Genomic DNA, 57,671 nt, shown 5'->3' on the forward strand with positions numbered 1-57,671 from the left:
GTCAGCTTCAAGCCTGGAAGGTCGAGGTCAAGTCGATCTGCTTCCTCACATGCGATGCGCATGTCCTTAACGAAGTGCTTAATATAAAAACCGGGAGCGTAATCTCCCTTAATGATGCGCGGCGCAAGATTCGACAGTGCCCATGAACCAGCTGCACCAGTCGTCACCGAACGAAGCATCTCTTCTTGGTCGAGCCCTGCTCCTTTCGCGTAAATAAGTGCTTCACAAATCGCGATCATGTTGCTTGCGACGACAATCTGGTTGCACATTTTCGCGTGCTGCCCCGCTCCTGCTTCGCCATGGTAAACGATCGTGTTGCCGAATAGGTCAAAAATCGGTGCCAACTCATCGAAGACTTTCCGTTCGCCGCCGACCATGATGGACAACGTCCCGTTTTGTGCACCGATATCACCGCCTGAAACTGGCGCATCCAATGATTGCACGCCGTTTTTCACCGCTTCTTTATAAATACGTTCAGCAAGGATCGGCTGTGAAGTCGTCATATCGACAACGACCGCGCCTTCTTTTGCATGATGCAAAATCCCGTTATCGCCGAAGTACACTTCCTCGACATCTTTCGGATAGCCGACCATCGTGAAAATGACTTCCGCTTTCTCCGCCACCAGTTTCGGTGACTCGAGCCAAACAGCTCCAAGCTCTATAAGCGGTGCTGCTTTCTCCGCTGTACGTGTATAGATGAATAGTTCGTGTCCTGCCTTGATTAAATGTTTGACGACGCTCGCGCCCATGACGCCTGTTCCGATAAATCCGATATTCAATGGACATACACACTCCTTTATAGATTTCATTTTAGCAAAAATCTTCAGTTAATTGAAGGTCGGAATGCACATCTTCAACTTCTTTCCGAAAAAGGCGCAGAACGCGAAAAAAGAGGCCGGCCCGTCTGACGGGCCGACCACAAAAGGGGGAAATGAGAATGTTGCTGTGTTCAAGTATACTATTGCCAATAATGCACACAGTTAAACCTTTTCCGCTAAATTTTCTTTTAGCACCGCGATTTCCTGATGGAAACGGTCGACTGTAGCTGCAGGGATGTCCTGTGAGCCGTAGCGAACCTTATCGTATGCTTCGATGAATTCAGCAGAAACACGGATATCCATCCGTTCGAACCATTCGCTGACGGTTTCTTGTTGCAAACGCCCTTTCCCTTTCTTTTCTGCCGAGCGCTGGAGTTCCTGCAGCGCTTTCCGGACAGCGTGCAGCTGTCGTCGTACGGCTCTTTCTTCTTGCTGCTCTATTTTCTTCTCTTTACGGCGCGGTGCAAGTGGCGTCGTTTCGTACACGATTGCAGACGCTTCCAGTGTTTCTCTCTTGACCTTCTTCAAACGGCGCAGCCAAATGATCAAAGCGAGCGTCGCAAGCGCGAGCGCGATAAAGACAATGGCAGCGACCGGCGCCTCCGGAGATTCCCCGTTCATGAACATGATCTCTGACTGCGTTTGTTCTTCCAATTGCTGCTCTTGCCGCACTGTCCCCTGTGCCCGCTCCCCGCTCTCCATCAATCCACCAAGCGAGTTCATGAATGCATCATAAAGCGGGCTGAACGGCCACCAAAGAATCGCGAACAATCCTTTGAATATCATGGCGAACGCATAGCTTCCCGTTTCACTGAACAAGAAGACAATGACACTGACCAACATGGCCGGCAGCACAATGCCAGCCGGATATAGCGCAAGCGTCCGCAGCTGGATGTCTTGCCCTTCCGCCTGCAAGGAGCGGCTGACGAAGCGGAAGAAGATGTAAAAAGTCAGCCCTGCACAGACGAGTATGAACAACCAGAACAACGTTTCTTCAGAAGGAACGAACGTCTGGATCGTCCAAGCGATGAAAAAGACGAGCGGCAACAGCTTCAAAAAACTGCTCTTTGTCTGTATTGTCGCTTCGCTATCATTGAAGCGCGCGTGCAATCGGTTCACCGAGAACAGAGTGAAGACAAAGCTGATCCATATCGGCACGCCGAGAAAGAACGTGCCACCCATGACGAGTACCGACGACACAATCATTTCAGGAAGACGATAGCCGCGCACTGCCGAAAGCCAACCGACGACAAGCGCGAGAAGGATGCTTGCTGCCAGCCAGATGACGTGTAACGGAATCACGCTTTCATCCATTAAAAGAACAAAGACGAACGACAGTAGAAAAGCGTCAAGGATAAAGTTTCCACAAGCAATCATGGAGCGGCTCATGCAGACTCACGCCCTTTCGGCTTGTCGAGTGCGAAGAGCGGTACACGGCGGCCCCACTTCTTCACAAAGACACTGTCATCCTGCGACTGGTCTGACAGAAAGTAAACAGATGCAGGCAATTCCATATGCGAGTCGAGGAACGCAAGCATCGCTTCAATCGGCATCGTCGCTGCACTTCGTGGCAAGACTGCCAATAGCTCCATCGTCCGCTGGTGGTGCTGCGTACCTTCCCCTGACGGAATATAGAGAAACGGCACTTTCCCTGCTGAACGGATATTGATGGCAACAGCGAACGGAATTTGCTTCTTGTAGCATTCCGTCACGAGTCCGGCGAGCTGCTCGACCCGTTCCTCCAAACCGATCGTGATTCCACGTCCGACCGTCACATCCAGACAAAACAAGCGCGATTCATCCGCAACAGTCGCGAACACTTTTGTCTGATAGATGCCTGCGCGTGCACTTGCCTTCCAATGGATGTGGGCGAACTGATCGCCTGAAACGTAATCGCGTGTCCCGACTGGCTGGAATGCATCCGTGAAAAGTGAGTGCCGGATATCAGATACACCCGGCTTTTGCGGAGCAGCAATCATGCGGAACGGTTCCTTTCCCTGCTTCGGGTAGACGAGTTGCTCCTGTCTAATCATCGGATTATATTCCAGGACGATTTGCTCCTCACCGAACAAGTGTGGAACTATGATTTCCAGCTTCGTAATGCGCGCCAAGCCCCGGTGTGATGCATGGACCGGGACCTTGATTGTCAATTTCTGCTTCGCACTGATCGAAAACGGCATTTCGACTTCCTGAAAGCCGCCGTGAAGCGTCTCCCCTTCCGTGACAGGAATAACGGCATCGTGGAATATAATTTTCAACCTGCCACCCCAAATCGGCAAGCCTCCATTCGAAAACGTGAGCACCCAAGCACCTTCTGCACCGGCAACGAGTCGTGAACGCTTGGTGTTGTTATGGAAGACGAGCGCATTGCCGACCTTCCGTGCATACAAGCGCTGCAATACGATCACCGCTCCGATGAAGGTGAGCACTGCCGCCAATTCATAGGAACGAAAAGCAAAAAATGCAATCAAAAAGAACAGGCAGATAAACGTGAAGATGCGCAACGTTTTTTCTGCATCGTAATCATGCCGAGTCCATTCCATTTATCCGATCTCCACAGGCACTGGCACGGATTCCATCACTTCGTGTAAAATCGCAGCGGCGTCTTGGACGAGCATGCCTTCTGCAGTCAAATGCAGGCGGTGCAATGCAATCGGTTCCATGACCACTTTGACATCGTCAGGCGTGACGAATGTACGTCCTTCCAAAAACGCTCTCCCTTGTGCGGCACGAGCAATCGCAAGCGCAGCACGTGAACTGAGTCCGAGTTCAATTGCACGGTGCTCCCGCGTTCGTCTAACTAGATCCACGATGAATCGCTCGATGTCTTGATGAAGCACCACTTCCCCTGCTTCTTTTGCCCAAGCAAGTACGTCTTCGGGTGTTGCCACCGGTTCGATGTGCATCGAGTTCGATTGGCCGCTTCGGAAGTTCCGGATGATCGCAAGCTCCTCATCGAAGCTCGGATAGTCGATCACAAGACGGAACAAGAACCTGTCCATCTGCGCGGCTGGCAGCGGGAACGTCCCTTGTTGGAATTCCTGCGGGTTTTGCGTCGCTAGCACCATGAACGGTTCCGGCAACTTGATCGTTTCTCCGTCGATCGTCGCTTGCTTTTCCTCCATCGCTTCAAGTAAGCTCGATTGCGTCCGCGGCGTTGCACGGTTAATTTCATCCGCGAGCAGCAAATTCGCAACAACCGGTCCGGTGCGCAGTTCGAATTCCTGCGTTTTCGGATTCAAGAAACGGATGCCTGTCACATCAGACGGCAAGACGTCCGGCGTGAACTGCAGACGTCGGAACGTTCCTGAAAACGCCTCTGCGAACGCTTTTGCCATCCACGTCTTCCCTGAACCTGGCGCACTTTCAAGCAGTACGTGTCCCCCTTGGATCAATGCGATCAACATCAAGTCCAATTCCTTTTCCCGCCCCACGACGAGCGTGTTTATGTATGAGCGTAACTCCTGTAATTTCCCCATCTGACTTCCCCCTTAAATTTCCGGTTCATCCATGTAGATATAGATCGTCCGGCCGCCATGATGCGCAGTGCCAGAGAAATGTTTGAAGTCTGGGCGCTGGATGAGCACATGCCGGAACTCCATGAACTGTTCTTTTTCCACTGTTAATGAATCGATTTCTCTTGCCTTCAATTGATCGAGCAATTCTTCATAATTGTTCACGAAATTCCCTCCTTCCCCTTTAAGAATGTGCAGCATCTGTTATAATACGGACAGCAAATGCACTTCGGCTCCGTCAAAACGGCTGCCGATTTCTCCATCCATTATACTATAAGAAAATTCCCATTACAGAAAACTCCTCGGATTCATTTCACATCCTAGGGTATTGGAGGACGATATGATCCATTTTTTCAAACGGTGCAATCTGCTTTTCCTCGTTCCGCTCGCTGTCATCCTAAACTATTTCGCATTCGAAAACGAAACGATTTTTTGGTATATGTACACGTTCGGCATCCTCGTCCTCACTTCCATTGCACTCGCATTCGGGCAAGTGAAGGAAGAACTGCGGACATGGCAATCACTTCTTTACGGAATCGGATTCGGCGTACTTCTTTATTCGGTCATCGCGGCCGGCTTTCACTTGCTGTCGCTGTTCCCGACAGGCGTGGCGGCGAACGTGTCCGGTATTTTAAATGCGCTCGCGCCGGATTCCATCTGGCATTACTTGCTCCTGGTGTTCATCATCGTGCCGGGAGAGGAAATTTTTTGGCGGGGCTTCGTCCAGCAAAAAATGAAGAAACACGTTTCCCCATTTGTCGCGATCGTGCTGACCTCCCTTCTATTCGGCGCCGGACTTGCGTTCTCAGGCTTCTGGTCGGGTGCGCTCGCAGGGATCGCAGCAGGGCTTTTGTTCGGCGCGCTGTACGAATGGAAACGAAGCATGCCCGCGCTGATCATCGCACATATCGTTATGCTCATTTTCCTATTTCTCGTAATTCCTCTACCTGTGTAAGATGAAACATGTCATACTAGTATTGCGTCTAATGCATATAAAGGAGGCAATAAAAATGAAAAAGAACTTATTATTTGCTGCATCGATCTTGGCAATAAGCGGCTTCCTCGCTGCTTGTGGCACTGATGGCGCAGAGGAACAAGAACCTGCCGAAGACACTGCATCCACTCCGGAGGAAAGTGTCGAGGATGTCATCGAGGAAGAAACTGACGAAGACACGCCTGCGGATGACGTGATTGAAGAAGAACCGGCTGAAGAAGATGTGCCGGCAGAGTCGGATGAATCGACGGATGATGCTGGTGATGTGATAGAAGAAGAGCCGGCTGAAGATACAGAAGATACAGATGATGCAGTAGAAGAAACTGTGAACCGCGCTGAAGCAGAAGGTACGTTGACGGAAAGTGACGAGCAATCTTATCAAGTGTACGTCCTTCCTGGCTACGAGCTGACTTCTGAAGAGCCTGGCAAAGATTCGTTGTACTTGGCTGAAGACGGCGGCGTGTTTATGCGTGTCGAAACATTCGATCCTGCGACACTCGATTTCAATGGTGCCAAAGATGCCTTGACGCAGACGCTAGAAGCAAGCACTGGTGAAACCAATTTGACAGAAGGCTCGCTTGATGGCGATTTTGTCAATTCAGCTGTTTATGAGACGTCTTCGGATGGCAGTAAAGTGACGGGCGTTGTGTTCGAGAAAGAGAATCTCGTTGTACGCTTGACGATTTTCGATTCTGCTGAAGGAACTGCAACTGCTGATTTCGTAGAGATGGGCAAAACAGTGCAACCAATCCAATAATGAAGTGGCACACGCATGCTTAGGCATGTGTGTGTTTTTTTGTGGTGGAGTGTCGAAAAGTGAGGGCGAGTGCCGGGTGTGAATCCGCTGCGTCGCTTCGGACAGGACTCCCGGAAGAAGCCAAGCCGAAGAACGCTCGTCATACCCTCCGCCCAGTCCAAACCACCTCCTTCGCTGAGGGTGTGGGAGAAATGGGGATGAGAGGCAATTTTCATTTCATTCTAATTTTGGTGTTGAGTTGAATATCTGGGCGGCTGACTGCGTAGGCCGCTGTGGTTCTGATTTGGAGTGTGAAAAAGAAAGTTCCGGTGTCGCATGGAAATTCGCTGGCGGCTTCGGGACATGACTCCCGGGATAAGCTGAGCTAGGAACCGCTCATCTTATCCCTCCGCCATGTCCAGCCCAGCCACTTCGCTCGGGGTTGTTGGAGAAATGGTGGTGAAGTGAGTGCGAGCGTTTCATTCTAATTTAGTATTTCATATTTGTTTGGCGGCTGACTGTGTAGGCCGCCACTTTCAGATGATTTTGTATGTAAAAGTTATCGGGAGCGTACCATTATTGATCCCTTTTTATCCAGCATCGCGTTGCAACTAAAATTGATAAAATATGACGAGATGATCACGAGTCACGACTGAATTTAAGATGACAACTCCCCTGCAATTCCCACATAATAACCTGGCACCTTCTAGTTGAAAGCGACGAAGGCATATTACGATGCTCAGCACTGCGCCTCTAACGTACGAAACTATGGAATGCAGGTCAGCTGAACTCCAGCTAAGTCCGTTTGCACACTTAAGAACACAACAAACCCGGCAAGCAGCCGTCGAGGCTGCTTGCCGGGTTTATTGTGCTCAGTATGAGAGGTCTTTGATAGATAGGCCAAGCTTTTTCAGGAGTTCGATCGCCTCGTCTTTTTCTTCATTTGATAATGACGACGTCAGCTCATGCAAGTTGTTCTCATGCTCCGGAAAGATTCCCGCCATAAATTTCTCGCCTTCTTCGGAAATGACCGCATACGTTACGCGGCGATCAGTTGGGCAGTTTTCCCTAGTGATGTAGCCACGCTTTTCCAGCTTGTCGATGACGTACGTAATCGAACCGCTCGCCAATAAGATTTTTCCACCTATTTTTTGCAGTGGCTGCCGGCCTTTGTGGTATAGAAGTTCCAAGACAGCGAATTCAGTCGGATTCACCCCTTGCTGCTGGAAAAATGTGTTGGTCTGTTCAGTGATGGCTTTATGGGCACGTGACAAAACAATGAATAGTTTCAACGATTGTTTGATATCTTCATTCATGAAAATCCACTTCTTTCAGGTTAATAAACGATTATTCATCCAGTATAGCAAAAACTTGGACACTCTTCCTTCTTTTCACCCGATAATGACGCGTTCTTTCGGATAATGGAACTTTGCCTTGTGACTTTTGCCTCCGATTGTGAATAAAAACGAAATAAGGCCGACACGTCCGATAAACATCAAGAACATGATGAGGAACTTGCCGATGCCGGACAAATCTTCCGTCAAGCCGAGCGACATCCCGCATGTTCCGAACGCTGAGGTGATTTCGAACAGGATCTGGATCGCGCTAGCTCCGGATTCCGTCACCATCATGACCATCATCGATATGACGACCATGATACCCGCAAGCAAGATGACTGCGAATGCGCGGAACACGTCGGTGGTCTCGATTTCACGACCGAACAGTTGGATAACATTTTTGCCACGGGCGAATTGGATCAAGAATAAGATCACAATCGCGAACGTCGTTGTCCGGATTCCACCGCCTGCTGAACTCGGTGAAGCTCCGATGAACATCAGGACACTCATGAACAAGTTGGTCGGTTCGCCAAATGTCGTGATGTCGATCGTCGTCAAACCGCCTGAGCGGGAAGACACCGAATGGAACATCGCGCCGAATAGCGTTTCATGCCATGAGACACCTTTAAAGGCGCCGAACGATTCCAGCAGGAGAATGACTGCCGTGCCGCCGACAAGCAAGAAGCCGAACGTCGAGACCGTGATTTTTGTGAATAGTGAGAAGCGGAAGAATTCCTGGTTGCGCGCGAAGTATTCCTTCACTTCCATCAGTACCGGGAAGCCAATCGCGCCGAGTGTTATGAGGATCATTGTGACGATCTGGATGCCGTAATGATCCGCGAACGGCAGGTACGATGAACCGGTGATCGCGAATCCGCTGTTCGTCGTCGCTGCGATCGATGCAAAAACCCCTTGGAACATCGCTTCGCTTAGCCCGTCGTAATAGGGCAGAAAGAAAATGGTCAGAATCGTGGCGCCGATCAATTCGATCAATAATAAAATGGTGACAATGTTCCGGATCAACTTCACTACGCCGGCCAGCTGCGATTGGTTATTATCTGTCATGATCAATTGGCGTTCCCGCAGGCCGATCCGTTTGCCGAGCAAGATCCACAAGAACGTCCCGATCGACATGATGCCGATGCCGCCGATCTGCATGATGAATAATAGGAGAACCAAGCCGAACGTCGTATAGGTCGTCGAAATATCCGTCACTGACAAACCTGTCACGCTCACAGCGCTGACCGCTGTGAATAGGCTGTCGATGTATGAAAGCGTCTCGCCTTGTTTGTGGACACCGGGCAATCTAAGAAGCAAGAAAGAAATGGTGATCGTCAAAAAATAGTAGGAGGCAATCACTTGGGCCGGTGTCAAATGAAATAGATTCCTGATCGTTCTTTTCATTTCAGTTCGAATCCTTTCTGCCTGCATTATCTTTACATTCTATGCGATGTGCTGCAGAAAGAAAAGGAAAAATATGCGATTCCAAATGATCTTCTGACGAATGCCGGATATTTGCCGATGAATCCCAGTTAAATGCAAGTTACCAGCACCCGCATGCTAATTCCACACAAAAAATCCCCCGGCAGACCATGCATCACATGATTCACCAGAGGGATTCCAACACAAAGCGAGATACCCTGCTCGCCTTTACGCGTTATTTTCTTTTTTGTTCGAACGCAAGCCCGTAAGAACACCGACCACGATGATCAAGATCAGAACTGACCAGAATGTCAGTGTCCATGGTGTTGAATGTGGGAAGTCATGTGGCAAGATGCCGACGTTCTCGTGGGACAACGTCATGACCGTAAGCTTGACCCCTACCCAACCGACGATGACGAATGCGGCCGTTTCCAGTTGCGGGTATTTCTCCAGCAATTGAACGAATTTGTGGGCTGCGAAACGCATAATGATGACCCCGATCAAACCACCCAACAGCATGACAGCGAATTGTCCACCGTTGATGCCGCCGATATCAGCTGTACCCCAGTGTGGCAATGTAACAGCAAGCGCTACTGCCGCAAGCATCGAGTCAATCGCGAAGGCAATATCCGCAAGTTCGACTTTCAAGACGGTCATCCAGAAACCAGAACCTTTTTTCTCTGATTTCGTGCCGTCTTCCAAAATTTCATCGGTCTCACCTTTTCGTTGATCATAGATGCTCTTAATCGAGATGAATAGAAGATAAGCTGCTCCTAATGCTTGAATCTGCCAGATGTTGACGAGCAAGGTGATCATGAACAAAGCGGCAAAACGGAAAATGAAGGCTCCTACCAGTCCATAAAATAAGGCCTTTTTCTGCTGTTCTTTCGGTAAGTGTTTTACCATGACTGCCATTACGACAGCGTTGTCTGCTGCAAGAAGACCTTCGAGCCCGATCAGGACTAATAGGACCCATGCATACTCCAAGATGATTGTTTCCACTTCTTCTCCTCCTAAATTTTGCCAGCAAAAAAGACCTTTGCCTCCTTAAAGAAGGCAAAGGTCTCGCTAAGCAAAAATAATATTTACCAATCATAACCGATGGCAAGGTGCCATGTATTGACGACTATGAAATAGGTTTCCCTACAGCTACTCCCCTTTGACGCTGAGTCAAAGAATATGAAGTTGTAAGTTGATTATAACATGCTCATCCGAAGTTGCAAACAATTAGTGGATGTGAATCTGAAAATTTTCCTCATGTTTATGGGCTTTGTAAAACTCGACCATTGCCGGCATGGTCTCTAGGAAGTCTGCACAGCGGATCCCACTGTCTTGCAGCAGTGCAGTCGCTACCGCCGTATCGAACGACGATTCCCACGTCATATAATCGAGCGTCTCCGCTTCGACGCGGAGATATTTCCGGATCGGTGCTACCTTCATTCCAGCTGCTGCGAATGCCCGCGGGAAACGGCCAGCCGGATATTTTCCGGTCATCTCGTAAACCATGGCGCGGTAAACTTCTTCGACAGGATACGGATTCGGATCCGTCAGATGAACGGTCTTGCTGGATGCTTCCGGAAGAGTGCTCAAATAAAGCGAGGCTTCCAAAATATAATCAATCGGAACGACGTTGATGTCTGCATGCGAACGGCCGATGAACGGAATGAACGGCAAGAAACTCAAACGGTCGATCATGTTCAAGAAGAAATACGGTCCGTCGAATTTAACAGTTTCGCCGCTTTCCGCGCTGCCCCGGACGATGCCTGGACGAATAATCGTAACCGGGAGCTGCGCCTTCAGCGCATCGACCAATACTTCAGCCTCGAATTTCGTCTCTTCGTAGAAATTCTTGAACGCCATCGGACGCACGAGTTCATGTTCGTACAGTCTGCCCTCCCTGACACCGGCTACGTATGCCGTGCTGAAGTACATGTAACGTTCCAGCTCCGGCAAGGATCGGACAAACTGATTCATATTTTCCGTTCCAACGACGTTGACGCTCCATGCAAGATCTTTTGGTACGGCGAGGTCATAGACGGCAGCGAGATGCCAGACCGTCCATTTCTTCGTATGCATGAAGCGGAGATCCACTTCGCTCAGACCGAGGTCTTGCTTCGTAATATCCCCTTCGATCAAACGGATTTTCGGACATCCCGTCATTTCTTCGATGGCAGCTGCCTGCTGTTCCGCTTTTTGCCGGTCAGCCGGAATGATCAAAGCTGCAAGCTCGGTATGATCCGCTGCGAGACGTGCCATCAGCTGCGTTGCGATAAATCCTGGAAATCCTGTAAAGAATACGCTCATCCTTCTTCCTCCATCCACCTTATGCTTTTTTGTTCATACGGCGTGTTTCCCGGTCAAACATGCTGTAAACGACAGGAACAACGTAAAGCGTCAGGAGTGTCGACGTGACTATCCCGCCGATGACCGCGATCCCCATCGGCTGGTTGATTTCTGTTCCTTCTCCGATGCCGAGCGCTAATGGCAATAGGCCAAGGACGGTCGTTAAAGCGGTCATTAAGATCGGGCGCAAACGGTCGCGTACTCCCATTTTGATCGCTTCATACGATTCGATGCCCATCGCTTTACGCTGGTTGATGTAATCGACCAGTACGATGCCATTGTTGACGACAATCCCGACCAAGACAAGAATTCCGATGATCGCCGAAATACTGATCGGTGTTTGTGTAATAAGCAACGCGAGTGCGACACCGATCAACATGAGTGGCACAGTGAACATGATGACGAATGGATATTTGAACGATTCGAACTGGGCTGCCATGACAAGGTAGACAAGGACGACTGCAAGGATCAACGCCAGCGTCATATCGCCGATCGCATCATCGAACAGCTCGCGATCCCCACCGAAGGAAATGGTCGTGCCGCTTTCCAGATCCAGCCCATCGATCGCTTCGTCTACTCGTGTGGACATTTCCCCGAGTGTCAGATCAGACATGTGTTGCAGTGTGAATGACACACTTTCCGCCTGATCGACACGTTGAATGCTGACGGGACCTTCCGCAATCTCGACAGCTGCAAGATCTTGAAGCTCGACGAATTGGCCGGAAGGTGTACGTAACGACAGTGTACGCAGTTTCTCTACGCTGTCTCGTTCCGCTTCTTCATACTCCACGAAGACGCTTAAAACATCGTCATTTTCAGCAATTACTTGGGCAGCTTGGACACCGCGGGTGATGTTATTGACACTTTGAGCGATCTGTACAGGTGCCAAGCCTTGTTCGACAGCGGCTTCCTGGTCGACAGTGATCTGGATTTCCTGCAAGGTCTCTTCCCGGTCGCTGGTCAATTCTGTGACGCCGGACAAGTCACGGAGCTCTTTATCGATCCGTTCGACCGCATCATCTAGTCGTTTCGGATCGATGTCTGTGACGGTGAAATTCAATGTATTCGGAGCTGACCCAGCAGCTGTTTGCAGGACGAAGTTGACTTCCGCCCGGTCGCCTACAAGTTCTTTCATTTTCGGCTGCACATCATCGACAAATTCGAAGACCGAACGTTCACGCTCATCCAGCGGATTCAATTTAATGTACAGTTCTGCCGTATTTGAAGAAGATGACCCTTGGGCCTGCCCTTGCTGTGTCGTTCCGATCAGCGCTACATACACATCGACATCGTCTTCTTTTTCAAGCTCCTGCTCGATGATTTGGACCACTTCATCCGTCGCTGTGCGGGAAGAGCCATTGTCAAGCTCCACTTGGACGCTGACGAAACCTTCATCCGTCGCCGGAAGGAATTCCGTCCCGACACGTGTCAGGCCGAACACCGCGACAATCGTCAAGACTGCTGTGATGGCAAAGATGATCAGGCGATGCTTCAACGCCCATTCGACAGAACGCTCGAAATTCTTCAAACTCTTCGAACGTCTGCGTCTTGCTTCGTAATCACCTTTCGGCTTCGGCAGCAGACGTGCTGCGAGCATCGGGATGACTGTCAATGCAACTGCGAGCGATGCGACCAAACTGAACGCAATCGTCAAGGCGAACTCAAAGAAAATCTCGCCGATCAAGCCTGAAATGAAGATCACCGGCACGAAGACGACGACCGTCGTGAGCGTGGATGCCGTGATGGCACCTGCCACTTCTTTCGTCCCTTCCGATGCGGCTTTCTTCGGTGATTTGTCCATCGTCAAATGGCGCTGGATGTTTTCGATGACGACGATCGAGTTATCCACAAGCATCCCGATGCCGAGTGCCAGAGCGCCGAGCGTCAAAATATTCAAGGCGAAGTCCGCAAAGAACATGAGGACGAATGTCACGATCACCGAATAAGGGATCGCGACGCCGATGATAATCGGGCTCTTGATGCCTTTCAGGAAGAAGAACAGGACAAGCATGGCGAACAATCCACCGAATAGCAGCGTCTGCCCGATATTGCCGACTGCAAGCTGGATATAATCCCCTTGGTCAAACAGCACGTCCGCCTTGATGCCCGCGAACTCCTCTTCCTCCAATAATTCAGCCAGCTTTTCCTGGAATGCTGTGGAGACGTCTGCCGTATTCGCTCCGGATTCCTGCAGCGCCGATAGTAAGACAGCCGGCTGCTGACTCGCGCGTGTCTCGGAACTTGCATCCCGCTCCTTCACAGAGACGTCCGCAACATCCGCAATCGTCACATTGTTCCCGTCGAGCGGGTTGACCGTGACGATCAATTCGCCGATCTGCTCAGCACTTGAAATCGTGGACAGGATGCGCGTCGTCAATTGCTTGCCGTCTTCCGTCTCGATCGGTTCACCCGGAAGCGATACGTTATTCGCTTGGATCACCTGGACGATGTCCGACTGTTGGAGACCGCGCGCTTCCAATTCTTCCGCATTCAACGAGATGACGATGTCTTCGATCAACGTCCCTGAGATGTTGACGTTCGCTACGCCTTCCGTCTGCAAGAGTTCCGTCTCTAACCGCTCAGCGAGAACGCGGATGTCGGCATCATTGTCGCCGGATTGCAGTGACATTTGGATGACCGGAAATTGGGACGGGTCGAACTTCAAGAACCGCGGACTGCCGGCGTCATCCGGAATCGGTGTCTGATCGATCCGTTGCAGCACATCCGCGTGGACATCGTTGATATCGGTCAACCAGCTGAATTGGAGCAGGATCAAGTTCGAACCTTCCTGCGAAATCGATTGCACCGATTCGATGCCTGGCAATGTTGACAGCGTCTGTTCCAACGGTTTTGTCACTTTTTCGCTGACTTCCGTCGGGCTCGCGCCTTGATAATTCGTCACGACCACACCAATCGGCGGATTTAATTCCGGAATAAGCGTTACTGGAATCCTAAAAAATGAAACGGCTCCGATAATAATGACTAAGAACATAACGACCAATGTTAAAACCGGTCGTTTGATGGAAAAATCACTTATATGCATAGTATCCATTTCCTCTCTATCTCTCATCCTTTAATGATATGAAAAATAAGACCTCTCCGCAAACTTATGCGAAGTTTTTTTGTAATTGTCCGCTTTTTCCTGATTCAGACATAAGAAAAGCCTGCAATAAGCAGGCATTTTCTCACAATAAGCTATACAGTTTTACTTCTGGATGTTTGTCTTGGAACCAGCGTGTCGCAAAATCGTTTTCGAAAAGGAAGACGTAATTGTCGTAACGATCCTTGACGAGCATCGAACGGCTGCTCGACATCGATTCTTTCAGATTTTCTTCGTTTTCGATCCAGCGCGCGACTTTCGAACCGACGGACTCCATGCGCACTTCGACGTTGTACTCATTCTTCATCCGGTGTTCGAACACTTCGAACTGAAGCTGTCCGACAGCACCAAGGATAATTTCTTCCAAGTGGAGCGTCTTGTAATACTGGATTGCCCCTTCTTGGACAAGCTGCAAGATCCCTTTATGGAAATGCTTCTGTTTCATGACGTTTTTCGCCGTCACTTTCATGAACAATTCCGGTGTGAACTGTGGAAGTGCTTCGTACTCGAATTTCTTCCCACTCGTGATCGTATCCCCGATCTGGTAGTTCCCGATGTCGTGGAGTCCGATGATATCGCCGGCAACCGCTTCATCGACGGTCTCGCGGTCATCCGCCAAGAACTGAGTCGTCTGTGTCAGTTTGAATGACTTGCCTGTACGTGCGAGCGTAACGTTCATGCCGCGCTCGAATTTACCGGAGACGATCCGGACGAATGCGATGCGGTCCCGGTGTGCCGGGTTCATGTTCGCTTGAATCTTGAAGACGAATCCGGAAAACGGTGCTTCCGACGGTTCGATTTCCGTTTGTTCTTTCGTCATGCGCGGCTGCGGAGACGGTGCAAAGTTCATATACGTCTCAAGGAATGTTTCCACTCCGAAGTTCGCGAGCGCACTTCCGAAGAAGACTGGTGTCAATTCGCCTTTCTCGACGCGTTCATAAGAGAATTTGTTGCCTGCTTCTTCCAACAATTCCACGTCATCCATCGCTTGCGTATAATAGGACGTCGCTTTCATCGGGTGATCCCCAGCCAATCGCCCGTTTTCATCCAGATCCAAAAAGCGTGGTCCTTCTGAACGGAATGGCTCGATGCGCTTGTTGAAGCGATCATAGATGCCGAGGAATTCTTTGCCCATCCCGATCGGCCAGTTCATTGCATATGACTCGATTTCGAGCACTTCTTCAAGTTCTTCCATCAATTCAAGCGGTTCTTTCCCTTGACGGTCCATCTTGTTGATGAACGTAAAGATCGGAATTCCGCGCATGCGGCAAACTTTGAATAGTTTCAGCGTTTGCGCCTCGATTCCTTTCGCGCTGTCGATGATCATGACTGCGCTGTCGACCGCCATCAATGTGCGGTACGTATCTTCACTGAAGTCTTGGTGTCCAGGTGTATCAAGGATGTTGACACGGTTGCCGGCGTAGTCGAATTGCATGACGGACGACGTGACGGAAATCCCGCGCTGTTTCTCGATTTCCATCCAGTCGGACGTTGCGAACTTCCCTGATTTCTTTCCTTTTACCGTTCCGGCATCACGGATCGCTCCGCCGAACAGCAATAGTTTTTCTGTTAACGTCGTTTTCCCGGCATCCGGGTGAGAGATGATCGCAAAGGTTTTTCTGCTCTCGATTTCTTTTTTCAATGATTCTGACATGCTTGTACGCTCCTTCATCTTTACAAAGATCCATCGTTCGATTCTCTATTCCTACAGCGTCCCGTGACCGGTACGCTCGTTGGATTCCACTGGCGATTCAAAAAACCTGTCTGTAGGCACCCGCCGGCAATCAAAAAGACCATGTCCAAGCAGTGTGCACACTTCTTACATATTAGAGAAATCCCTGTAAAAACACAAGATTTTTTCACCGCCGTTAGTTTCCCAGCGCCAGCAGACATGAGAAAAGGCGGTAAAATCATTCGATTTCAACCGCCTTCCGTTTCTTCTATCCATTTTCAGTTCAAATTGAACTTCTTCTTCGCTTCATCGATTGCGATGTCTTTGTCGCTATGCGGATATTTCGTATTGCCGATGATTTGGAAATCTTCGTGCCCTTTGCCTGCGAAAATGAGCAAGTCCCCTGGTTCCGCCTGCTGGACCGCATGGCGGACCGCTTCTTCACGGTCTCCGATACACGCATATGCACCGTGCGTCATCCCTTTTTCGAGATCGTTGACGATGCTGTCATATGCTTCATCACGCGGATCATCTGTCGTCAACACGACATAATCAGCTTTCGATGCTTTTGCAGCCATCGTGGGCCGTTTCGTCTTGTCCCGGTTCCCCCCGGTGCCGACGAGGAAAATGACTTTGTTCGTTTTGAATGGTTCGACTGCTTCAATCGCTTTTTCGATGGCGTCCGGTGTATGCGCGTAGTCGATGAAAATCGAGATCGGCAAGTCCGTCTCCACTTTTTGCATCCGACCGTCGATCGGTTCGATCACTGCCAGTGCAGCAAGGATGTCGGTTATCGGAATTCCTTCCGCTGATAGTGCAGCGATGGCCGCTAATGTGTTCGCTACGTTGAAAGCACCGAGCAACTTCATCGACACGTGGAATTCACCTTCTGCACAAGTCATCGTGTAGTGTGTACCCGCTCCATCCATTTCAATAACACTCGCTTTGAAATCTGCCGGCTGTTCGATTCCATATGTGAAGACGCGGTGCGGCGTCATTTGCGCATAGCGTTCCGACCACGGATCGTCCGCGTTCAAGATTGACTGCTTTTGTTCCGCAAGATTTTGGCCAAGCTGGGAAAACAGCAAGCCTTTCGCATGGCCGTATTCCTCCATCGTTCCGTGGAAATCAAGGTGATCATGCGTCAAGTTCGTGAAAATTGCTGTGTTGAACTCTACACCAGCCAGTCTGCCGAGAACAAGTCCGTGTGAAGAAACTTCCATCGACATGTGGCTGCATCCTTCATTTTTTGCACGGTGGATCATGCCTTGCGTCGTCAGCGCATCATTCGTCGTATTCGCAGACGCTTCCAAGTTTCCGTTAATGTTGAAGCCGATCGTTCCGCTCAGTGCCGACTTCTTGCCAAGCTCCATAAGAAGAGCATGGATGATACCGCCGACACTCGTCTTGCCGTTCGTGCCGGTCACGCCGATCATCTGCATCTCTTTCGATGGATGGTTGTAAAAAGCCGCGGCCAATTGACCAAGTGCACGCGATGAATCGGTGACGATGATTTGTGCGACATGCTCAGGTAGTGCCAGTTCACGTTCTGCGACAATCACACCAGCCCCCCTCTCCACTGCCACTCCGGCAAAGTCATGCCCATCGACCGTGTAGCCTGGAATGCAGACGAAAAGCGCGCCGGATTTCGCTTCACGCGAATCCATCGTCATCGTCTCGATCGTCTCCGGCAATGTGCCGATCAGTTGTTTTATTGCAATGTGTTGTAGCAATTGTTTTGTATCCATATCCTGTTCCTCCTGTTTACGGTGCGAGCGGTGATTTTACGTAAGCGTAAAGCAACTCCGCCGTCGCCTTCAGTGAATCCATATGCGTCCGTTCGTATGAGTGCGATGCTTCGATTCCCGGACCGAACAACGCATGCTTCACGTCGTATCCTGCGCGGATCGCAGCAGATGCATCCGAACCGTAATATGGATAAATATCCACTTTGTAATCGATGTCCTGGTCTTTCGCCAATCCGACAAGGTGGCGCGTCAAACCGTAATGATACGGCCCGCTTGAATCCTTCGCACAAATCGATACCGTATATTCGTCTGAAGCTTGCCCGTCGCCGATCGCGCCCATGTCGACCGCGATGTACTCAATCGTCTCTTCCGGAATGCTTGAGTTTCCGCCGAAGCCGATTTCTTCGTTGTTCGAAATGTAGAAATGCGTCGTGTACGGAATCTCTTCGCCGCTCTTGCTCAATTGCTCGACCAAGCGAAGGAGCAGTGCCGTGCTTGCTTTGTCATCCAAGTGGCGGGACTTGATGTAACCTGAACCCGCTTCTGTGAAGCGTGGATTGAACGATACGAAATCGCCTACTTCAATGCCAATCTCACGCACCGCATCCGCTGTGAATGCCTTTTCGTCGAGTCGGATTTCCATCGTGTTTGCGTTGCGTTCTGATGAACCCGCGTCTTTGTAGACGTGTACCGTTGTATTATGTAAGACAATCGTTCCGGAAACCTGCTTGCCGTCCGCTGTGTGGACGAGGCAGTTCTCCCCTTCGATCGCATTGAATGTGAAGCCGCCGACCAGTGATAACTTGATTCTGCCGTTCGGCTTGATGTCTTTGACCATCGCGCCAAGTGTGTCGACATGCGCGGTCAATAGACGGTGCTGCTCATCGTTGCTTCCTGGAATCGTTGCGATGACGCTTCCTTTGTTGGTCATTTTCGCTGTGACGTTCCAATCTGCGAATTGCTCGTTGATCGCCTTCATGATTTCCATCGTGTATCCCGAAGGACTCGGCGTCTCCACCAATCGTTTCAATACCGCGATCGTTTCCTGTTCATTCCATTTTACAGTCATTCAACTCGCCTCCTCTAATGTATCCATCATAACAAAATGGCGGATGTTCGGATAGTTGCACTACTTCCGTACGAAAGAAAAAAGCCGTTCCACAGGAAGCCAGTTTCCTGACTCCCATAGAACAGCCTTTGTTTTATTTACTTAACTAACTTCTTGCGAGGTGCTTGTCACTCAGTCTTCGATATCCGTTTCGACTTCAAGGATTTCACCGTTTGTCGCGTCCACTTTCACTTCGTGCTCTTCGTAATGGTTGTCGATTTCGATGTCGTAGTACACTCTACCGTCATCGTGCTCAAGCTCTACATCTTCCACTTCACCTGATACGACTGCAAGTGCCGCTTTCACTGCATCTTCTGCAGAAATCTTCACTGCTCCATAGGCTTTGCCGTTCTGCGCGGAAGCTTGTGTGCTTGCGGCTTTTTTGTCGTCATCGTCAAAATCGTTCTCTTTTTCCCGCTTGTTCTTCAGCACTTCCCCTGTGATTGCATCCACTTCGATATCATACTCGTAGCCATTCGCATACATTTCGATATCGTAGTACTGTTTGCCGTTATCTCTCTCCAGTTCGATATCGGTCATCTGTCCATCGATGATGTCACGGGCGATCCCTTCCGCTTTTCCGAAGCCGATCTTCTCCTTCTCACTGTTCACTGCCGCCGTCTCAACCACTGCAGTTTGCAACTGCGTGTCTTGCTGTGTTCCTTCATTCGAATTGGCGAATGCAATTCCTCCGAACAATAACAAGCCTGCTGCTGGTACCAAAATTAATTTCTTCATCTTGATTCCCTCCTTCATTTGATACTCTTACTATATCCAGAGCATCTGAGAGCATCATGAGAAGAACATTAGAATTTGATGAGAATGGTTAATCATCCCATTCGACGGTCATGACATCGCCACGGATCGCATGGATCTGGACGGTCACTTCTTGATCACTCTCATCTTTTTCGATGGTGACCAGGAAGTAGCCGCCGTCTTCCGTCGATTCGAAATCCACATCATCGACGACGCCGTCCAAATAAGTTTTAGCGATTGCAATCGCATCATCAGGCGTCAAGGCAGTCGGTATTGCCGCTTCTTCCGCTTCCTTTTCCAGCTTCACCACTTCGCCGTCCATTGCTGAGACGGTGACGGTCGTGATCGTACCGTCTTGAACAGTTTGCACTTCATAGAGGCCATTTTGTTCATCGAACCGAACAGCCGATGCCGTTCCTCCTGTTTCCGCAACCGCTATTCCTTTCGCTTGTGCTTCCGTCAAAGGTTCAGGAGCTGCGGATTCGAGCAGCTCGATCGCTCCGACTGTGCCGTCCGATTTGTCGACCGAAGCACGGTAGCGTCCAGCTTCATTCTTGAACTCTACGTTATATAAATTCCCAGCATCCGTCACTTGGCCGGTTTCACCGCCGTATAAGGAAGCGACTCGTTCAGCGGCTTCCGCTTCTGATACGTTCTGATTTTCACTGGGATTCAGGAATAGCACTAAAAGCAACCCAGCAAGAAGGACGAATGCAATGCCGACAATCCATACTCTTTTTTTCATCGTGATCCCTCCTGCTCCAATTGTAGCGCGTGAACATGAGATTTCGATGAGAAGCGGACGGAAATAGTCGTTCCCATTCCTTCGATGCTCTCGATTTCAAGTGCTAGCTCCAGACGTTCCGCCAGTTCTTTCGCAAGTGACAGGCCGAGGCCGAAGCCACCAGTGTCCCGACTCCGTGCTTTATCCACACGGTAAAAGCGATCGAAGACGAGTGGCAGTGACTGTTTTGGAATCCCGACTCCGTAATCGCGGATCTGGATGACTGTCCCACCTTGATCACTAATGATTAGTTCAACACGGTCCTCACTGTATTTCCGTGCGTTGTCCAATAAAATGTATAAAATCTGCTTCAGCTTCTCGGGATCTGTCCGTTCGATTGCGTCAGCGATTTCTTTTTCCAAGATGAACTGGCGGTCGTAAGCCGTATTCATCGCAGCAGTGATTTCTTCCAATAGCTGCAAGACGTCGACTTGTTTCATTTCAAGCTTTGATTCACTTGCGCCCGCAAGATTCAAGAGCTGTTCGATCATCGCAGCCATCCGGACCGATTCAACTTCGATCGCCGTCAAACTTTCCTCTGCCACTTGTTCGTTGCGGAGCCCTTGGCGGCGAAGCAATTTCGCGTAGCCACGGATGACGGTCAGCGGCGTCTTCAGTTCATGGGATGCATTCGAGACGAAATCTTCCTGCTTGGAATAGTTCTCCTCGAGCAATTCCATCATCCGATTGAACGTATGAGTCATTTCCCCTAGTTCGTCACTATTAACTTTTTCTTCCGGTAGCTTCTCGAATTGTCCATTCTCTTGGATACGCCGCATTGTGCCGGTCAATTCTTGAATCGGCTGGGCGACGAGCTTCCCAAGAAAGCGGCTGGACAAAAAAATCGGAATCATCGCGACAGCCGTGACGATTGCAAGTAACAGTAGCAAGTTCTGTAAATTGGCTGCAGGCTGCGCCATCGACTGTGCTACCGTCAGCTCCATGACCGAGCCGTCCGACCAGATGATGGGTGCTTTGACGAAGGCGAACGGTTCACCTTCGACATCCGTCTGTCCCGCTCCGCTTCCCGGAATGTCCGGAAATGCAGCGGTGATCGCCGGATCTTGGATGGACGTCATGACAGTTCCTGCACCGTCTTTCACTTGCACTGCACCGGATGCAGGTACATACGCCCGAAGAACCGTTTCACGCGGGATGTTGTCGTTCCGGCTGAGTGCTGCCACCAGCAATTCCGTTTCTGCACGGAGCCGATCCTCCTCTGTAGAATATGTCTGGTTGCTGAACGTCAAATAGATGACCGCATTGACAAGGAGCAAGACAAGTAGCATGAGCAGTGTCGAAGATAAATGGATTCTCGTCTTCAGCTTCATCTCAACGCTCCTTCAATACATAACCGACGCCGCGTACAGTCTGGATGTACGTCACCGTCTCGCCGGCATCGATTTTTTTGCGCAAATAGCGGATGTAGACGTCGATGACATTGGTCTCACCGTAATAATCGAAGCCCCATACAGCATCCAGCACTTGTTCGCGCGTCAGCACCTGTCCTGGATTTCGCATGAAATAGTGGAGCAGGTCGAATTCCCGCGGAGTCAGTTCGATCTGTCTGTCGCCGCGCTTCGTTTCACGCGTCTTTTCATTCAATGTCAATTCCCCGAATGTAAACAAGCCTTCTGCCGCAGGCTTCACGGAAGAACGCAGTGCTGCGCGGATTCTCGCGAGTAGTTCTTCGATTTCAAACGGCTTGGTCACGTAATCATTCGCACCGAGGTCGAGCGCCGCTACTTTGTCTTTCACTTCGTGTTTCGCCGTCAGCAAAATGACCGGCATTTCACTGCGGCCGGAGCGGATCTGTTCCAGCACTTCAAGCCCTGTCAGCTCCGGTAGCATCCAGTCCAGCAAGACCAAGTCCCACTCCGCTTCACGGAACTGGATGAGCGCTTCGGCCCCGGTGAACGCTGTACCGGTTTCATATCCTTCAAACACGAGTTCGAGCTCAAGCATCCGCGAGATCCGCTTGTCATCTTCCACGATCAATATTCGTTCCGCCATGTGGCCCCACCGTCCTTTCCATCCATCCTATCACCTTAGTCGGCATTTTTTCAGCTATTGCTCCTCGTGTTCCAAAATTTCATCCCCAAAAAATAAGCGACCGCATGGGCCGCTTATTTCAAAATAGTTTTCACCCATTTCACTTTGTTGCCATATGGCGGGAACAACAAGTCCGTCGCTAACGTTGTCGATTTCTTCAAGACCGACTTCGCATGCGTGAACGTCTCGAAGCTCTTCTTTCCATGATATGCGTTCATGCCCGAAGGTCCGACGCCGCCGAATGGCAGATGGATGCTTCCGACATGTGACACCGTATCGTTGATGCAGCCGCCACCAAATGGCAGTTGCTCCAGGAAAAATTCGATCGCCCGCTCATTTTCCGAGAAGAAATAAGCGGCAAGAGGTTTCGGCAGCTTGCGGATTCTCTGGACGAGTTGCGGCAAATCGCTGTACGTCATGAGCGGGAAGACCGGTCCGAACAGTTCATCTGCCATCGAAGGGCTGCTCCATGTGATGCCGTCCAGCACGGTCGGTTCGATATATCGGTCGGCTTTGTCGATTGTTCCGCCGTAAATGATATTGTTCCGCTCCTGTTCCACGATTCCTGCCAAGCGTTCGAGATGCTTCTCATTGACGATGCGCCCGTAATCCAGGCTTTCTTGCGCATTATCCCCGTAAAAGCTTTTGATCGATTTGATCAACAAGCGTGTGAATTCATCTTTTACGGACTCATGGATACAAATATAGTCAGGCGCAACGCACGTTTGGCCAGTGTTCATTAATTTCCCCCAGACGATCCGTTTCGCTGCGACTTCAAGATTCGCTGTCTGATCGACGACTGCGGGACTCTTGCCGCCAAGTTCAAGTGTGATCGGCGTCAAGTTTTCCGCTGCCGCCTTCATGACCACTTTGCCGACCGGGACGCTGCCCGTGAAGAAGATGTAATCGAAAGAAGCATGAATCAGCGCAGTCACTTCTTCTTTCTCCCCTTCGACGACCCGAACATAGTGCGCCGGGAATGTCGCTTCGATCAACTGGCGCACGACCGCTGCGACGTGTGGCGTCGTTTCGGACGGCTTGACGATTGCGCAGTTGCCTCCGATGATCGCGCCGATCAACGGTTCGATGACCAATTGGAATGGATAGTTGAACGGGCCGATGATCAACACCGAGCCGTATGGTTCATTGACGATGAAACTCTTCGCCGGTTGGAAGTGCACCGGTGTCTTCACTTGTTCCGGCACCATCCAATCGTCCAAGTTCTTCAGCATGTGACGGATGCTATCGAGGACGATGCCGATCTCGGTCGTGTATGCTTCGAACTTGCTTTTCCCGAGATCTTTCTTCAGTGCTTCCGTGATCTCTCCTTCGTACGCGCGGATCACGGCCTGCAACCTCGTCAATTGTTCTTTCCGGAATTCGGCAGACCGCGTCACACCGGTGTGATAGTAGTGACGTTGTTCCTCAATCATCCCTTCAACGTCGTTCGCAGTAAAATTCATCATCTGTGCTCCTTCCTATTCAGCCAACAATTGATCGACCAAACGCTGGACGATCAGTCCTTCTTCAAATGGCACAAGCAACGTCGACAGTTCGTTCATCTCTTCGAAAATGGACGGGACCGCGGCAAATTCCGTCACTTGCACCCGTTCTTCGTTTCTTTCGGAAAGGTACAAGTCGTTCCAGTTTTCCAGCGTCAAGACACCTTGATCGCCGTATACCTTCAGTTGCAAGGATTCTTTCTGGCCGATACCGCTAAGTCCCGACAAGTGGAGTGGGATGCCTGCATTCGTCCGTCCATATGCGATGACGCCTGTTTCACACAGGTCCTGCTGCTGCGGGTACGTCACTTGGTGGTTAATCAATGTCAGGTCACCGAACATGCGATAGATCAATTGCAAGTAATGCGGGAACACTTCTCGGATGAAACCCCCTTGCTCTCGTGAAGCGATCCACGGGTTTTTTTGCCAAGGGCGCGGCCATTCCGGGAACAGTCCTTCGAATTCTACGCGGACCACATTCCCGATACTGCCGTTCTTGATGAGAATGACCATTTCTCGGACCGAATCCTTGTACATCAACGGGAAATGCATCGCAGTCTGTACTTGGTTCTCATCTGCCGCAATGGTCATTTGCAGTCCGTCTTCTGCATCATGCGCCAGCGGTTTCTCACTGAAGATGTGCAAACCTGCACGTGCTGCTTGGATCGCGATTTCCGCATGGCTTGCCGGCGGTGTACCGATATACAGCCAGTCGATCCCTGAGTGGAACAATTCATCGAGCGATTCCGCAATCGGCACACCGTATGTTTCGTTCAAATAGGACAACCGCTCCTTCTGTTCATCATACACGCCCAAAAGTACCACACTTTGCTCTTCTTCGATTTGCTTGATGATGCGTTCTCCAACAATTCCGGCACCGACCATCCCTAATTTGATCATCTGTACATCCCACTTTCTAATAAGGCCTAATGGCTCAATTTTAGTTGCTATTGTTTACTAGTGTAACCTTCACGGGTATAGGATAGTCAAATCATTTGAATACAAATACAATCAGAGGAGGAAGTAAAATGAACGAACATTCACAATGGTGGGAACCTATTTTCTCAGGACAATTGGAAGTTGGTATCGACAAGGAGAAGATGACGGACATGGACAAAGAGGATTTTCTTTATTTCCGTGGAGACACAGAAACGGACTATCATTCCTAAATGGAGGATGTGTTTGTCTCTCGTCCAAACAGTACATAACGAACGCCTTTTGCAGTCACTTGCAGGAAGGCGTTTTTGTTTGGTTCAACTTGAATGTCCGTTGCGACCAGGGTAAAAATTGACTAAACTTGATAGTAGAAATGAGGTGGCGATATGCTCAAAAGAGGATTGGCGTTCGCTCTCCTATGGCTCGTCCTTGCGGGATGTACATTGGAGACGACTGTCGAAGAGAAAGAGCTGCAGGAAGTCGAAGTCTTGTCGGTCATTGATGGGGACACGATCCGCATCGATTACGAAGGGGAATCGACGACTGTCCGTTATTTGCTCATCGATACACCGGAGACCAACCATCCGAGTCTAGGCGAACAACCGCTCGGGAAGGAAGCGACAGAAACGAACCGGGAGCTGCTCGCATCCGGCACCGTGTCGATCGAGTTCGATGAAGGCGGACGATTCGATGATTACGACCGTCTGCTTGCTTACATATATGTCGACGGAGAGAGCGTACAAGAACAATTGCTGGAACAAGGGCTCGCGCGTGTAGCGTATGTGTTCGAACCGAATACACGCTATGAAGATGAATTCAAAGACGCCGAACAACGCGCACGTGACGAATCACTCGGCGTCTGGCAATACGACGGCTATGCGACCGATCGCGGATTCAGAGCAGATGCATACGGCGGCGCGACAGCCGAGTCCGAGGAAGCTGACGGGGATTGCGCGATCAAAGGCAACATCAACCGGAACGGCGATAAAATCTATCACCTTCCTTCTGATTCTTCCTACGCCCAGACCAATCCGGAAGAGTGGTTCTGTACGGAACAGGAAGCTCAGGATGCCGGTTTCCGCGGAGTTGGCAGCCGATGAAAAAATAGTGTTGACTTTCTCTATAGACCCGTCCTATAATAGAACTTGTCCGATAGAGACGCGATTCCTTAGCTCAGCTGGGAGAGCGCTACCTTGACAGGGTAGAGGTCGCTGGTTCGAACCCAGTAGGAATCATTGGGTGCCAAACCCTCTAAAACCTTTAGGAACAGAGGTTTTACGTACGAGGTCACTTCTTTTGAAGTGGCCTCTTTTATTTGGTCTTTTTCTGATGGATGTAACGGATGTGTGACCATTACTTCCGCAGAAACACAGCCCGTCCATTTGTCGATACAGTTCGGAGCGCACAGCATCCCCCGCTTCCCCCCTAAAGGTGAGCGGGGGGTTCGTGCTGTCAATCATAACTCCCCCCCTTTTTGACAAATAAGTTTCCCCCCTTCTGCGATATCAGTACTATCTTCCAATGTTCCATTGTAATATTGAAGGAGATCATTACACTTTTTTCAGAAAAGAGGCGCCGTCGTGAAAAAGATTTTATCAGTCCTAGCGATTATTTCATTTATCTTCATCCTTCCATGGATCATTTGGCAGTTTCAAGGAAGCACTACACTAGATGTCGGCATCTTGGATAAGACGGTACCGACGGAAAACTACCGGGAACATCACGGCTTGACATGGATTTTGAATCACGGGAAATACGAGCAGGAAGATGGCAGTATTTATCGGAAAGAAACCGACTATTACGGCTTCCATTCTGACGAAGAACAGGACTCATATGAGGTGACTGAAATTTCTTCTTCCAAAGCGTCGTATGATTTACTGTATGTCGCAGATACATATGGGGTCTATGAAGAGGATTTGAGCTGGACGGAAGGCACAATGGGAGACAGTGCTCCTGAACTAGTCTACGGCGGCACGACCATGGAAGATTGGGAATCGATCACTTCGCACGTCGACAGAGGCGCGGACATGGTGGTTGAATTCAATGCGTTCTCTTCACCGACTGCTCCTGAAGTAAGAGAAGAAATGACAGAATATCTAGGACTCGAGTGGACTGGGTGGAGTGGCCGTTACTTCGGCAAACTCGAGCTTGAAAGCGACTTAGTTCCTGACTGGATCGTCGCGCGCTATGAGCAATCAGGAAATACGTGGCAATTCGAAGGGGAGGGATTCGTCCTGGTGCATGACTTGGAAGAGAAAATCGTTGTTCTTTCCGAAGAACAGGGAGATGTCGGATCGCTGGGCATCCGGCTTGTGTTCAACGAAACCGGGAACGAGCGTTTCGAATTGACCGGCTCCCCCGCTTTCCACTATTGGTTCGATATCAACTTGCCGACCGATGCTTCAACTACACTGGCAGACTACGATTGGGATTTGACGGACCAAGGCGCAGCAGCGCTTGAAGAGAACGGGATTCCCCGCTCCTTCCCTGCCATCGTCCACAGCCAGAAAGCTGCAGCGGACGTGTATTACTTCGCCGGCGATTTCGTCGATATCAGCAAAATGCCGGCCGTTCACCAATATTCCGGGTATGCGAACGTTTTGTCATGGCTCTCTTCATTGATACCGGATTCCGAAACGGCCTTCTATTGGAAAACGTACGTACCAGTCATGCAGCATATCCTGGAACAGGCTGAAGAAAAACGAAACACAGCAACAGAAAAATCACCGCAAGCAACTTACGAAGACTTGCATTACCCATCACGCGTCGCTGGGAATGACTTCGAAATTTACCGCGATGGCGAATGGGAAAAAGTGAAAATCAAAGGCGTCAACATGGGGATGGCCAAGCCCGGGACATTTCCCGGAGAAGCTGCTATTACCAAAGATGAATATGAGCGCTGGTTCCAGCAGATCAGCGACATGAATGCTAACTCATTCCGTGTGTATACATTGCACCCGCCTGGCTTCTACCGTGCACTTGAACGATTCAATGCTACTGCCGAAGAGCCATTATACCTCTTCCACGGCGTCTGGATTGAAGAAGAGCCGTTAGCTGAAGAATTGGATGCCTTCCACGAGCCGACAATGCAAGCCTTTCAAGATGAGATGCGCCGCCTCGCTGACGTCATCCATGGCAATGCCGTCGTCGAACAACGTCCCGGCCATGCTTACGGCACGTACACTGCGGATATCTCTCCCTATGTGATCGGCTGGATCCTTGGTGTTGAATGGTATCCATTTATGGTCGATGAGATGGAACGTCTCTATCCGGACCTTGGCGATTATGATGGAGAATATGTCTTCTCCGAAGGAGCGACCCCGATGGAGCATTGGGTGGCTCTGCAAATGGATCTGATCGCCGCGTACGAAGTGGATAATTACAACAGTATGCGGCCGACAAGTTTTACGAACTGGGTCACAACCGACAACTTGGACCACCCTGCTGAACCGAGCGATCAAGAAGATTTGGCGATAGTGGACCCGAACCACATCAAGTTGAAAGGTGCACTTCGAGAAGCAGGTATGTTCGCTTCCTATCACGTCTATCCTTATTATCCTGATTTCCTGAACCTGGAACCTGGCTACACAGAATTCATAGATCACCGCGGGGAACGGAATAATTACGCCGGCTACTTGCGTGACTTGAACGAATCACATGATTTGCCGTTATTGATCGCAGAGTTCGGTGTTCCCGGATCGCGCGGCAAAACGCATGAAAATCCGTTCGGGTGGAACCAAGGCTTCATTTCCGAAACAGAGCAAGGAGATATCGCTGTTCGGCTCTACGAAGATATGATGGCGGAAGACATGCTTGGTGGACTGGTCTTCACGTGGCAAGACGAGTGGTTCAAGCGCACATGGAACACGATGGATTACGACAATCCCGACCGCCGACCGTTCTGGTCGAACGCCCAGACGAACGAGCAGCAGTTCGGTGTTTTAAGTTTTGACCGCCATAAAGTGAAGGTCAATGGGGTCGATGACTGGGAAGCCGGCGAAGAACTGTTGGAGAAGCAAGACGGGAATATCCAATCAATCATGATGGATCATGATGAACGATACTTGTACGTGAAAGCTCAATTCGCTAAAGATGCCCGCGACTGGTGGGACGAACAACGGTTTAATCTGTACTTTTCCTTACGGAATGATGCCGGCGTCGAAGTGGCGACCGGTCCAGATACGACTGGGCGAGCGGATTTTCATCTCGCCATCCGTAACAAAGAGGATGCCCGCCTGCTGGTCGCCGGGGATTATGATACGTTCTATTACGATTACGTCGAACGGCTCGAACTGATGGAACCATCCAAGGAAGTGATCGAGGATGTCTTCCATCCGATCCGTCTCGCCTTGAACAAAGAAATTGTGCGGCCGGACACTGGGGAAATTCTTCCTTTCTCTTTTTACGAGACGGGAGTCATGCAGTTCGGCATCGCCGATCCTGCATCGGAATCCTACGATTCGCTCAATGACTGGTTTTACTCACCGGAAACTGGCGTCTTGGAAATCCGCATTCCATGGATGCTCTTGAACGCGAAAGACCCAAGCCAGCTTGAGTTCGTTGGCAATTTGCAAGAAGGCGGTCTCGAAGACGCAATTACGGTTGAGAACATCCGCATCGCTGCGACAATGACCGATGATGACGGCCAATTGACCGACTCCTTCGCAAATACCGCGGCCTATAGCTGGGAACAGTGGGATTTGCCTGAACACGAAGAACGGCTGAAACAATCCTATTACATTTTGCAGGATTTCTTTAAAGACATCCAATAAAAAACTGGCCAGTCCGCTTAATACGCGTACTGGCCAGTTTTTCATTTTATTCTTCTTTTGAGAAAACGCCTTTTCGTTCCATATTGCCCCATGTGCCTTTTTTACGGATCGCAGCGAAAATACCGATTACGCGCCAGAAGTTCAAGACGATCCGGAACCAAAGTGACTCCGTCAGTGCCCAGAAATAGAGAGTGATGATGCTCTTGACGTCCGGGTACTTGTGATACGTCCATTCCTCCAGCAAGACCGCCAGAGCGGACAGAAGCGAGCCGTACAGAATCGTCACAAGTAAAAGAACCGTCAGGACATCAGGTGAAATCAATCCAAAGAGGAGACCGGAAATAATCAGGAAATACCCGATAATTTCAAATACTGCACTCAACAGTTCGATGAACAGGAAGTATGGCATCGCAAACAGTCCGATTCCTTTGTACTTCGGATTGAACAACATCCCCCGGTGCAGCCACAACGTCTCGGCTAATCCCCGCTGCCAGCGGATCCGCTGGGCACGCAAAGATGCAATCGTGCTTGGCGCTTCTGTCCAACATACTGGATCCTGGATATATTCAATGCGTTGCTTCGACCCTTCTGCTTTGATCGACCGGTGGATCCGCACGATCAGTTCCATATCTTCTCCGACCGTATTCGGATTGTAGCCACCGACTTTTACTACACGGCTCTTCTCAAATACCCCGAATGCCCCAGAAATGATCAACAGGACATTGGCGCGGCTGAAGCCGAGACGTCCGATCAGGAAGGAACGGAAATATTCCACGATCTGCATGATTTCAAGCGGATTTTTGGGCAGACGGACTTGTTCGACGTGACCGTTCCTGATTCTACTGCCATTTGCAATTCTGACCGTTCCGCCTGTTACGGTGACGAGTCCCTCCGAATCGATGATTGGCTTGACCGTCTTGATGAGTGCATCATTGTCGAGGATCGAATCCCCATCGATCGCTGCAAAGTACGGATAATGGGAGAAATTGATTCCCGCATTCAATGCATCCGCCTTGCCCCCGTTTTCTTTTTCCAAAAGGAACAAGTTCGGATGCGTCTCGGACTGATATGCACGAAGAAGCTTCTGCGTCGAGAAGTAATTACGCGATGCAAGCTGGATCGGCTTCAAATGGAAACGTTCAAACAACTGGTCACTGGTGCCATCCTTGGAACCATCATTGATAACAATCACTTCGAATTGTGGATAATTAAGCTCCAACAAAGAATTGACTGTACTCGCGATCCCCACTTCTTCGTTGTACGCAGGGACCAAGACAGATATCGGATAGACATCCTTGCTGACGGCCAGCTCTTCAATCTGTTCCGTTCGATTCAAGTATTTTTCCCGGCTGATTTTCGGTGCTGCCACTGCGAATAAAGCTAGGTAAATCAAGTTGGCAGTCAGCATATAGACGATGATGATCCACGACAGCGTCTCCAAGACTGTACTGATATCCATCGTCATCGCGCTCTTCCTCCTTTACGCACAAGCATATGTGCTGCGATATCCCGTGCATAAGCGTCATCGCTTTTTGTATGGATCTGCTTCAACAACTCTTCGCCACCCGTCAATTGCGCGATGTTCTGGGCTGCAGCGAAGCGGACCCACCACACTTGGTCGGAGATGAGCTTCATGAGCGTATCGCGAAACTCTTCAAGCCTGCATGCCCCGATCAGTTTGGCGCTATACATCCGTTCTTGCCATGAAGCAGATTCCGCAAAACCTTCCAACAAAGAAAAAGCTGTGAATTCCCGATAACTGCACAAGCTCTTCATCGCTTTGATGCGGACTTCTTCCCGGGGATCTTCGAGCATTTTTTCGACGAATGGAAAGTAAGTGCCGTTGTTCAGCTCACCGACCACGGTGATGAAAGCGAAAAGCATATTTTCGTGTTCTTCCCGTCTTGTTTCAAGCATTTCTTCCGTCTCCGCGAGCAGCTCTGCATTCATCCGCAGCAAGAGCTCTTTCAAGAAGACGATGGAAGGCAGCGGTTCCTTGAACAAGTGGACCAGCACACGCTCATCACCGAAGCTCACCAAATTCCGCAAGCACTGCCGGTATTCCTCGTCACGTTTTTTCCGTTTCAAAAAATGTGCGTAAACTTCTTCTTTCATTGATGTCATCGAAAAATCGTCAATAAAGTATAGAGTGTTGATCCGGTCGGCCCATGAGCCTCGCTTCAACGTTTTTTTATATTGCACCGTCAAGTATTCTTCCGCTACCCGGCGAAGCGATTGAACCGCCTCTTCCCCGTCATACGCATGGTTCAGCTCATCCAGTATGCTTTCAGCTGCTTCCGTGCGGGCAGAACCCGTCAATCCGATCGCTGGGATTTCTTCTTGTTCGCCGTTCATGATTTTTAGCAGTTCTGGACGGAGCCGCGTGATTTCCGCTGCCATCCGCTTCTCTTTTTTCAACTGGCTTGTTTTCCAAGCGATCAGCTGAATCAAAATGAGCAGCTGCACCCCGAACAAAATCATGACAAGCCACGTAAAAAATCCGACCATTTCCTCACCCATTCCTTGTGAAACCACTATTTCCCTATCATATCGAAGAAGAAGTTAATAAATTCATCTTACTATATGTAACCCCATAAAACTAACAATCTAAATATTCCGAATTCCACGAAGAAAGACCCCCGGGCAACCCCTGAATATTCACAGGTTCGCTCGAAGGCCTTTATTATTTTAGCAAGAACATTTCTCGTCTACTTGTAACAGATTAAGCTCTTGCCACTTTCGGCGCTTTCTTTTCACGCGCTGTCCACTGGATGAAGAAAATAATCAAGAACACAATCAAACCGATCATATCGGTGTAGCCTTCCGGATAGATCAGCGCAAGACCAGTAGCGATTGCAATGATTCTTTCAAACCAATACAATTTCCGGTACCAATAGCCGATCATCCCGGCTCCGATTGCCATCATCCCGGCAAGAGCAGTCAAGAGTACCCAAACAACTTCCATAATGGTCGTATCGATCATCAGCAAGGCTGGCGACAGAACGAACATGTACGGAATGATAAAGGCTGCAATGGCTAATTTGGCTGCGATGAAGCCCGTCCGAATCGGTTCTCCTCCAGAAATACCGGAAGCTGCAAACGCTGCAAGTGCAACTGGCGGGGTAATATCGGCGATAATCCCGAAATAGAATACGAATAAATGGGCAGAAATCGCAATCACCATCGGAACTGCCGCCCCGGCCGGTTCATCGATCATAAGCAGTGTGATGATCGCCGGTGCTGCGATTGTAGACGTTATGACATAGTTTGCTGTTGTTGGAGATCCCATTCCAAGAACAATGGCAGCAAGCATCGTGAAGAACAGTGTCAGCAGGATATTACCGCCCGAAGCCGATACCAGCCCGTTTGCAAGGCTCAAGCCTAGACCGGTTTTCACGACTACGCCGACAATCATTCCCGCTGCAGCAGTCGCAGCCGCAACTGCAAGTGCTGTGCGTGCACCGTCAACTAACGCATGGATGATATCCATGAAGCCAAGACGTGTTTCTTTATTGAAGGCACTGACAAAAATCGTCAGCAGGATGCCGTACAACGCGGCGTGCATCGTCGGAATTCCGATAAGAAGGAAGACGATGATCGCCAAGATCGGCGCCAATAAATAAATCTTCTTCAGCACTTCTTTCCGGTCCGGCATCTCTTCCTTCGTCAGCCCTTTCAAGCCGACACGCTTCGCTTCGAAATGCGTCATGATCCAAACGCCGGCAAAGTAAAGGAATGCAGGAATAGCCGCAGCTTTGGCGATGTCCCAATAGTCGATGCCTCCGATGAATTCAACCATCAGGAAGGCAGCAGCCCCCATGATCGGCGGCATGATTTGCCCGCCGGTCGAAGCAGTCGCTTCGACCGCTCCGGCAAATTCTTTCCGGTAGCCGAGTCTTTTCATCATCGGAATCGTGTAAGAACCCGATGTCACGACGTTCGCGACCGAGCTTCCAGAAATCGTTCCTTGAAGCGCACTCGAGAAAATCGCAACTTTCGCCGGACCTCCCGTCAAATGTCCGGCCAGCGAAACAGCCAGATCGTTAAAGTATTGCCCCACACCGGTCTTCACCAAAAATGCCCCGAATAGGAGGAATACGAAGATGAAGGTCGCCGATACACTGATCGGTGTTCCGAGGATTCCGTCCGTCGTGTAGAACATCACTTGGATGATCGAATCCAATTCCTGTCCGCGGTGGCGCAGGAATCCCGGGAAATGCTGCCCGAAATACATATAAGCAAGGAACGTCGATGCGATGACGGTGATCGGAAGACCGACAGCCCGCCGCGTCGCTTCCAGCGTCAAAACAATGGCCAATATCCCGACTACCATATCAAGTTCCGTTACGCGCCCGATCCGGAAAACCAGATCATCGTACATGATCGGCCAATAAAGACCGATGCCGACAGACAATAACGCTAAGATATAATCATACCAAGCTACTTTTCTTCTTTCCCCTTTTCTCTTGAACGCGGGGAAAAGAAGGAAGATGAGTGTCAAAGCGAACCCTAAGTGGATCGATCGCTGGATATATGCTGTGTATTGCCCGAAAATGGCTGTGTATAATTGGAAGAGCGAGAAAGCCAGCAACAGGGCAAATACGACATTTTTCATTGTGCCAGCCAAATCACGTGTGTTGGATTCCGGATCGTACCTTTGCAAGATTTCCCTTTGCTGCTCTTCCGAAATATATACAGAATCTTCTGGTGGCATCTTTCTCTCTTCCAGCTCCTCAGGAGGCCGCTTTTCTGTCATTTTAGTTCACTTCCTTGAATTTTTTGTAAAAACGATAATTGCTTTATGCTGAGTGTATAGGAAGTCCCCCGGCTCAATGTTTTCTTCAAGTCATAATCCACTCCAGCCACGGACAACAGCAGCGCCTCGTCGATATCACCGACGAACATCCGGTATTCCGGTAAGAGCGTCGTCATGTTCCGGATGAAGTACTTGCCGTCTTCCTGGACGAACTCTTCTCCTTCATTCGCATTCGAAGGCATGCCGACAGCAAAATCCGAATACTCCACTTCTGTCATCATCAGCGAAGCATCCGGAAGCACTTCGAGGCTCTCGATAACTTCTGTCAAATGGATCGAATGGATATACTTGACCTGGAACTCATTGCTCTGGAGCTTTACATAACCGGATAGTGCGTCATCTTCATTCGAGATGAACACCAAATACTTCCCATGCGGTAGTACTGCGGCAAATAAACCTAACAGGAAGGAGATGAAAGCAATAAGTATGATGATTCTTTGTTTTTGCGGCTTCATCTCCACACTCCTCTTCTCCCACTTCGCAGCGATGAAACAAATAACGACGATAAAGCTTGCGCTTTACCGTCAATTAGATGAATCCACCTTATTAATTTACTTCATCGAAGTAGCGCTGTGCCCCTGGGTGAACAGCGATTCCGATACCATCCAACGCCGTTTCGGCTTTGATGAATTCAGCTTTTGCATGCTGGATCTGATCAGTATTTTCATAGATCGCTTTTGTGATGTCATATACCAAGTCTTCCGATAGATCGTTTTGAACAACAAGCATTGCCAAAACAGATACTGTCGGAACTTCATCTGCCATGCCGTATGTTCCTGATGGAATCGTTTCATGTGCATAGTAAGGATATTTCTCGATCAGCTCATCTGCTTTATCTTTTGCTACCGGTACGATCACTACGTCTTTTGTTGCGCCAAGACTGTCAACAGCTGCCGTAGGCGTTCCAGCAGTTACGAATGCTGCTTGGATCTGGCCAGACTGAAGGCTTTCCTGAGATTCCCCGAAGTCAAGGTTTTGTGTATCAACATCGTCCATTGTCATGCCGTGCACTTCCAAAAGCTGCTCCGCATTGATATACGTACCTGAACCTGGTGCACCGACTGAAACGCTCTTGCCTTTCAAGTCTTCATAAGAAGTGATGCCAGAACCTTCTGTCGTGACAAGTTGGATTGTTTCCGGATAAAGTGCTCCGATGGCAGAAACCGTGTCGATTGCTTCGCCTTCGAACATGTTCGTTCCTTCAGAAGCGTAGAATGCTGTATCCGTTTGAACGAATGCAATTTCCGCATCTCCGTCTGCAAGCGCTGTCATATTCGCCGCAGATGCTTGGGAAGATTCCGCTGTCGTGTCGATCCCGGTCTCGTTATCGATGATTGTCGCCATCGCTCCGCCTAGCGGATAGTAAGTACCAGTCGTACCTCCAGTCAGAATGCTTAGGAATTTAGGATTGCTTTCCCCTTCGTCTGCTCCCCCATTGTCGGATGCGGTATCATCTCCACACGCTGCCAAAAACATTGACCCTGCCAAAGTAATTGCTGCAAATAATCCGAATTTCTTCTTCAACATTCGATTTCCCCCTTTGTCATAATTGTAACAATCCTATCCTACCATGTTAAACAGACTAGTATCAAGACACCTTGACAAAAAGCTTCACCTTTAATTTTCCGTTTAAGTTGTCGCTCCGTCGATATCGTTCTCCGGTGCCGTCTCGGAAGGCTTCAAATCTTCGAAGGTCTTCCCTTGTTCTTCCAGGTCGCGTGTGCGGTGAGCGATGCGCGAAGAGGCACATGCAGCGATACTCGCGATGAGATCGTCCAAAAACGTGTGGACTTGTCCGCCAATTTTCGTATCAAGCTTGCGGATGATGCCGATCTTGTTCTTGTCCAAATGGCCGAATGTCGTGACCGCGATGCTTCCGTATGTCAGCACTGCACCGAGTCCGATCATTTCATCGACGCCGAACAGCCCTTCATCCGAACCGACGATCTGCTGGAGTGGGCGGGATAACTTCCCTTGCTCCGCCAGCTCATCCATCTCGACACCGACAAGGATGGCATGCTGAAGTTCCCTTTTTTTCAAGACGCTCTCGACCGACTCCACGCAATGTTCAATGGTCAGTCCTTCATTATAAGGCCGCTGCATCTCGAGAACAATATCCGCAATGTCCTGCTTCGTGACCCCTCTTCGTTCAAGCGCTTCATATGTTGCCTTTGTCACTTCGTCCGAATGAACCCGGAAATTTCTTCCATCCATTGTTTCTCCCCCTTTTTTCGCTCTATTATACCAATGATGTCGATTATGTTACAATTTTTGTAGGAAAAGAAGGAGGCGTTTTTTTATGAACAGAGGCACAGTTGAAGATTTGACCCTTTATAGTAATGAATTGCAAGAGGAGATGCAGTTGCTTGTCCACCTTCCGTACAATTATTCTCCCCTTTATAAATACACGATCGTCATCGCCAATGATGGCAAAGATTACTTCCAGCTCGGCCGCATCCCGCGCGTCGTTGATGAATTGCTCGAGAACAAGGAAATCGAAAACATCATCACGGTCGGCATTCCTTACAAGAGCGTCAAAGACCGCAGCAGTAAATACGAACCGACTGGCGAGAAACATGCAGCTTACTTGCGCTTCCTTGCACACGAACTTGTGCCGTTCTTGGACGAGAAATATCCGACATACCAGGTCGGCATGGGCCGCGCGTTGATCGGGGACTCCCTCGCAGCGACCGTCTCACTCATGGCTGCACTTAAATACCCGAATATTTTCGGCCGCGTCATTTTGCAATCGCCGAAAGTCGGACCAGAGATGATCCAAGCGATCGAAAGCTTCCAAGCAACGCATGCCTTCACGATCTATCACGTCATTGGCACCGAAGAACTGGCCGTTCCTTTAACCTCCGGTGGCACAGAAAACTTCCTGGAGCCGAACCGGGAATTGAACAAGTTGCTGAAAAAAAAAGGATTCTCCATGTTCTATGAAGAATTCAAGGGAGACCACACTTGGAAGCACTGGCAACCGGATGTAAAACGTGCCTTAATCCAAAATTTCGGTGTTTGAGGTCTATTCACAATCTTTGATCAAATTTGTTATACTTGAATTAAGATAGTTGAAATCGAGAAGGAGGACAAGCCTATGAAATACGGTATTGCAGTGTTTCCGTCTAAAAAGTTGCAAGACTTAGCAAATTCCTACAGAATGCGTTTCGATCCACATTATGAACTGATCACGCCTCACATGACTCTGAAAGATTCATTCGAAGCCGACGATGCCACAATCAAGGAACTGGCGGATGAACTGGCGAAAGTAGCAAAGCAGCACAAGCCATTCACACTTCACGCATCACGTGTGAGTTCATTCGCACCTGTAACGAATACACTTTATTTCAAGATCGAGCAGACACCCGAAATTTCCGCATTGCACGGGGCATTGCACACGGAAACTTTCGGAGGCCAGCCCCAATTCACATTCGTTCCACACATCACGATCGCCCAGAAATTATCCGATTCGGAATTCTCGGATCTGCTCGGACAATTGCAGCTGGCTGGCATTGATCACTCTGAGACGATCGACCGCTTCCACCTGCTCTACCAACTGGAGGATGGATCATGGACCGTTTATGATACATTCCGATTAACAGGAGATGAGTAAGAATTGCAGAAAGTCATCACAGCTGAGACAGCAATGGAAAGAGAACAAGCTTTTGAAATCCGCAAGAACGTTTTCGTAAAAGAACAAGGCGTCCCGATCCACCTCGAAATGGACGAATACGATGATAGCTCTGTCCATTTCGTTGGCTATCACCTCGAGCAGCCAATCGCTGCCGGGCGCATCCGCGAAATCGAACAAGGCATCGGCAAAGTCGAGCGCGTCTGCGTACTCGATGAATTCCGCGGCCAGCATGTTGGCATCCTGATCATGGACGAGATGGAAGCTCATGCCAAGAAGCTTGGAATTTTCACATTGAAACTCCATGCGCAAGTCCACGCCATCCCTTTTTACGAAAAACTCGGGTATAAAGTCACTTCTCCTGAATTTTTGGATGCGGACATCCCCCACCGTGCAATGGAAAAGAATTTAATCTGAAACAAGAAAAAGGACCGGCGATCTCAATTTGAGATTACTGATCCTTTTTTTTGTGATGTATTTGTTGTTTTGGTTTACATAAGCTGGAATCCCCGGTTAATTTCTTCGGATTCCCGATTAAACGCCGTGGATTCCCGGTTATTCTCCTCGGTTCCCCGATTAAATTAGCACATCCACTTACAGAACGTGATACCCGCTGTCGACGTGGATTGTTTCACCCGTGATACCACGTGACATTTCACTGAACAAGAAGACTGCTGTGTCGCCGACTTCTTCAGGTGTAGTGTTGCGGTGCAGTGGTGCTTTTTCCTCGATTTCGTGAAGGATCGAGTTGAAATCGCTGACACCTTTTGAAGACAATGTACGGATCGGGCCAGACGAGATCGCATTGACGCGGATGTTGTTGCGTCCAAGGTCCGCTGCTAAGTAACGCACAGACATTTCAAGAGATGCTTTCGCTACGCCCATGACATTGTAGTTCGGCAATACGCGCTCACCACCGATGTAAGTTAGTGCGACAATACTTCCACCGTCTGCCATCAACTGCTTCGCGAATTTCGAAACGATCGTCAGTGAGTACGAGCTGATGTTTTGTGCCAGGAGGAATCCTTCGCGTGACGTGTCCGAGAAGTTCCCTGCCAATTCTTCCGTTTTCGCAAAAGCGATACAGTGTGCAAGACCATGAATAGTGCCAGCCTTCTCACCGATTTCTGCGAAGCAAGATGAGACGGACTCGTCGCTTGTCACGTCACAAGGTAGTATCATTTCGTGGTTCCCGTCAAGTGTCGCCACTAGATCACGGACTGATTTCTCGAACCGCTCCCCAGCATATGTAAAGACGATGTTCGCGCCTGCTGAATCCAGTGCACGTGCAATTCCCCATGCGATGCTCCGTTTGTTTGCGACACCCATGACGACATATGTTTTTCCTGCTAATGAAATTGACATTCCGCTTCCCCCAATACCTGTTTATATTACCTGGTACCAATCATAACCGATAAAAAAAGAAAGTGCAATTCGCACTTTCCTAAAGTGATGATAAGAACATCGATGCCAATCCCAAATAGATTAGGATGGAAATGATGTCATTCAAGGTCGTAATGAACGGTCCTGACGCAACGGCCGGGTCGATTTTCATCCGGTGGATAAGGAGCGGGATGAATGAGCCTCCAAGTGTCGCGACGAAAATTGAACTGAACACCGCTGCTCCGACAAGCATGCCGATGAGCAATTCCCCTTTCCAGAAATAAACGAGACCGATGACCACAAGGCCACAGACGATGCCGGTGATCAAGCCCGTCCCCGCTTCCCGGAACAGAAGTTTCACTTTGCTTTCCTCTTCGATGTCACCTGTCGCGATTCCGCGGACGGCAACGGCAAGTGCCTGCGTTCCACTGTTCCCTGCCATGCCGGCAATGAGTGGGATAAAGACGGCAAGCAGCGCTACTTGATCTAGTATGTCTTCGAACAGCCCCATCAAATTAGCGGTCATCATCCCGAGGAACGTCAGTAAAATCAGCCATGGTAAGCGTTTTTTCGCAGCCGAGAACGGATTCCGGTCAAACGTATCCATGTCCGTCACCCCGGCAAGTTTGGAGTAGTCATCCGATGCTTCTTCGTCGAGCACGTCGATGATGTCATCGACCGTGATGATACCGAGCAGGTGGTCTTGGTGATCGACAACCGGCATCGCCAGGAAGTCATAATCCTTGATGATCCTAGCGACTTCTTCCTGATCGGTGCCGACGGATACACTGACGACCCGGTTGTTCATGATCGAGCTGATCAATGCATCTTCTTCCGACAAGATCAGATCACGCAGTGTGACGATGCCTGACAGTTTCTTCTGTTCATCGACGACGAAAACGTAATAGATCGTTTCTGCATTCGTCGCCGCATTGCGCAAGATATTCATCGCCGAACGTACCGTAGAGTTTTTTGGGATCGCAACGAATTCGGTCGTCATGATCGAACCGGCTGTGTATTCTTCGTAGTGCAGCAAGTTCTTGATTTGCTGCGCTGAATCCTCTTCCATGATGCTCAGGAATCCCGCAACTTGATCTTTCGATAGTTCGTTCAGGATATCGACGGCATCATCCGTATACATCTGAGCCAGGAGATCCGTCGCATACGCGGGATCCATCTCTTCGAACAACTTTTCATAGTCGTCATCATCGACTTCGATCGCTTCGAACAGCTCCGCCATTTCTTGCGGTGATAGAAATTGGTAAAGCAATTGTCTCGTATCGTAATCGGCTTTCTCGTAGAAAGTTGCTTGATCGTATGGATGATGGGAGAGAAACTCTGTTCGGAAATCCTCTAATTTCCCATTTTCGATCAGTTGCTGGAAATGCGCCAAATCGATTTCCCCATCACGCGTCTTTGTTTCTTCCGCCATCTTTTTCCCTCCCATTCTTGCAATTTTATCGTTAGCCTCATTCGCAGCCTGCCTGTTATGATAGATCCTAAAGAGGTGAAAATCATGGCATATGATATTATCGGAGACATTCATGGCTGTTACGATGAACTCATTCAGCTCATCGAAAAACTTGGTTACAGGGCGGACGGAACCGTCTACCGCCACCCAGAAGGCCGCCAGCTCGCATTCGTCGGAGATGCGACAGACCGCGGACCGGCTTCACTCGCTGTGCTGCGTTTGTTATTCAACCTGCAAGATGCAGGCTCCCTCTTCTATTCCCCTGGGAACCATTGCAGCAAACTTTACCGCTATTTGCGCGGAAATGGTGTGCAGCTGACCCATGGCCTGGAAACGACGGTCAATGAATTCCACCAGCTCTCAACGGAAGAGCAGATCGCATTCCGCAAACGCTATAAGCAGTTCTACGAATCATTGCCGCCATATCTCGAGCTGGAACCTAACTTGATCGTCGCCCACGCCGGGATCAAAGAGAACATGATCGGCATGCCATTGTCCGGCAAGATCTGGGCATTCGTCCTATACGGTGACACGACAGGCACATTCCTCCCAGACGGTCGCCCGGTCAGACGTGATTGGGCTGCTTCATACAGCGGTTCATCTTTCATCGTCTACGGCCATACGCCGACCGCAGAGCCTTATATCAAGAATAATACGGTCAATATCGATACCGGCTGTGTGTTCGGCGGTAAATTGAGCGCCTTCCGTTATCCTGAAAAGACGGTTGTCTCGGTGCCGTCACAGCAGTCTTATCAGCCGGACCGGTTTCATTCCTTTGTCTGAAGAAGCTGTTGCATGTCGTTCCTTAAAGGCGACGTCAACTGGATTTCCTCGAACGTCACTGGATGGATGAACCGAAGCTCCGTGCAATGAAGTGCTTGGCGTGCAATCGTCGTCCGTTTGCCGCCGTACAAGTCATCGCCGACAAGCGGATGGCCGATATGCGCCAAATGGACGCGGATCTGATGGGTCCTTCCCGTCTTCAATTCCAATTGCAGATGGGAAAAGTCCTTATTCCCGCCGAGACGCTTCACGCGTGTCTCGGCATATTGACCGCCATCACGCACTTCCCGCTCGATGATGCTCGTGTCCTTTCGGCCGATCGGTGCAATGATTGTCAATTGCTCGTCGATCAGTCGTCCGTGAGCGACCGCTTCATACCGCCGCTCCATTACTTTCGCTTTTTGCTGTTCGGAAAGCATGTGGTGGATGTGGCGGTTTTTTGCAATGCAGACAAGCCCTGACGTATCGCGGTCGAGCCGTGTGACCACATGGATTGTGCCTGGAATGCTTTTTTCTATGAAGTGATGCGCTGCTTCATTCGCGAGACTGCCAACCGGATGCTCTCTCGAAGGAATCGTATTTTGGCCGGCTCGTTTGTCCACGACTAATAGTGCCGCATCTTCATAAATGATCCGGAGGTCACCTTCCTCGGCAATCAGTCCCGCACTCCGTTCTTCATTCGGGAACTCCACAGAGACCGAATCTCCGACCTCAAGTACGTGTCTCACTGTCTGTTCTTGGCCATTGACGCAAATGCGCCCGCCTCCGTATTTCACGGCAGCGAGCGTCCTTTTGGAAATCCCCCAGGAGCGGAGCGCTTCCCGCAGCAATTCTTCCCGTTTTACTGTGTAGGTAAGCGTGAATGGTGTCAGCTGCTCCTCATTCTTCATTTCTCGTTATCGATGAATGAATCATGCACACGACGCCAAAACGGGAATGGGCGGAATCGTGCAAAGCGCACTTTTTCTTTCGCTACGCGGTATTCAATCGATTTTACATCTTTATGCAGCAAATGCAAGTGGTCGATGGTCACCATGAAGTCCGGCGCTTTGACGGGCTTCAGCACACAGCGGTGGTGACTCGGCAGAACAAGTGACGAACCGACTGTCCGGAATACGCGGTTGTTGATCGATGCCATCTCGGTTAACTGCATCGCTTGCAGTGACGGGTGGATGATCGCTCCTCCAAGTGCTTTGTTATATGCAGTCGAGCCACTCGGTGTCGACATGCATAGTCCGTCCCCGCGGAACCGCTCAAAGTGGCTGTCGTTCAAGAACACGTCCATGACGAGCGTGACATCCGGCGACTTGACTGTTGATTCGTTCAGCGCCAAATAAACGGCTGGCTCATCCGAATGCATGTAATGAATCGTCGACTCAAGCAATGGATATTCGATCACTTCGTATTCTTTCTTCGCGATCGATAAGACGAGCTTCTCCATCTCGATCGGCTTCCAGTCCGCGTAGAAACCAAGGTGTCCTGTATGTATCCCGACGAAGGCGACACGGTCGAGCTGTCCACGGTATTTATGGAACGCATGAAGCAACGTTCCGTCCCCTCCGATGGATAGGACGACATCAGGCTCTTCTTCGCTCCATTCCATGCCGAAATCCTCTAAATAATTTTTGGCGGTCTCCATTAATTGATTCGATAATTCATCTGTTCTCGATTGCACATAAAATTTCATCGTTTGTTTCTCCCTTCTTGACCGCCTGTTTTAAAATGCGAAGACGGGGTATCTTTGAACTCCGTGAAGTATTGCTGAGCTTCCTGGATCTCGTCCCTGATCTGGGACATTTCCTCATCCAGCTGGAACGCGGCTTCCGCTGCACGTTGCAGCCGCTCCTTGATCTCTGTCGGGAAGTCCCCTTTGTATTTGTAGTTCAACGAATGCTCGATCGACGCCCAGAAGTTCATCGCCAATGTCCGGATCTGGATTTCGGCGAGGATCCACTGCTGCCCACCGATCGTCTGGACCGGGTATTCCACGATGACGTGATACGACCGGTACCCGCTTTGTTTCTCGTGTGAAATATAATCCTTCTCTTCTACGATTCGTAAGTCTTTGCGTTTCCGGAGCAAGCCGACTACCGTCTCGATGTCCCCGACGAACTGGCACATCATGCGGATGCCTGCGATATCCTGCAGTTCGTGCGCCAATTCCTCAGACGGCTCGAAGACGATTCCTTTTTCCAATGTCTTATCGTAAATACTTGCTAGCGGCTTGACGCGCCCTGTGACGAATTCAATCGGGGAATTCGTGTTGACGGTTTCGAATTCCCTCCGCATCCCCTTGAATTTTATTTTCATTTCATCCACTGCTTGTTTATATGGCGCTAAGAACCGGTCCCATTGACCCATCGCTCCATCCTCCTCCACATATCGTGCCGCTTATAGAGCGCATCTTTTTCTAATTACTGATACAGTTATTTTACCACAGCGGAACGGTTCGTTGCAGTGTGCCCCGCAACCTCCGCAAAAACTAACCGAAAAAGGATGAATCCTATTGGGAAAAGAACTCGAAATCGAATTCAAGAATATGCTGACACGTGTAGAATATGATGCACTGCTCGAAGCATTTCGCGTAACGCCGGAACAGATCGCTACGCAAACAAATCACTATTTCGACACGGCTGAGCACCGATTGAAAAGGCAGCAATGTGCACTGCGCATCCGCGTCCTGCCAGACCGTTTGGAATGCACGCTGAAAACACCCGCCCCGGACGGCAATTACGAATGGACGGATCACGTGACCGAAGATGACCTCGAAGCATTGACGAACGGCCGATCGATCCAAGCACCGACTGTTGCAACCGTACTGGATGAACTTGGCGTCGCTTGGCATGAGCTTCAATCGATCGGCTCGCTGACGACGCACCGCGCAGAAATTCCCTATGAAGATGGACTTCTTGCGATCGACCACTCCGAATATGCGGGGACGGAAGATTTTGAAGTCGAGTACGAAGTGACTGATGCGAAAAGCGGCCAGCAACTTTTTAACAAGCTGCTCGAAAAACACGGCATTCCCGCACGCCATGCCAAGAAGAAAATTGCACGGTTTGCGAAGTACGCAGCTGAAAAAGCGCAGGGCCGTTGATGCAGCGATCTTTTTCCGCATTCATTTCTTTCATCACTGCACGGAATGCGTCCATAGACAAATTCGATTTGTTTGAGATTCTTCAAAAGCATTGATAAGATGAAAGAACAGCTAAGCAAAGGAGACACAATCTATGACTGGAAAACCGATCATTCCGTACGAACAATTAGGTGCGGAGCGTTTGTCACAATTGATCGATGCATTTTATGCACGTGTGGCAAGACATCCAAAGCTGAAGCCGATATTCCCAGATGATCTAAGCGAAACCGCCCGCAAGCAGAAGCAATTCATGACGCAATACTTGGGCGGGCCGAATCTATACAGCAATGAACACGGCCACCCGATGATGAAAGCACGTCATTCACCTTTCCCGATTACACCGACCCGGGCACAAGCCTGGCTGGAATGTATGAGCGAAGCGATGGATGAAGTCGAACTGACGGGTAAATTCCGTGAAACCTTCTACCAGCGTCTCGTACTGACTGCACATCACATGGTCAACCAACCGGATGAGGAGGAGGATTTCAGTTGAACAATTCACACATGGCAGAAGAAATCCGTGAAGACCCGATCACATTGAAGCCAGTGGAATTATATGTTTTTCTTGATCCGATCCATGAAAAATCCTGGGAACTGCAAGCCATCATCCGTAAGATGCAAATCGAATACGGTCATTATTTCTCGATCCGTATGATCTTGAGCGCGCAATTGATGGACTTGAACCGGGCATGCAAAGACCCGAATGTACAAGCGGAAGAATTCTCGCACCCTGCCCTCCCGTCCGTCGCGGTCAAAGCGGCGGAACTGCAAGGCAAACGTGCAGGCAATCGCTATCTTTATAAATTGCAGGAATACCAAATGCTCTTGAACGAAGACGTCTCTTCTTATCCGACATTGATGGACATTGCCCGCAGTGCCAGGCTGGACGAGCAGGAATTCGCACAGGACTTTTATTCCGTCCATACCGCAAGAGCCTTTCAATGTGATCTGAACATTACACGCGAGATGGAAATCGAGGAAATGCCGAGCATCGTCTTCTTCAACGAATGCATCGAAGACGAAGGCGTGAAGCTGTCCGGCCTGTTCCCTTACGAAATCTACCGCACCGTGCTCGAAGAAATGCTCGGTGGCAAAGAAATGGAACGCCAAGAGCCGCCAGCACTCGATGAACTGTTGAAAACGTACACGAGCTTGACGACACGGGAAATTGCCGAAATTTACCATGTGACAGAAAAAGCTGCGGAGTACGAGTTGAAGAAGCAAGTACTTCAGCAACGAGTTGAACGGATTTTTACTCCGAACGAAACACTTTGGAGTTTGAAGTGAACTTTTAATGTCATTCATCCATACAGAAAAGCCAGCGGGAATCGATCGATTCCCGCTGGCTTTTCTTTGTTGTTCTTGGAATTTATAAATGGTGGGACGAAAAAAGCCCCCCATATTTGGGAGGCCTTTTTTCTATTACACAAAGGGGATGGGAGAAATGTTCACGCTCAAACAAAGGGGTGTATGTTTGTATGTGATTTATTTCACACTCTTAATTTATCATGAAATAAATGCGGATGCAATGATTTCAATGTTATTTCACAAAAATGACACAGAAGAAGTGATAGAGAGAAACTCGTTTGGAAACCGGCTGACCTGCATTCCAGAGTTTTACGTGCTGGAGGAGCACCGCCGAGCCTCCCCTCGGTCGCTTACGCAACCTGCGGGGTCTCATCGGCACTCTTATACTCCGGCACGTTCACTCCTCCATTCCGGATCAGCTCGTTCGATAACTGGAGTTACATAGAATTTTAGGGATTGGGAATATCTCTGCATAAGTTGCCTTCGTCGCGTTCTCTTAGAAGGTGTCAGGGAGTAGTCGGTGATTTCAGTTTTCATGTTGATTCTGGATTTAGTCGCGACTCACAGAATTTAATCGCGACTCAGGCACTTGCAGTCGCGACTCAGATTTTTCCCTCTTGAAAATGAGCGAGTCGATGATGCATATCGTATCTCAAGCCGAAAAAGTCGTAACACGACAAAAATTGGTCTCTCCCACTCACTTTTCCTCCTTCAAAATCAGAACCCAAGCGGCCTACGCAGCCAGCCTCCCAGACATTTAACTCGACACCAACAATAGAACGAAATGAAAATTCCATCTCATCAACACTTCTCCCACTCCCTCAGCGGAGGAGATGATTTGGACTGGACGGAGGGATAAGATGAGCGTTCGCCAGCTCGGCTTATCCCGGGAGCCCTGTCCGAAGCGACGGAGCGAATACCATCACAACACCCCCCTCTCCCCAAAAAAACACCACAAAAAAGAGGCCCACCATGTGAGCCTCCTCATTACAATCTCGTAGTACAACCCTTACTTCTTAAGAAGCAGTGACTCCAACTCGTTCAGTTTTTCTTCGAACACTTTACACGCCGCTTCGACTGGTCCAGCTTCGTTCATGTCGACGCCCGCTTTTTTCAACACTTCGATCGGATAGTCGGAGCTGCCCGCTTTCAGGAATTGGTTGATGTAACGGTCGACAGCCGGCTGGCCTTCTTCAAGGATGCCTTTAGAGAGCGCTGTTGCCGCACTGAATCCTGTCGCGTATTGGAAAACGTAGTAGTTGTAGTAGAAGTGCGGAATGCGCGCCCACTCGATACCGATTTCCTCATCGACAGCCATTTCGTCGCCGAAGTATTTTTTGTTCAAGTCGTAATACACTTCTGTCAAACGATCAGCCGTCAATGCTTCGCCTTCATCGTCCATCTTGTGGATTAAGTGCTCGAACTCAGCGAACATCGTCTGGCGGAATACTGTGCCGCGGAAGCCGTCTAGCCAGTGGTTAAGCAAGTAGATACGCTCCTGGTCGTCTTTCGCCTCTTTGATCATGTATTCGTTCAGCAATGCCTCGTTCGTCGTAGAAGCCACTTCAGCGACGAAAATCGAGTAGTCTCCGTAAACGTATGGTTGCTCTTGTCGTGTATAGTAACTGTGGATACTGTGGCCGAATTCATGCGTCAATGTAAACAAGTTGTCAACGTTGTCCTGCCAGTTCATCAAGATGTACGGGTTTGTTCCGTAAGCGCCTGAAGAATAAGCACCACTGCGTTTCCCTTTGTTCTCTTTGACGTCCACCCAGCGGCTCTCAAGCCCTTTTTTCGCGATGGATGTGTATTCCTCGCCTAGTGCTTCCATTCCGTTCAGCATCAATTCTTTTGCCTGTTCGTAAGGGATTTCCATTTTTGCTTCTTGGACAAGTGGTGTGTACATGTCATACATGTGCACTTGATCCACGCCAAGTACTTCTTTCCGAAGTGCTACGTAACGGTGCAACAAGTGCAGGTTCGCGTTGATTGTGTCGACAAGGTTGTCGTATACACTTTCCGGGATATGATCGTCGGACAGCGCTGATTCACGTGCTGAGCTGTAGTTACGGATGCGTGCGTTGACGTTGTCGCGCTTGACGTTGCCGGACAGTGTCGATGCGAATGTGTTGCGGAATTTTGTGTACGTCGCATAGACTGCTTCGAATGCGTCTTTACGGACGCGGCGATCGGCACTTTCCATGAAGTGGATGTAGTTGCCGTGTGTGATTTGGACACGTTCGCCGTCTTCGTTCTCGATCTCCGGGAATTCCAGATCCGCGTTGTTCAAGTTGCCGAATGTCTCAGAAGACGCTCCTGCCACTTCTGAAAGCTGTGCAAGAAGCGCTTCCTGCTCCGCTGGCAAAACGTGCGGACGCATTTTATTAAGCTCTTCCATCGCTTGCTTGTAGATCGACAAACCTTCGTGCTCTTCGATGAAGCTGTTCACTTTGTCTTCGTCCATCGCTAAGATCTCAGGCGTTAGGAAAGAAAGTTCCGCTCCGATTTTTGCAGATACCGATTTGATCCGGCTGTCCATTGCCTGGTACTTCGAGTTTGTCGTGTCCTGGTCATAGCGCATGTGGGAATATGTATACAACTTCTGCAGGCGCTGGACCAATTCATCACGGTACACGAGAACAGCGTGGAATTGCTCTGCTCCTTCGCTCAATGTTCCTTTGTAGGAAGATGCTTGTTCAGCCAGCTTGTTCACTTCTTTGAATTCAGTTTCCCACGCCTCGTCTGTTTCAAATATATCTTCGAGTTTCCATGTTAGTTCTTCAGCGACTTCATCGCGTGTCAATAATTTCTCTGCCATTCCTATTCCTCCTTCAGTCTCCCATTTCGGGAGACGAACTATCTTCTATTTTCCCAATCTTCATAAGCTTTTGCAAGCAATTTCTCCGATCAGTCGATCAAGTTCGCCTGCCGTCATTTTTTCTTCGTGCCACCGCTTGTAAACGGCCAGATAGCGCCTGGCTAATGTGTCGGCTGCCTCGGCTTTCCCCCGAGATATTTTAGAAAAGTCCTGCCCTTTCAGGAATACTTCGACGCTTTTGCCTTTTTGAAGAGCTGCCAAAAGCTGCAGCTGCCAGATGACGGCGTGCTTGCGGAACAAGTAGCTGTCGGGAAGAGGAATGCCGATAATTGGCGGCAAGTTATCCCGGTCAAGCTGCAGCTCATACGTGCATAGCCAGAACGGATCTTGGTACTTGCGCCTGACGTGTACTTGCGAACGGATGAAGCGGTGGCGTTCCTCCTTGTACAACCGCAGTAGTTTTTGGAATTCGTGTAATGAAAGCTTGGACGGGACGAGAAAAGGAAAATGCTGACGGTCGAGTGGCAGCGATGTGACGTTCGCGATCCACTTTGTACCGCTGACATGTATGAGGTGGGAAAAATAATAGAAACGGCGAGCGGTCGGGGAAAATACACGGAAGTAGAGAAGATTGTCCACTCGTTCGAAAAAGCCGGTTTCATAATGTTTGATTTTGACGACTTGGATACCATCGTTCAGGACTGCTGTCGTTCCGCTGATCCAATGCACAGCCAGATCGAGGGAATCGTAGCCTGCTGAACGTCTGAGAACTTCTGAGAATGGGATGGGGCTGAACTGGAATTCAATTGCCGTCTTTTGTTGGAGCAGCAGATCGGCACGCTGCCGGATGGCCGGGAAGTATGTTTCCAGTCTGGAGTCGAGTTGTTGCGTGTCGGCCCATTGCTTAAGCAGCAATTTGCCTTCTAGGTGCTGTTGGGATTCGGGCTCGCTGAAGCTTGCGCAAAGAGCCAAGGAAAGATGCGCAAAATGAGGGATTGTGATGTCTCCGATCCTTAACCGGACTTCTCCGCCGCAGCTCGGGCAGTAGAAGTTCATTTCGGTCCGGAGTTTCTTCAGTGTGTCTCGGCTCGCCTTGCCGGATAATGTGTACAGGCGGCCGTCCGCAAAACGGGCTACCAGCAAATGCATCACTCCTTTTTATTTGATTATAGGAAGCGGAATTCCGAAAAGCAAGAACAAAAAAAACAACCGCGCCAGTCGACTTGGACCGGGCGATTGCTGCGCTATTTTTATCCGAAATAATACAGGGCATTCGACAATGCATTGTCTGCAAAGATCGCCTTGCCGTATTCTTCGAGGCGGTGAATGGTCATCGGAGCTTTCTCCAAATACTCGCCGATGACACTCAATTGATCTTTCACGTCTTCTTCTCCGTGCAGAATATCATCGAATCGGACGGATAGGTAATATTCGTTCTCGAAGTGATAGACAGCTGTCTCGAGTGGGACATACATGAGACGGCGGGCAAGCGGAACAAGATCTTCCACCTGACGCAATTTGAACATGTAATCCAGACGGCGTACTTGTGGGTCTTCAAAGACTGAGTTGAAGTCTTCGAAGCCTGGTGCGTCCTCGTCTTCTTCCCCGAACATTTTACGGCGTTCTTCTATATCATCAGGCATATCGAATTTCTGCCCATCTTTCGTCATTTGTGCTTTTGATACAGTCACTTCAAGCCCTTTGTCGAGAGCCTGCACTTGGATCCATAATGGTCCTTCCATGACAATATCCGCTTCATCATTGACTTCCTCCATCATTTCCCAAAAAAGCTCTTCGCTTTTTTCACGGTTGAACCAGATTTCATCGCGGCTGAATCCACGCTCTTCTACATCCAGATAGGAAATGTAAAACTTAACTGTGTGTTCATTAATGCGCTCGATATCCATTTTACACCTCTCCTTTCAACGAGAACTGCCTTTCAGCACTTCGTAAGAGTTTGGAAGCTCTTTCTTCTTATTATACATTGGCTCATGCAGTAAAGAAAAAGTTCTGCTCGCTTGATCAATCTGCCAGCTTTCCATGTATTGTAGTGGATTGCCGGAACATTTGCAAATGAATTCGATAGGAAAAGCTGTCCCTATGCCTTATGACTTCTCATAAAGATCGGACAGCTCATTTTAATTCGTTCAATTGACCATGCGCTGTGCTTCGAGCAATTGGTAAGCTCTCACTTTGCGTGGTAGGAATCGGCGGATTTCGTCTTCGTTATAGCCGACTTGCAGACGTTTTTCATCGAGGATGATCGGACGGCGTAAAAGCCCCGGATGTTCCTGAATCAATTCGTATAGTCTCTGCAATGGCAGGTTCTCCACATCGACGTTCAATTTCTGGAAAATTTTCGAACGCGTCGAGATGATTTCATCCGTCCCGTCTTCAGTCATACGCAAAATTTCTTTGATTTCATTTAAAGTTAATGGTTCAGCGAAGATATTTCGTTCTGTATATGGAATCTCATGTTCTTCCAACCATGCTTTCGCTTTCCGGCATGATGTGCAGCTCGGTGAAGTAAATAAAGTGACCATCATAATTACAGCACTTCCTTTCGGATATGGGAATTCGTTTATAATCAGGAATCAGATTAGAATCTTTCTAATTTAGAACTTGTACTATTATTATACAGCATTCTATTTTGCTTGAATATACTTTCTAGTAAATAAATCTCGAAATGATAATAAGTTCACATTACCGAAACATTTAAGCTTTGTTATACGTGCCTTATACATCATATAATACCCGTATAAAAAATAGGATAAACATGAACCACCATTTTTATTATTCTCATTTAAAGCTTGTTTGTTGAAAATATTCCTTATACTATATAATACGTTTCTGCAGGGGGAAAGTTTCATTCTTCGGAAAAAAATGAAGAAAAGCCATCACTTTTTTTACAAAGTGATGGCTCATTTCAATCAAGGTGTATAATCCACGCCTTCCGAATACGTATTGCCCGCATTCCAGAGCAGATACTCATTGATGCCGTTGTCTTGCAGCGCCTTGATCTGCGCTTCTACTTCCGCTTTGCCGTATCGCTTATAGTTCCCTGCCCCGAGATAAGATGCAGTGAAATCTTGCAGCCATGGACGTGATACTGGCGGATCTTCCAATTTACCAAGGACTTCGTTCTCGACCTTCGCATATTCCGCGACGAGCTTGTAAGGCTCAAGGTCAGGTTTTGCGATGCCGAAATAAGATGTCCAGTGACTCGGATAGATCATCGAAGAAATGACATCTACATTATCGGAGATTTTCGAGAAGTTCTGACCGATGCCAGGAGCTTCTGCAAGTGTCGCTGCATAGCCGAAGATATCCACGGATACTTTTACGTCATACGGCTTCAACTGCTCACGTGCATATGCGACAAAGTCCGTCACAGCTTCGACACGGCGCTGGACGAGATCCAGCTCAGATTTTTCATATTCCCCCATTGAATAGCCGAGGGAGTCTTCGCGATTTTCAAAGCCTTCCGGGAAACGCACGTAGTCGAATTGCACTTCCTTAAAGCCTAGCTTTGCCGCTTCGATTGCGATCTGGACGTTGTAGTCCCATACTTCTTTCAAGAATGGATTGACGAAAGATTCGCCGCGTCCATTCTTCCACACTTGGCCGTTGTCCATGAATGATAAATCTGGACGTTTTTCTGCCAGAACAGAATCCTTGAATACGACAATTCGTGCGATCGGATAAATTTGTTCCTGCTCCATGCGTTCAAGCACAGCACGTGGATCTTTGATATACGGCTGTGCAATGCCCAGCTCTGCTAGTTCAGAATCTTCTTGCGGCATATACGTCATATAGCCGAAGTCTTCCTTGATATCGATGACCATCGCATTCAGATCCGTCGAACCCACCAAGTCCACAAGCGTGTCGAATCGTCCACCACCTGCGGAATGGGCCGTAACGAAGATTCCTCTCACCGCATCCGGGTACTCAAAATTAAGACCGGAGTCATACTTGAACAATTCAGAAGAAGCGACGACTTCTTCATTGTATGTAATCCCGGTATATGTACGTGGCGTGAATTCGATCGTTTCCCCTTCAGTTTCCGCAAATACCGGCTGTGCCGCAATTGCGCTGAGGAGCAATACACTTGCTGCTGTCTGTTTGAACCATTTCATCTGAGTGTCCACCCTCTCCTTCTAGTCTGTACTCATTTTAACATTTACACAATAAATGAAAAGGGAAACGTGGAGATATTGCATAGGTTTTCCTTTTTCGTATATAATGGAATCAATAAGCAAGCGACGACAAAGACAAGTAAATGCTTCCCTTTCTTTTCCAGAGAGGCTGTGGGTGGTGCAAACAGCCAGAAAGCGGCATTGAATGGACTTTAGAGCTGGATCGGGGAAACAAGAGTATCCGATTCCGTATTCCCTTCGTTACAGGGATGAGAGGCCGCTTGCGGCAACTAGGGTGGTACCGCGGAAAAACACATCATTCGTCCCTTCACCAAGGGATGTGTGCTGTGTTTTTTTATTTGAGTGGAGGAGGAATTACGAATGAAACGAATTTTTTCAGGAGTACAGCCGAGCGGCACTGTCACGCTCGGGAACTACATCGGGGCCTTTAAACAGTTTACAGAGCTTCAGGACGAATATGATTGCATTTTCTGTATCGTTGATCAGCACGCAATCACAATGCCGCAAGACCGCCTGGAACTACGGAAAAATATCAAATCGCTCGCTGCCCTTTATTTGGCGGTCGGCATCGATCCAAACAAAGCGACACTATTCATCCAATCCGAAGTGCCTGCACACGCTCAGGCCGGCTGGATGATGCAGTGTGTGGCTACGATCGGTGAACTTGAGCGCATGACGCAGTACAAAGACAAGTCGACGAAGAGCGTCACAGTCTCTGCTGGCCTCCTCACGTACCCGCCGCTGATGGCTGCGGACATCCTGCTTTACGGTACCGAAATCGTTCCTGTCGGCGACGACCAGAAACAGCACATCGAATTGACACGCGACCTCGCAGAGCGCTTCAATCGAAAATTCAACGATGTCTTGACGATCCCGGACATCCGCCTTCCTAAAAACGGCGCGCGGGTCATGTCACTGCAAGATCCGACGAAAAAAATGAGCAAGTCCGATCCGAATAAAAAAGCGATCATTACGCTACTCGATGATTTGAAAACGATCGAGAAGAAAATCAAGAGTGCTGTGACGGACTCGGACGGAGTTGTGGCATTCGACCCTGTCAACAAACCGGGCGTCTCGAACTTGCTGTCGATCGAAGCCGCTCTGACAGACGCAACAATCGATGAACTTGTCGCAAAATACGACGGCATCGGCTACGGTGATTTCAAAGCATCTGTTGCGAAAGCTGTCACGGAACACCTTGCACCGATCCAGAGCCGTTACGCTGAATTGATCGCGTCGGACGAACTGGACCGCATTCTCGATGAAGGTGCCGAAAAAGCGGATGCCATCGCTTCACGCACACTCAAGAAAATGGAAAACGCGATGGGTCTTGGCCGGAAACGGAAATAAGGAATCGATCACTAAAACCCATAAAGAAAAGCTGTCCTGAAGGTCTGGTTGACCTTTCAGGACAGCTTTTTCAATTAACGCAATGATTTCGGGTTTAGTGCATCTTTCAGCCCTTCACCGATGAAGTTTACGGACAGGATTGTCAATGTGAGAACAATCGCTGGTGGCATCCAGATCCAAGGTTTCCCTTGAAGGACATCAGGCTCATTCGCTGATGACAGCATGTTGCCCCATGATGGCGTCGCTTGCGGTACCCCGAAGCCGAGATAGCTCAGTGCCGATTCGACAACGATCATGCTTGCGAAGATCAACGTCGCTTGAACGATGATTGTAGATAGTACGTTCGGCAACAAGTGCTTTCTGATGACTTTTGCCGGTGAACATCCAATCGACAAAGCAGCGAGAATATACTCGTTCTCTTTCTCTGCCAAGACCTTGCTTCGTACAAGACGAGCAACGCCACCCCAGCTCAAGACACCGATAACGATGATCAAGACCCAAAGTCCATCGATGATTCCGTAAAGGATCGTGTTCAATACAATAACAAATACAAGGAATGGGAAGTTCAGAACAAGGTCTGTGAAACGCATCAGAATATTATCGACAAATCCGCCGAAGAATCCAGCAATGGAGCCGACAAGCGTGCCGAGCGTGATGACCATCAATGTTGCACTAAACCCGACAAGCAAGGAAATTCGACCACCGTAGAAAAGACGAGTTAATACGTCACGTCCGGCTTTATCCGTTCCAAGATAATGATCGGAATTCGGCGGTATATTCATCGAAGAAATATTGACTTTTGAAATATCCGGTATTGGCGATAAATATGGGGCCAGGAATGGCGCCAAAAGCGTCATAATCGTTACGAACACTAAAAACATCGTGCTGATCATCGCCAATTTGTTTTTCATATATTTTTTCCGTGCAATTTGCCAGGGAGACAAGCTTCTTTCCGGCTTCTTTTGCTGCTCAATAGTAGTAGATGGTGATGCCATAGATATGCTTCCTCCTTAATCCAGACGAATTCGTGGATCCACGATGCCGTATAAAATATCCGCTATCAAGTTACCGACCAATGTCAAGAACGACAAAAGTAATGTTAAAGCCATCAGCGTCGGATAATCGCGGTGTGTTACAGAATCCAAGAATAACTGTCCAATCCCTGGGTACGTAAAGATTGTCTCAGTAATGATCGCTCCGCCAATCAAAGCTGCAAAGTCGAAGCCAAGGAATGTAACCAATGGAATGATCGAGTTTCTCAAAATATGGACGTTATAAATCTTTCTTGCAGGTGTCCCTTTCGCACGGGCTGTCCGCACAAAATCTTTACGCGAGTTCTCGATGATGTCATTTCGTAAAAACTGTGTATACGATGCTGTACTCATGGCACCAAGTACAATCGCCGGCAGAATAACGTGATGGACACGGCTGATCCAATAATCCATCGTTCCTTCATCTGCCCGGATATCGACCGAACCACCGAATGGGAACCAGTTCAACTGGAACGCAAAGAAATAAATCGCGAATACAGCTGCAACAAACGAAGGAATCGCAAGCATGATATAGTTGAAGCCCGCAATCGCATTATCCCCTAATGTATATGGCCGCCTTCCGGAATACATCCCCATCATGAATGCCATAATATAAGTGATGACCAATGCAGAAATCCCTAAAAACAATGTGTTAGGAAGCTTTTCCATAATGATGTCATTGACCGGAACTTTAAAACGGGTCGATTTTCCCCAGTCTCCTTGTACAAAGCCAGTGATCCAATTGAAGTATTGCACTGGTAACGGATCGTTGTATCCGAGTTTGTCCCGCATTTCTGCGATATACTCAGGGCTTGTATTGTTTGGATCGATTTCTCCGCTCAGTGAATCCCCTGGCATCAATTTAGCCAATGTGAAAACGATAATGGATATAAGGATGAGCATAGGAATCATTCCAAGCAACCTTCTAAGTGTATATTTCAGCATGTATACTCTCCTTGTCTGTAAAAATTCTCAGCTGTAACTCCCGGGCACGGTAAGAGTTATTTGGCCTCAAATACTCCTTACCGTGCATAAGAGCCTAAATAACATTAACAATGTACAACGATGGGCTTCTTGCTCGCCCATCGTTGAAGTGTGGAACCGGATTATTCTGTTACAAACCATTCTGCTGGGTTGTTTTGACCAGAAACGTCGAACTCAATGCCGCCTACGCGTTCATTCAATGCAACGATTTCTTCTAGCTCAGCAATGTAAAGCATTGGTAGATCTTCGTTGACGATCTTCTGCCATTCGATGTAAAGTTCAGCACGTTTGTCTTGATCCGTACCAACGATTTCGATGTCTAGAGCGTCGTCAAGCAACTGATCTGCTTCTGGGTTGTTGTAACGTGGGTAGTTCCAAAGCTGATCCGCTTTCCATAGACCAGATGGATCTGGATCCGCTCCAGTACCCCATCCGCCGAAGAATGTTTCGATTGCCGGGTCATCTTTTTCAATCATGTCATAGTACAAGTTGACTTCAACCATTTCAAGTTCTGATTTAAGGCCTACAGCATCCCAGTATTGAGTGATCGCTTGTGCGCGTGACTCGAATGTTGGGTTACCAGTAGCGTAGTGAGAGAACTTAACAACTAGCTCGTCGCCGTTTGGATCTTCACGGTAGCCATCACCGTTTGTATCAACGTAACCAGCATCGTCAAGGATTTGCATTGCCATTTCAGGATCATACTCATACGTGTTCAATTCGCTGTCATCAGCAGAGTTCCAGTGAGAGCTCGGTACTGGAGCGTTTACTACGTTTGCATATCCGAAGAAGAATGCGTCAACCCACTCTTGGCGGTTAAGGGCATGCATCATCGCTTTACGAAGTTCTTTATCCTGATATTTTGGAAGTTCTTCAGTGATTGTTTGAGTAGCGTTATCGAATACACCCAACTTGAATCCTACATAGTAGTAAGAAAGGCCAGGGTAAGTAACGATTTCAACGTTTTCCAATGGCTCAACTTCCGGACCAGAAACTGGCTGAAGTGAGATCATATCAACGTCGCCATTTTGCAATGCACCAACAACAGAAGAGTTGTCGATTACGCGCAAGATGATTGAATCCAATTTAACGTCGCCATTCCAATAGTCTTCGTTTTTAACGAATTCTACAGACTCTCCAGGTACGATGTTTTCAACTTTGAATGGACCGATACCGACTGGAGTCGAACGTACCCATTCAGAAGCAGA

The 57,671-nt window shown here is 49.1% G+C and carries 51 protein-coding genes, 1 tRNA gene and 1 other annotated feature (2 of these 53 cut by a window edge); of the genes, 14 read left to right on the forward strand and 38 right to left on the reverse strand.

Annotated elements, in window-relative coordinates:
• The 5 genes from GIW82_RS05010 to GIW82_RS05030 form a co-directional block, all read right to left on the reverse strand.
• On the reverse strand, window positions 1–809 hold the 5' portion of the coding sequence (locus GIW82_RS05010) for an NAD(P)-dependent oxidoreductase (protein WP_154748787.1). It extends 82 nt beyond the left edge of the window; the window shows 809 of its 891 coding nt (coding positions 1–809); the start codon lies at window positions 807–809; its stop codon lies off the left edge, out of view.
• Window positions 810–980: 171 nt separating this feature from the next.
• On the reverse strand, window positions 981–2,207 hold the full coding sequence (locus GIW82_RS05015; RefSeq protein WP_154748788.1) for a DUF4129 domain-containing protein: 1,227 nt from the start codon (window positions 2,205–2,207) through the stop codon (window positions 981–983).
• Window positions 2,204–3,361, reverse strand: a complete 1,158-nt coding sequence (locus tag GIW82_RS05020) for a DUF58 domain-containing protein (RefSeq protein WP_154748789.1) — start codon at window positions 3,359–3,361, stop codon at window positions 2,204–2,206. The genes GIW82_RS05015 and GIW82_RS05020 overlap by 4 nt, the downstream gene beginning before the upstream one ends.
• Window positions 3,362–4,297, reverse strand: a complete 936-nt coding sequence (locus GIW82_RS05025; protein WP_154748790.1) for an AAA family ATPase — start codon at window positions 4,295–4,297, stop codon at window positions 3,362–3,364.
• Window positions 4,298–4,309: 12 nt separating this feature from the next.
• Window positions 4,310–4,498, reverse strand: coding sequence for a type 2 periplasmic-binding domain-containing protein (locus tag GIW82_RS05030; protein ID WP_230309350.1), 189 nt, complete (start codon window positions 4,496–4,498; stop codon window positions 4,310–4,312).
• 175 nt (window positions 4,499–4,673) lie between these two features.
• On the opposite strand from GIW82_RS05030, the gene GIW82_RS05035 reads away from it, so the two are divergent.
• Window positions 4,674–5,288, forward strand: coding sequence for a CPBP family intramembrane glutamic endopeptidase (locus GIW82_RS05035; protein WP_154748792.1), 615 nt, complete (start codon window positions 4,674–4,676; stop codon window positions 5,286–5,288).
• 55 nt (window positions 5,289–5,343) lie between these two features.
• Complete coding sequence (locus GIW82_RS05040; RefSeq protein WP_154748793.1) at window positions 5,344–6,084, forward strand: hypothetical protein; 741 nt, start codon at window positions 5,344–5,346, stop codon at window positions 6,082–6,084.
• A gap of 851 nt (window positions 6,085–6,935) precedes the next feature.
• On the opposite strand, the gene GIW82_RS05045 is transcribed toward GIW82_RS05040, so the two are convergent.
• The 14 genes from GIW82_RS05045 to GIW82_RS05110 all read right to left on the reverse strand — a co-directional run bounded on the left by GIW82_RS05045 (window position 6,936) and on the right by GIW82_RS05110 (window position 24,787).
• Window positions 6,936–7,379: a MarR family winged helix-turn-helix transcriptional regulator gene (locus tag GIW82_RS05045; protein WP_154748794.1), complete on the reverse strand. Its 444-nt coding sequence runs from the start codon at window positions 7,377–7,379 to the stop codon at window positions 6,936–6,938.
• Window positions 7,380–7,454: 75 nt separating this feature from the next.
• Window positions 7,455–8,804 carry a TrkH family potassium uptake protein gene (locus tag GIW82_RS05050; RefSeq protein ID WP_154748795.1) on the reverse strand — a complete coding sequence of 450 codons (1,350 nt, stop codon included), beginning with the start codon at window positions 8,802–8,804 and terminating at the stop codon, window positions 7,455–7,457.
• Window positions 8,805–9,050: 246 nt separating this feature from the next.
• The gene (locus tag GIW82_RS05055) at window positions 9,051–9,824 is read right to left on the reverse strand and encodes a TerC family protein (RefSeq protein WP_370456009.1); all 774 of its coding nucleotides are present in this window, start codon (window positions 9,822–9,824) and stop codon (window positions 9,051–9,053) included.
• Window positions 9,825–10,049: 225 nt separating this feature from the next.
• Window positions 10,050–11,126, reverse strand: a complete 1,077-nt coding sequence (locus GIW82_RS05060; RefSeq protein ID WP_154748796.1) for an SDR family oxidoreductase — start codon at window positions 11,124–11,126, stop codon at window positions 10,050–10,052.
• Between the two features lie 19 nt (window positions 11,127–11,145).
• Window positions 11,146–14,208, reverse strand: a complete 3,063-nt coding sequence (locus GIW82_RS05065; protein WP_154749605.1) for an efflux RND transporter permease subunit — start codon at window positions 14,206–14,208, stop codon at window positions 11,146–11,148.
• A 142-nt stretch (window positions 14,209–14,350) separates the two neighbouring features.
• Window positions 14,351–15,919, reverse strand: coding sequence for a peptide chain release factor 3 (locus GIW82_RS05070; protein WP_154748797.1), 1,569 nt, complete (start codon window positions 15,917–15,919; stop codon window positions 14,351–14,353).
• A 296-nt stretch (window positions 15,920–16,215) separates the two neighbouring features.
• A complete protein-coding gene (locus GIW82_RS05075; protein WP_154748798.1) occupies window positions 16,216–17,685 on the reverse strand; it encodes a UDP-N-acetylmuramoyl-L-alanyl-D-glutamate--2,6-diaminopimelate ligase in 1,470 nt (489 codons plus the stop codon).
• Between the two features lie 16 nt (window positions 17,686–17,701).
• Window positions 17,702–18,754: a M42 family metallopeptidase gene (locus GIW82_RS05080; protein ID WP_154748799.1), complete on the reverse strand. Its 1,053-nt coding sequence runs from the start codon at window positions 18,752–18,754 to the stop codon at window positions 17,702–17,704.
• 171 nt (window positions 18,755–18,925) lie between these two features.
• Window positions 18,926–19,531 (reverse strand): PepSY domain-containing protein, encoded by a 606-nt coding sequence (locus GIW82_RS05085; protein WP_195913942.1) that lies wholly within the window; start codon window positions 19,529–19,531, stop codon window positions 18,926–18,928.
• Between the two features lie 88 nt (window positions 19,532–19,619).
• Entirely contained in the window at window positions 19,620–20,294 is a 675-nt protein-coding gene (locus GIW82_RS05090; RefSeq protein WP_154748801.1) for a PepSY domain-containing protein, read from the reverse strand.
• Window positions 20,291–21,664, reverse strand: a complete 1,374-nt coding sequence (locus tag GIW82_RS05095; protein ID WP_154748802.1) for a sensor histidine kinase — start codon at window positions 21,662–21,664, stop codon at window positions 20,291–20,293. Before GIW82_RS05095 ends, GIW82_RS05090 begins: the two co-directional genes overlap by 4 nt.
• Before the next feature lies 1 nt (window position 21,665).
• The gene (locus GIW82_RS05100) at window positions 21,666–22,346 is read right to left on the reverse strand and encodes a response regulator transcription factor (protein ID WP_154748803.1); all 681 of its coding nucleotides are present in this window, start codon (window positions 22,344–22,346) and stop codon (window positions 21,666–21,668) included.
• 113 nt (window positions 22,347–22,459) lie between these two features.
• Window positions 22,460–23,848: an aldehyde dehydrogenase gene (locus GIW82_RS05105; RefSeq protein WP_154749606.1), complete on the reverse strand. Its 1,389-nt coding sequence runs from the start codon at window positions 23,846–23,848 to the stop codon at window positions 22,460–22,462.
• A 15-nt stretch (window positions 23,849–23,863) separates the two neighbouring features.
• Window positions 23,864–24,787, reverse strand: coding sequence for a Gfo/Idh/MocA family protein (locus GIW82_RS05110; RefSeq protein ID WP_154748804.1), 924 nt, complete (start codon window positions 24,785–24,787; stop codon window positions 23,864–23,866).
• 128 nt (window positions 24,788–24,915) lie between these two features.
• On the opposite strand from GIW82_RS05110, the gene GIW82_RS14675 reads away from it, so the two are divergent.
• The 4 genes from GIW82_RS14675 (at window position 24,916) to GIW82_RS05125 (ending at window position 29,595) form a co-directional block, all read left to right on the forward strand.
• Entirely contained in the window at window positions 24,916–25,056 is a 141-nt protein-coding gene (locus GIW82_RS14675) for a hypothetical protein (protein WP_195913943.1), read from the forward strand.
• A 153-nt stretch (window positions 25,057–25,209) separates the two neighbouring features.
• Window positions 25,210–25,923 carry a thermonuclease family protein gene (locus GIW82_RS05115; protein WP_154748805.1) on the forward strand — a complete coding sequence of 238 codons (714 nt, stop codon included), beginning with the start codon at window positions 25,210–25,212 and terminating at the stop codon, window positions 25,921–25,923.
• Between the two features lie 62 nt (window positions 25,924–25,985).
• A tRNA-Val gene (locus GIW82_RS05120) sits at window positions 25,986–26,058 on the forward strand.
• A gap of 345 nt (window positions 26,059–26,403) precedes the next feature.
• On the forward strand, window positions 26,404–29,595 hold the full coding sequence (locus GIW82_RS05125; RefSeq protein ID WP_370456010.1) for a hypothetical protein: 3,192 nt from the start codon (window positions 26,404–26,406) through the stop codon (window positions 29,593–29,595).
• Between the two features lie 46 nt (window positions 29,596–29,641).
• On the opposite strand, the gene GIW82_RS05130 is transcribed toward GIW82_RS05125, so the two are convergent.
• The 6 genes from GIW82_RS05130 to GIW82_RS05155 form a co-directional block, all read right to left on the reverse strand.
• The gene (locus GIW82_RS05130; protein WP_154748806.1) at window positions 29,642–31,060 is read right to left on the reverse strand and encodes a glycosyltransferase family 2 protein; all 1,419 of its coding nucleotides are present in this window, start codon (window positions 31,058–31,060) and stop codon (window positions 29,642–29,644) included.
• Window positions 31,057–32,115: a HEAT repeat domain-containing protein gene (locus GIW82_RS05135; RefSeq protein WP_154748807.1), complete on the reverse strand. Its 1,059-nt coding sequence runs from the start codon at window positions 32,113–32,115 to the stop codon at window positions 31,057–31,059. The genes GIW82_RS05130 and GIW82_RS05135 overlap by 4 nt, the downstream gene beginning before the upstream one ends.
• A 202-nt stretch (window positions 32,116–32,317) precedes the next feature.
• Complete coding sequence (locus GIW82_RS05140; RefSeq protein WP_154748808.1) at window positions 32,318–34,351, reverse strand: TRAP transporter permease; 2,034 nt, start codon at window positions 34,349–34,351, stop codon at window positions 32,318–32,320.
• Complete coding sequence (locus GIW82_RS05145; protein WP_154748809.1) at window positions 34,348–34,866, reverse strand: DUF1850 domain-containing protein; 519 nt, start codon at window positions 34,864–34,866, stop codon at window positions 34,348–34,350. The genes GIW82_RS05140 and GIW82_RS05145 overlap by 4 nt, the downstream gene beginning before the upstream one ends.
• A gap of 91 nt (window positions 34,867–34,957) precedes the next feature.
• Window positions 34,958–35,938: a TAXI family TRAP transporter solute-binding subunit gene (locus tag GIW82_RS05150; RefSeq protein ID WP_154748810.1), complete on the reverse strand. Its 981-nt coding sequence runs from the start codon at window positions 35,936–35,938 to the stop codon at window positions 34,958–34,960.
• Window positions 35,939–36,040: 102 nt separating this feature from the next.
• On the reverse strand, window positions 36,041–36,625 hold the full coding sequence (locus GIW82_RS05155) for a phosphatidylglycerophosphatase A family protein (protein ID WP_154748811.1): 585 nt from the start codon (window positions 36,623–36,625) through the stop codon (window positions 36,041–36,043).
• A gap of 85 nt (window positions 36,626–36,710) precedes the next feature.
• Between GIW82_RS05155 and GIW82_RS05160 the strand changes: the two genes are divergently transcribed.
• The 3 genes from GIW82_RS05160 to GIW82_RS05170 all read left to right on the forward strand — a co-directional run bounded on the left by GIW82_RS05160 (window position 36,711) and on the right by GIW82_RS05170 (window position 38,459).
• Window positions 36,711–37,433: an alpha/beta hydrolase gene (locus GIW82_RS05160; RefSeq protein WP_154748812.1), complete on the forward strand. Its 723-nt coding sequence runs from the start codon at window positions 36,711–36,713 to the stop codon at window positions 37,431–37,433.
• Between the two features lie 75 nt (window positions 37,434–37,508).
• Window positions 37,509–38,024 carry a YjcG family protein gene (locus GIW82_RS05165; protein WP_154748813.1) on the forward strand — a complete coding sequence of 172 codons (516 nt, stop codon included), beginning with the start codon at window positions 37,509–37,511 and terminating at the stop codon, window positions 38,022–38,024.
• Window positions 38,025–38,027: 3 nt separating this feature from the next.
• Window positions 38,028–38,459: a GNAT family N-acetyltransferase gene (locus GIW82_RS05170; protein ID WP_154748814.1), complete on the forward strand. Its 432-nt coding sequence runs from the start codon at window positions 38,028–38,030 to the stop codon at window positions 38,457–38,459.
• A 177-nt stretch (window positions 38,460–38,636) separates the two neighbouring features.
• On the opposite strand, the gene fabI is transcribed toward GIW82_RS05170, so the two are convergent.
• Window positions 38,637–39,407 (reverse strand): enoyl-ACP reductase FabI, encoded by a 771-nt coding sequence (fabI, locus tag GIW82_RS05175; RefSeq protein ID WP_154748815.1) that lies wholly within the window; start codon window positions 39,405–39,407, stop codon window positions 38,637–38,639.
• A 79-nt stretch (window positions 39,408–39,486) separates the two neighbouring features.
• Complete coding sequence (gene mgtE / locus GIW82_RS05180) at window positions 39,487–40,857, reverse strand: magnesium transporter (RefSeq protein ID WP_154748816.1); 1,371 nt, start codon at window positions 40,855–40,857, stop codon at window positions 39,487–39,489.
• 84 nt (window positions 40,858–40,941) lie between these two features.
• Between mgtE and prpE the strand changes: the two genes are divergently transcribed.
• Window positions 40,942–41,679 (forward strand): bis(5'-nucleosyl)-tetraphosphatase PrpE, encoded by a 738-nt coding sequence (gene prpE, locus GIW82_RS05185; protein ID WP_154748817.1) that lies wholly within the window; start codon window positions 40,942–40,944, stop codon window positions 41,677–41,679.
• Here the strand turns inward: prpE and GIW82_RS05190 are convergent.
• The 3 genes from GIW82_RS05190 to yjbM are packed head-to-tail and all read right to left on the reverse strand — an operon-like array spanning window position 41,664 to window position 44,040.
• Window positions 41,664–42,551 carry an RluA family pseudouridine synthase gene (locus tag GIW82_RS05190; RefSeq protein WP_370456167.1) on the reverse strand — a complete coding sequence of 296 codons (888 nt, stop codon included), beginning with the start codon at window positions 42,549–42,551 and terminating at the stop codon, window positions 41,664–41,666. The genes prpE and GIW82_RS05190 overlap by 16 nt on opposite strands.
• A 14-nt stretch (window positions 42,552–42,565) precedes the next feature.
• Window positions 42,566–43,366 carry an NAD kinase gene (locus GIW82_RS05195; protein WP_154748819.1) on the reverse strand — a complete coding sequence of 267 codons (801 nt, stop codon included), beginning with the start codon at window positions 43,364–43,366 and terminating at the stop codon, window positions 42,566–42,568.
• A complete protein-coding gene (gene yjbM / locus GIW82_RS05200; RefSeq protein WP_154748820.1) occupies window positions 43,363–44,040 on the reverse strand; it encodes a GTP diphosphokinase in 678 nt (225 codons plus the stop codon). Before yjbM ends, GIW82_RS05195 begins: the two co-directional genes overlap by 4 nt.
• Window positions 44,041–44,185: 145 nt before the next feature.
• On the opposite strand from yjbM, the gene GIW82_RS05205 reads away from it, so the two are divergent.
• The 3 genes from GIW82_RS05205 to GIW82_RS05215 all read left to right on the forward strand — a co-directional run bounded on the left by GIW82_RS05205 (window position 44,186) and on the right by GIW82_RS05215 (window position 46,102).
• The gene (locus tag GIW82_RS05205; protein WP_154748821.1) at window positions 44,186–44,776 is read left to right on the forward strand and encodes a CYTH domain-containing protein; all 591 of its coding nucleotides are present in this window, start codon (window positions 44,186–44,188) and stop codon (window positions 44,774–44,776) included.
• A gap of 133 nt (window positions 44,777–44,909) precedes the next feature.
• On the forward strand, window positions 44,910–45,308 hold the full coding sequence (locus GIW82_RS05210; protein WP_154748822.1) for a globin domain-containing protein: 399 nt from the start codon (window positions 44,910–44,912) through the stop codon (window positions 45,306–45,308).
• Window positions 45,305–46,102, forward strand: coding sequence for a DsbA family protein (locus GIW82_RS05215; protein ID WP_154748823.1), 798 nt, complete (start codon window positions 45,305–45,307; stop codon window positions 46,100–46,102). Before GIW82_RS05210 ends, GIW82_RS05215 begins: the two co-directional genes overlap by 4 nt.
• 1,030 nt (window positions 46,103–47,132) lie before the next feature.
• On the opposite strand, the gene pepF is transcribed toward GIW82_RS05215, so the two are convergent.
• The 5 genes from pepF to GIW82_RS05240 form a co-directional block, all read right to left on the reverse strand.
• The gene (pepF, locus tag GIW82_RS05220) at window positions 47,133–48,941 is read right to left on the reverse strand and encodes an oligoendopeptidase F (RefSeq protein WP_154748824.1); all 1,809 of its coding nucleotides are present in this window, start codon (window positions 48,939–48,941) and stop codon (window positions 47,133–47,135) included.
• Between the two features lie 60 nt (window positions 48,942–49,001).
• Window positions 49,002–50,090 carry a competence protein CoiA gene (locus GIW82_RS05225; protein WP_154748825.1) on the reverse strand — a complete coding sequence of 363 codons (1,089 nt, stop codon included), beginning with the start codon at window positions 50,088–50,090 and terminating at the stop codon, window positions 49,002–49,004.
• 101 nt (window positions 50,091–50,191) lie between these two features.
• Window positions 50,192–50,848, reverse strand: a complete 657-nt coding sequence (gene mecA, locus GIW82_RS05230) for an adaptor protein MecA (protein WP_154748826.1) — start codon at window positions 50,846–50,848, stop codon at window positions 50,192–50,194.
• Window positions 50,849–51,088: 240 nt separating this feature from the next.
• On the reverse strand, window positions 51,089–51,484 hold the full coding sequence (spxA, locus tag GIW82_RS05235; RefSeq protein WP_195914006.1) for a transcriptional regulator SpxA: 396 nt from the start codon (window positions 51,482–51,484) through the stop codon (window positions 51,089–51,091).
• A 387-nt stretch (window positions 51,485–51,871) separates the two neighbouring features.
• Window positions 51,872–53,077: a putative glycoside hydrolase gene (locus tag GIW82_RS05240; protein WP_154748828.1), complete on the reverse strand. Its 1,206-nt coding sequence runs from the start codon at window positions 53,075–53,077 to the stop codon at window positions 51,872–51,874.
• A gap of 117 nt (window positions 53,078–53,194) precedes the next feature.
• Window positions 53,195–53,408: a binding site (T-box leader), on the forward strand.
• A gap of 50 nt (window positions 53,409–53,458) precedes the next feature.
• Between GIW82_RS05240 and trpS the strand changes: the two genes are divergently transcribed.
• On the forward strand, window positions 53,459–54,448 hold the full coding sequence (trpS, locus tag GIW82_RS05245; protein WP_154748829.1) for a tryptophan--tRNA ligase: 990 nt from the start codon (window positions 53,459–53,461) through the stop codon (window positions 54,446–54,448).
• 74 nt (window positions 54,449–54,522) lie between these two features.
• Here the strand turns inward: trpS and opp4C are convergent, their stop codons facing one another.
• From opp4C to opp4A, 3 genes are all read right to left on the reverse strand, one after another.
• Window positions 54,523–55,443 carry an oligopeptide ABC transporter permease gene (opp4C, locus tag GIW82_RS05250; RefSeq protein ID WP_154748830.1) on the reverse strand — a complete coding sequence of 307 codons (921 nt, stop codon included), beginning with the start codon at window positions 55,441–55,443 and terminating at the stop codon, window positions 54,523–54,525.
• 15 nt (window positions 55,444–55,458) lie between these two features.
• Complete coding sequence (opp4B, locus tag GIW82_RS05255) at window positions 55,459–56,424, reverse strand: oligopeptide ABC transporter permease (RefSeq protein ID WP_154748831.1); 966 nt, start codon at window positions 56,422–56,424, stop codon at window positions 55,459–55,461.
• Between the two features lie 161 nt (window positions 56,425–56,585).
• A protein-coding gene (opp4A, locus tag GIW82_RS05260) for an oligopeptide ABC transporter substrate-binding protein (RefSeq protein WP_154748832.1) crosses the window boundary here: on the reverse strand, window positions 56,586–57,671 show its 3' portion. 660 nt of this gene lie beyond the right edge of the window; the window shows 1,086 of its 1,746 coding nt (coding positions 661–1,746); its start codon lies off the right edge, out of view; its stop codon occupies window positions 56,586–56,588.

Source organism: Planomicrobium sp. YIM 101495 (assembly GCF_009707665.1).
Classification (GTDB): Bacteria; Bacillota; Bacilli; order Bacillales_A; family Planococcaceae; genus Planococcus.

Coding starts and splice junctions, on each gene's coding strand:
- pepF (WP_154748824.1), bottom strand. CDS start 48,941: ATGGCAGAGAAATTATTGACACGCGATGAAGTCGCTGAAGAACTAACA.
- GIW82_RS05150 (WP_154748810.1), bottom strand. CDS start 35,938: ATGTTGAAGAAGAAATTCGGATTATTTGCAGCAATTACTTTGGCAGGG.
- GIW82_RS05155 (WP_154748811.1), bottom strand. CDS start 36,625: ATGGATGGAAGAAATTTCCGGGTTCATTCGGACGAAGTGACAAAGGCA.
- GIW82_RS05085 (WP_195913942.1), bottom strand. CDS start 19,531: ATGAAGAAATTAATTTTGGTACCAGCAGCAGGCTTGTTATTGTTCGGA.
- GIW82_RS05090 (WP_154748801.1), bottom strand. CDS start 20,294: ATGAAAAAAAGAGTATGGATTGTCGGCATTGCATTCGTCCTTCTTGCT.
- GIW82_RS05140 (WP_154748808.1), bottom strand. CDS start 34,351: ATGACAGAAAAGCGGCCTCCTGAGGAGCTGGAAGAGAGAAAGATGCCA.
- yjbM (WP_154748820.1), bottom strand. CDS start 44,040: ATGGGTCAATGGGACCGGTTCTTAGCGCCATATAAACAAGCAGTGGAT.
- prpE (WP_154748817.1), top strand. CDS start 40,942: ATGGCATATGATATTATCGGAGACATTCATGGCTGTTACGATGAACTC.
- GIW82_RS05065 (WP_154749605.1), bottom strand. CDS start 14,208: ATGCATATAAGTGATTTTTCCATCAAACGACCGGTTTTAACATTGGTC.
- GIW82_RS05210 (WP_154748822.1), top strand. CDS start 44,910: ATGACTGGAAAACCGATCATTCCGTACGAACAATTAGGTGCGGAGCGT.
- GIW82_RS05130 (WP_154748806.1), bottom strand. CDS start 31,060: ATGACGATGGATATCAGTACAGTCTTGGAGACGCTGTCGTGGATCATC.
- GIW82_RS05075 (WP_154748798.1), bottom strand. CDS start 17,685: ATGGATACAAAACAATTGCTACAACACATTGCAATAAAACAACTGATC.
- GIW82_RS05040 (WP_154748793.1), top strand. CDS start 5,344: ATGAAAAAGAACTTATTATTTGCTGCATCGATCTTGGCAATAAGCGGC.
- GIW82_RS05240 (WP_154748828.1), bottom strand. CDS start 53,077: ATGAAATGGTTCAAACAGACAGCAGCAAGTGTATTGCTCCTCAGCGCA.
- GIW82_RS05105 (WP_154749606.1), bottom strand. CDS start 23,848: ATGAATTTTACTGCGAACGACGTTGAAGGGATGATTGAGGAACAACGT.
- GIW82_RS05115 (WP_154748805.1), top strand. CDS start 25,210: ATGCTCAAAAGAGGATTGGCGTTCGCTCTCCTATGGCTCGTCCTTGCG.
- GIW82_RS05080 (WP_154748799.1), bottom strand. CDS start 18,754: ATGACTGTAAAATGGAATGAACAGGAAACGATCGCGGTATTGAAACGA.
- GIW82_RS14675 (WP_195913943.1), top strand. CDS start 24,916: ATGAACGAACATTCACAATGGTGGGAACCTATTTTCTCAGGACAATTG.
- GIW82_RS05165 (WP_154748813.1), top strand. CDS start 37,509: ATGAAATACGGTATTGCAGTGTTTCCGTCTAAAAAGTTGCAAGACTTA.
- mgtE (WP_154748816.1), bottom strand. CDS start 40,857: ATGGCGGAAGAAACAAAGACGCGTGATGGGGAAATCGATTTGGCGCAT.
- GIW82_RS05160 (WP_154748812.1), top strand. CDS start 36,711: ATGAACAGAGGCACAGTTGAAGATTTGACCCTTTATAGTAATGAATTG.
- opp4B (WP_154748831.1), bottom strand. CDS start 56,424: ATGCTGAAATATACACTTAGAAGGTTGCTTGGAATGATTCCTATGCTC.
- GIW82_RS05225 (WP_154748825.1), bottom strand. CDS start 50,090: ATGCATTTGCTGGTAGCCCGTTTTGCGGACGGCCGCCTGTACACATTA.
- trpS (WP_154748829.1), top strand. CDS start 53,459: ATGAAACGAATTTTTTCAGGAGTACAGCCGAGCGGCACTGTCACGCTC.
- GIW82_RS05025 (WP_154748790.1), bottom strand. CDS start 4,297: ATGGGGAAATTACAGGAGTTACGCTCATACATAAACACGCTCGTCGTG.
- GIW82_RS05045 (WP_154748794.1), bottom strand. CDS start 7,379: ATGAATGAAGATATCAAACAATCGTTGAAACTATTCATTGTTTTGTCA.
- spxA (WP_195914006.1), bottom strand. CDS start 51,484: ATGGTCACTTTATTTACTTCACCGAGCTGCACATCATGCCGGAAAGCG.
- opp4C (WP_154748830.1), bottom strand. CDS start 55,443: ATGGCATCACCATCTACTACTATTGAGCAGCAAAAGAAGCCGGAAAGA.
- GIW82_RS05100 (WP_154748803.1), bottom strand. CDS start 22,346: ATGGCGGAACGAATATTGATCGTGGAAGATGACAAGCGGATCTCGCGG.
- fabI (WP_154748815.1), bottom strand. CDS start 39,407: ATGTCAATTTCATTAGCAGGAAAAACATATGTCGTCATGGGTGTCGCA.
- GIW82_RS05070 (WP_154748797.1), bottom strand. CDS start 15,919: ATGTCAGAATCATTGAAAAAAGAAATCGAGAGCAGAAAAACCTTTGCG.
- GIW82_RS05035 (WP_154748792.1), top strand. CDS start 4,674: ATGATCCATTTTTTCAAACGGTGCAATCTGCTTTTCCTCGTTCCGCTC.
- GIW82_RS05135 (WP_154748807.1), bottom strand. CDS start 32,115: ATGGGTGAGGAAATGGTCGGATTTTTTACGTGGCTTGTCATGATTTTG.
- GIW82_RS05110 (WP_154748804.1), bottom strand. CDS start 24,787: ATGATCAAATTAGGGATGGTCGGTGCCGGAATTGTTGGAGAACGCATC.
- GIW82_RS05050 (WP_154748795.1), bottom strand. CDS start 8,804: ATGAAAAGAACGATCAGGAATCTATTTCATTTGACACCGGCCCAAGTG.
- GIW82_RS05095 (WP_154748802.1), bottom strand. CDS start 21,664: ATGAAGCTGAAGACGAGAATCCATTTATCTTCGACACTGCTCATGCTA.
- GIW82_RS05015 (WP_154748788.1), bottom strand. CDS start 2,207: ATGAGCCGCTCCATGATTGCTTGTGGAAACTTTATCCTTGACGCTTTT.
- mecA (WP_154748826.1), bottom strand. CDS start 50,848: ATGGATATCGAGCGCATTAATGAACACACAGTTAAGTTTTACATTTCC.
- GIW82_RS05060 (WP_154748796.1), bottom strand. CDS start 11,126: ATGAGCGTATTCTTTACAGGATTTCCAGGATTTATCGCAACGCAGCTG.
- GIW82_RS05145 (WP_154748809.1), bottom strand. CDS start 34,866: ATGAAGCCGCAAAAACAAAGAATCATCATACTTATTGCTTTCATCTCC.
- GIW82_RS05195 (WP_154748819.1), bottom strand. CDS start 43,366: ATGAAATTTTATGTGCAATCGAGAACAGATGAATTATCGAATCAATTA.
- GIW82_RS05020 (WP_154748789.1), bottom strand. CDS start 3,361: ATGGAATGGACTCGGCATGATTACGATGCAGAAAAAACGTTGCGCATC.